The sequence below is a fragment of the Citrobacter sp. JUb117 genome, from assembly GCF_024809055.1.
Lineage (GTDB): Bacteria > Pseudomonadota > Gammaproteobacteria > Enterobacterales > Enterobacteriaceae > Citrobacter > Citrobacter gillenii.
This window is the reverse complement of the sequence record NZ_JANUFB010000009.1, coordinates 1-57,671: the sequence shown is the minus strand read 5'-3', so window position 1 is coordinate 57,671 and position 57,671 is coordinate 1. Positions and strand designations below refer to the sequence as shown.

The 57,671-nt window shown below is 51.7% G+C and carries 48 protein-coding genes and 1 pseudogene (1 of these 49 running past the window's edge); 36 read left to right on the top strand and 13 right to left on the bottom strand.

Annotated elements, in window-relative coordinates; translation table 11 throughout:
* The 5 genes in view from M2374_RS18880 to M2374_RS18860 are tightly spaced (at most 30 nt apart) and all read left to right on the top strand, a layout consistent with a single transcriptional unit that may run on beyond the window.
* On the top strand, positions 1-870 hold the 3' portion of the coding sequence (locus tag M2374_RS18880) for a glycosyltransferase (RefSeq protein ID WP_115257671.1). It extends 120 nt beyond the left edge of the window; 870 of the gene's 990 nt are visible here — the last part of the coding sequence; its start codon lies off the left edge, out of view; the stop codon is at positions 868-870.
* A gap of 14 nt (positions 871-884) precedes the next feature.
* A complete protein-coding gene (locus M2374_RS18875) occupies positions 885-2,096 on the top strand; it encodes a glycosyltransferase family 4 protein (protein ID WP_181688840.1) in 1,212 nt (403 codons plus the stop codon).
* A 1-nt stretch (position 2,097) separates the two neighbouring features.
* Positions 2,098-3,210, top strand: a complete 1,113-nt coding sequence (locus M2374_RS18870; protein WP_146717365.1) for a glycosyltransferase family 4 protein — start codon at positions 2,098-2,100, stop codon at positions 3,208-3,210.
* Positions 3,211-3,212: 2 nt separating this feature from the next.
* Positions 3,213-3,620 carry a hypothetical protein gene (locus M2374_RS18865; protein ID WP_117343210.1) on the top strand — a complete coding sequence of 136 codons (408 nt, stop codon included), beginning with the start codon at positions 3,213-3,215 and terminating at the stop codon, positions 3,618-3,620.
* A 30-nt stretch (positions 3,621-3,650) separates the two neighbouring features.
* Positions 3,651-5,048, top strand: coding sequence for a DUF4832 domain-containing protein (locus M2374_RS18860; protein WP_181688841.1), 1,398 nt, complete (start codon positions 3,651-3,653; stop codon positions 5,046-5,048).
* Positions 5,049-5,094: 46 nt separating this feature from the next.
* Here M2374_RS18860 and galE read toward each other — a convergent pair whose 3' ends face one another.
* The 3 genes from galE to M2374_RS18845 all read right to left on the bottom strand — a co-directional run bounded on the left by galE (position 5,095) and on the right by M2374_RS18845 (position 7,921).
* Positions 5,095-6,111, bottom strand: coding sequence for a UDP-glucose 4-epimerase GalE (galE, locus tag M2374_RS18855; RefSeq protein ID WP_135911552.1), 1,017 nt, complete (start codon positions 6,109-6,111; stop codon positions 5,095-5,097).
* A 68-nt stretch (positions 6,112-6,179) separates the two neighbouring features.
* Positions 6,180-7,118 (bottom strand): hypothetical protein, encoded by a 939-nt coding sequence (locus M2374_RS18850; protein WP_135911553.1) that lies wholly within the window; start codon positions 7,116-7,118, stop codon positions 6,180-6,182.
* A 167-nt stretch (positions 7,119-7,285) separates the two neighbouring features.
* Positions 7,286-7,921 (bottom strand): carbonic anhydrase, encoded by a 636-nt coding sequence (locus tag M2374_RS18845; protein ID WP_146717362.1) that lies wholly within the window; start codon positions 7,919-7,921, stop codon positions 7,286-7,288.
* 272 nt (positions 7,922-8,193) lie between these two features.
* On the opposite strand from M2374_RS18845, the gene M2374_RS18840 reads away from it, so the two are divergent.
* Positions 8,194-8,685: an anti-virulence regulator CigR family protein gene (locus tag M2374_RS18840; protein ID WP_181688842.1), complete on the top strand. Its 492-nt coding sequence runs from the start codon at positions 8,194-8,196 to the stop codon at positions 8,683-8,685.
* A gap of 244 nt (positions 8,686-8,929) precedes the next feature.
* A complete protein-coding gene (locus M2374_RS18835; RefSeq protein ID WP_115257680.1) occupies positions 8,930-10,126 on the top strand; it encodes a tetratricopeptide repeat protein in 1,197 nt (398 codons plus the stop codon).
* An 86-nt stretch (positions 10,127-10,212) separates the two neighbouring features.
* Here the strand turns inward: M2374_RS18835 and M2374_RS18830 are convergent, their stop codons facing one another.
* A complete protein-coding gene (locus M2374_RS18830; protein WP_181688843.1) occupies positions 10,213-11,961 on the bottom strand; it encodes a sigma-54-dependent Fis family transcriptional regulator in 1,749 nt (582 codons plus the stop codon).
* Between the two features lie 381 nt (positions 11,962-12,342).
* On the opposite strand from M2374_RS18830, the gene dpaL reads away from it, so the two are divergent.
* From dpaL to M2374_RS18810, 4 genes are all read left to right on the top strand, one after another.
* Entirely contained in the window at positions 12,343-13,554 is a 1,212-nt protein-coding gene (gene dpaL, locus M2374_RS18825; RefSeq protein ID WP_117343235.1) for a diaminopropionate ammonia-lyase, read from the top strand.
* Positions 13,555-13,588: 34 nt separating this feature from the next.
* Positions 13,589-14,773, top strand: coding sequence for a YgeY family selenium metabolism-linked hydrolase (locus tag M2374_RS18820; protein ID WP_117343219.1), 1,185 nt, complete (start codon positions 13,589-13,591; stop codon positions 14,771-14,773).
* Positions 14,774-14,842: 69 nt separating this feature from the next.
* Complete coding sequence (locus M2374_RS18815) at positions 14,843-16,435, top strand: amidohydrolase family protein (RefSeq protein WP_117343220.1); 1,593 nt, start codon at positions 14,843-14,845, stop codon at positions 16,433-16,435.
* 78 nt (positions 16,436-16,513) lie between these two features.
* Positions 16,514-17,800, top strand: coding sequence for an MFS transporter (locus M2374_RS18810; RefSeq protein WP_146717357.1), 1,287 nt, complete (start codon positions 16,514-16,516; stop codon positions 17,798-17,800).
* A 110-nt stretch (positions 17,801-17,910) separates the two neighbouring features.
* Here M2374_RS18810 and M2374_RS18805 read toward each other — a convergent pair whose 3' ends face one another.
* Entirely contained in the window at positions 17,911-19,050 is a 1,140-nt protein-coding gene (locus M2374_RS18805) for a hypothetical protein (RefSeq protein WP_181688844.1), read from the bottom strand.
* 633 nt (positions 19,051-19,683) lie between these two features.
* Entirely contained in the window at positions 19,684-20,538 is an 855-nt protein-coding gene (locus M2374_RS18800) for a MurR/RpiR family transcriptional regulator (RefSeq protein WP_096756047.1), read from the bottom strand.
* A gap of 292 nt (positions 20,539-20,830) precedes the next feature.
* Between M2374_RS18800 and M2374_RS18795 the strand changes: the two genes are divergently transcribed.
* The 10 genes from M2374_RS18795 (at position 20,831) to iolB (ending at position 34,127) form a co-directional block, all read left to right on the top strand.
* Complete coding sequence (locus M2374_RS18795) at positions 20,831-22,336, top strand: CoA-acylating methylmalonate-semialdehyde dehydrogenase (RefSeq protein WP_115257691.1); 1,506 nt, start codon at positions 20,831-20,833, stop codon at positions 22,334-22,336.
* Positions 22,337-22,347: 11 nt separating this feature from the next.
* Positions 22,348-24,273, top strand: a complete 1,926-nt coding sequence (iolD, locus tag M2374_RS18790; protein ID WP_181688845.1) for a 3D-(3,5/4)-trihydroxycyclohexane-1,2-dione acylhydrolase (decyclizing) — start codon at positions 22,348-22,350, stop codon at positions 24,271-24,273.
* Between the two features lie 340 nt (positions 24,274-24,613).
* Positions 24,614-25,600 (top strand): inositol 2-dehydrogenase, encoded by a 987-nt coding sequence (iolG, locus tag M2374_RS18785; RefSeq protein WP_096756050.1) that lies wholly within the window; start codon positions 24,614-24,616, stop codon positions 25,598-25,600.
* A 39-nt stretch (positions 25,601-25,639) separates the two neighbouring features.
* Positions 25,640-26,569 (top strand): substrate-binding domain-containing protein, encoded by a 930-nt coding sequence (locus M2374_RS18780; protein WP_096756051.1) that lies wholly within the window; start codon positions 25,640-25,642, stop codon positions 26,567-26,569.
* 176 nt (positions 26,570-26,745) lie between these two features.
* A complete protein-coding gene (locus M2374_RS18775; RefSeq protein WP_096756052.1) occupies positions 26,746-28,293 on the top strand; it encodes a sugar ABC transporter ATP-binding protein in 1,548 nt (515 codons plus the stop codon).
* 11 nt (positions 28,294-28,304) lie between these two features.
* Positions 28,305-29,333 (top strand): ABC transporter permease, encoded by a 1,029-nt coding sequence (locus M2374_RS18770; RefSeq protein WP_096756053.1) that lies wholly within the window; start codon positions 28,305-28,307, stop codon positions 29,331-29,333.
* A 10-nt stretch (positions 29,334-29,343) separates the two neighbouring features.
* Positions 29,344-30,477, top strand: a complete 1,134-nt coding sequence (locus tag M2374_RS18765; RefSeq protein ID WP_115257694.1) for a Gfo/Idh/MocA family protein — start codon at positions 29,344-29,346, stop codon at positions 30,475-30,477.
* 12 nt (positions 30,478-30,489) lie between these two features.
* On the top strand, positions 30,490-32,394 hold the full coding sequence (gene iolC / locus M2374_RS18760; RefSeq protein WP_181688846.1) for a 5-dehydro-2-deoxygluconokinase: 1,905 nt from the start codon (positions 30,490-30,492) through the stop codon (positions 32,392-32,394).
* Between the two features lie 14 nt (positions 32,395-32,408).
* Positions 32,409-33,299 carry a myo-inosose-2 dehydratase gene (iolE, locus tag M2374_RS18755; RefSeq protein WP_181617644.1) on the top strand — a complete coding sequence of 297 codons (891 nt, stop codon included), beginning with the start codon at positions 32,409-32,411 and terminating at the stop codon, positions 33,297-33,299.
* A 9-nt stretch (positions 33,300-33,308) separates the two neighbouring features.
* Positions 33,309-34,127: a 5-deoxy-glucuronate isomerase gene (gene iolB, locus M2374_RS18750; protein ID WP_181688847.1), complete on the top strand. Its 819-nt coding sequence runs from the start codon at positions 33,309-33,311 to the stop codon at positions 34,125-34,127.
* Between the two features lie 631 nt (positions 34,128-34,758).
* Here iolB and M2374_RS18745 read toward each other — a convergent pair.
* Positions 34,759-34,977 (bottom strand): hypothetical protein, encoded by a 219-nt coding sequence (locus M2374_RS18745; RefSeq protein ID WP_146717352.1) that lies wholly within the window; start codon positions 34,975-34,977, stop codon positions 34,759-34,761.
* A 300-nt stretch (positions 34,978-35,277) separates the two neighbouring features.
* Entirely contained in the window at positions 35,278-35,976 is a 699-nt protein-coding gene (gene arsH / locus M2374_RS18740; protein ID WP_146717351.1) for an arsenical resistance protein ArsH, read from the bottom strand.
* Between the two features lie 85 nt (positions 35,977-36,061).
* On the opposite strand from arsH, the gene M2374_RS18735 reads away from it, so the two are divergent.
* Genes M2374_RS18735 through arsC form a run of 3 tightly spaced genes read left to right on the top strand, consistent with a single transcriptional unit; the run spans position 36,062 to position 38,154 of the window.
* Positions 36,062-36,382: a metalloregulator ArsR/SmtB family transcription factor gene (locus M2374_RS18735; protein ID WP_032938043.1), complete on the top strand. Its 321-nt coding sequence runs from the start codon at positions 36,062-36,064 to the stop codon at positions 36,380-36,382.
* Positions 36,383-36,426: 44 nt separating this feature from the next.
* Positions 36,427-37,716 (top strand): arsenic transporter, encoded by a 1,290-nt coding sequence (locus tag M2374_RS18730; RefSeq protein ID WP_024274589.1) that lies wholly within the window; start codon positions 36,427-36,429, stop codon positions 37,714-37,716.
* Between the two features lie 12 nt (positions 37,717-37,728).
* Positions 37,729-38,154: a glutaredoxin-dependent arsenate reductase gene (arsC, locus tag M2374_RS18725; RefSeq protein ID WP_024274588.1), complete on the top strand. Its 426-nt coding sequence runs from the start codon at positions 37,729-37,731 to the stop codon at positions 38,152-38,154.
* A gap of 303 nt (positions 38,155-38,457) precedes the next feature.
* Here arsC and M2374_RS18720 read toward each other — a convergent pair whose 3' ends face one another.
* The 3 genes from M2374_RS18720 to M2374_RS18710 all read right to left on the bottom strand — a co-directional run bounded on the left by M2374_RS18720 (position 38,458) and on the right by M2374_RS18710 (position 40,140).
* Positions 38,458-38,862 carry an H-NS family nucleoid-associated regulatory protein gene (locus M2374_RS18720; RefSeq protein ID WP_024274587.1) on the bottom strand — a complete coding sequence of 135 codons (405 nt, stop codon included), beginning with the start codon at positions 38,860-38,862 and terminating at the stop codon, positions 38,458-38,460.
* 563 nt (positions 38,863-39,425) lie between these two features.
* Positions 39,426-39,653 (bottom strand): hypothetical protein, encoded by a 228-nt coding sequence (locus tag M2374_RS18715; RefSeq protein ID WP_016239708.1) that lies wholly within the window; start codon positions 39,651-39,653, stop codon positions 39,426-39,428.
* A 268-nt stretch (positions 39,654-39,921) separates the two neighbouring features.
* A complete protein-coding gene (locus M2374_RS18710; protein WP_012543040.1) occupies positions 39,922-40,140 on the bottom strand; it encodes a cold shock domain-containing protein in 219 nt (72 codons plus the stop codon).
* A gap of 277 nt (positions 40,141-40,417) precedes the next feature.
* On the opposite strand from M2374_RS18710, the pseudogene cspF reads away from it, so the two are divergent.
* From cspF to M2374_RS18695, 3 genes and pseudogenes are all read left to right on the top strand, one after another.
* Positions 40,418-40,630 (top strand): annotated as a pseudogene (gene cspF / locus M2374_RS18705) (cold shock-like protein CspF).
* 75 nt (positions 40,631-40,705) lie between these two features.
* Complete coding sequence (locus tag M2374_RS18700; protein WP_305955329.1) at positions 40,706-40,876, top strand: YnfU family zinc-binding protein; 171 nt, start codon at positions 40,706-40,708, stop codon at positions 40,874-40,876.
* Positions 40,877-41,031: 155 nt separating this feature from the next.
* Complete coding sequence (locus M2374_RS18695; protein WP_146717350.1) at positions 41,032-49,614, top strand: GH36-type glycosyl hydrolase domain-containing protein; 8,583 nt, start codon at positions 41,032-41,034, stop codon at positions 49,612-49,614.
* 19 nt (positions 49,615-49,633) lie between these two features.
* Here M2374_RS18695 and M2374_RS18690 read toward each other — a convergent pair whose 3' ends face one another.
* A complete protein-coding gene (locus M2374_RS18690; RefSeq protein WP_004132711.1) occupies positions 49,634-49,867 on the bottom strand; it encodes a hypothetical protein in 234 nt (77 codons plus the stop codon).
* 93 nt (positions 49,868-49,960) lie between these two features.
* Here M2374_RS18690 and M2374_RS22395 point away from each other — a divergent pair, with 93 nt between their 5' ends.
* The 3 genes from M2374_RS22395 (at position 49,961) to lpxP (ending at position 51,660) form a co-directional block, all read left to right on the top strand.
* On the top strand, positions 49,961-50,197 hold the full coding sequence (locus tag M2374_RS22395) for a YnfU family zinc-binding protein (protein WP_350308983.1): 237 nt from the start codon (positions 49,961-49,963) through the stop codon (positions 50,195-50,197).
* A gap of 79 nt (positions 50,198-50,276) precedes the next feature.
* The gene (locus tag M2374_RS18685; protein WP_016247220.1) at positions 50,277-50,549 is read left to right on the top strand and encodes a hypothetical protein; all 273 of its coding nucleotides are present in this window, start codon (positions 50,277-50,279) and stop codon (positions 50,547-50,549) included.
* 202 nt (positions 50,550-50,751) lie between these two features.
* The gene (gene lpxP, locus M2374_RS18680) at positions 50,752-51,660 is read left to right on the top strand and encodes a kdo(2)-lipid IV(A) palmitoleoyltransferase (protein ID WP_024274585.1); all 909 of its coding nucleotides are present in this window, start codon (positions 50,752-50,754) and stop codon (positions 51,658-51,660) included.
* A gap of 185 nt (positions 51,661-51,845) precedes the next feature.
* Here the strand turns inward: lpxP and M2374_RS18675 are convergent, their stop codons facing one another.
* Entirely contained in the window at positions 51,846-53,084 is a 1,239-nt protein-coding gene (locus M2374_RS18675) for an IS110 family transposase (protein ID WP_012291449.1), read from the bottom strand.
* An 842-nt stretch (positions 53,085-53,926) separates the two neighbouring features.
* Here M2374_RS18675 and M2374_RS18670 point away from each other — a divergent pair.
* The 6 genes from M2374_RS18670 to M2374_RS18645 form a co-directional block, all read left to right on the top strand.
* Complete coding sequence (locus tag M2374_RS18670) at positions 53,927-54,796, top strand: glycosyltransferase (protein ID WP_259155639.1); 870 nt, start codon at positions 53,927-53,929, stop codon at positions 54,794-54,796.
* Between the two features lie 10 nt (positions 54,797-54,806).
* Complete coding sequence (locus tag M2374_RS18665; RefSeq protein ID WP_259155637.1) at positions 54,807-55,046, top strand: hypothetical protein; 240 nt, start codon at positions 54,807-54,809, stop codon at positions 55,044-55,046.
* 39 nt (positions 55,047-55,085) lie between these two features.
* Complete coding sequence (locus M2374_RS18660) at positions 55,086-55,439, top strand: GPW/gp25 family protein (RefSeq protein WP_033816600.1); 354 nt, start codon at positions 55,086-55,088, stop codon at positions 55,437-55,439.
* Positions 55,423-56,343 (top strand): baseplate J/gp47 family protein, encoded by a 921-nt coding sequence (locus M2374_RS18655; protein WP_259155627.1) that lies wholly within the window; start codon positions 55,423-55,425, stop codon positions 56,341-56,343. Before M2374_RS18660 ends, M2374_RS18655 begins: the two co-directional genes overlap by 17 nt.
* Positions 56,333-56,896 (top strand): phage tail protein I, encoded by a 564-nt coding sequence (locus M2374_RS18650; protein ID WP_016150406.1) that lies wholly within the window; start codon positions 56,333-56,335, stop codon positions 56,894-56,896. Before M2374_RS18655 ends, M2374_RS18650 begins: the two co-directional genes overlap by 11 nt.
* The coding region (locus M2374_RS18645; RefSeq protein WP_259155615.1) for a phage tail protein at positions 56,889-57,671 on the top strand (783 nt) is incomplete at its 3' end. The genes M2374_RS18650 and M2374_RS18645, both read left to right, overlap by 8 nt.

Below are 57,671 nucleotides of genomic sequence, written 5' to 3'. Positions count from 1 at the left end.
GCTGATAGCCTGTCGACAGATAGCACCCAGCAACTGGCGGTGAATAAAGGGGTGACGGTGGTGTCATTAACGGAGCCGGGCGATCGCTGCTGCGGTGTCGGACACCAGCTGGGCTACCTCTATAGCGAAGGCGAATATCTGCTGCTGATGGACGGCGATATGGCGCTGGAAGAGGGATTTGTCGATCGGGCCGTCGCCTTTTTACAGGCGCATGAAGAGTATGCCGGCGTGGCGGGAACCGTCGAAATGGATGATGCCGTGAACTATGAGTTCAAATCCCGTAAACAGCGCATTAACCAGATCTATCCCGTGGGCGATTGTGACCATTTAGGCGGCGGCGGGCTGTATCGTCGCGCGGCGATTGAAAAGATTGGCTATCTGACCAACCGGAATTTGCACGCCTATGAAGAGGCCGAACTGGGGCTGCGATTAACCGATGCCGGCTACAAACTGCGTCGTCTGGATATCCCTTATTTTAGCCATACGTCACACACCCTGCCGACCTTCAAGATGCTGAAACATCGGTGGTTGAGCGGCTATTACCAGGCGCCGGGAGAGCTGTTGCGCTGTAGTTTTGGAACACCGTATTTCACCCGCGCCCTCAAGATGGTCAAAAATGAGGCGGTATTTGCGCTGTATCTGTTGATCTTGCTTGCCGCACTGGTCACCGTCAACGGCAGCATTATTACCCTGGTGTTGCTGCCATTACTGGCGTTCACACTGTGGAAAATTGTGCAAAATCGTTCTCTCAGCGATGGGGTTCAAAGCGTCATTAATATGATTGTCCGTTCCGTGGGATTGCTGAAAGGGTGTCTTCATCCTGTGCGCGATCCGCTGACGCCGCCCAACAGTAAAATCATTCAACAATAAAAAGAGCGGGTGTAATGAAAATTTTATTGGTTAACAAGTTTTTCTTTATAAAGGGCGGGGCGGAAACGGTTTATTTTCAGGAACGCGAGATGCTGAAAAAGGCCGGCGTGCAGGTGATTGATTTTTCGATGCAGCATGAGAAAAATTTCCCCTCGGAGTATGCGAATTTTTTTGTCAAAAATGTTGATTACCATACAGACAGTAACCTGTTAGGCGGTATTAAAACGGCGGTTAACTTTATTCATAACGCCGAAGCCTGTCGAAAAATGCAGGTCTTGCTGCAAAAAGAACGCCCGGATATCGTTCACTTTCATAATATCTATCATCAGCTAACGCCAGCGCTAATTAAAGTCGCACGCAATTTTGGCTGTAAAACGGTGCTGACCGCCCATGACTATAAAATTGTCTGTCCTTCATACTCTATGCTACGCGACGGGAAAGTGTGCGATGCCTGTATTACCGGGACCGTCTTCAATGCTTTCAGATACCGCTGTCAGGAAGGGTCTGCCGCCAGGAGTTTACTGCTCTCTTTAGAGGCTACCTGGCAATACATTGCGCAAAATTATCAGGCGCTGGATGTGATCGTGTCCCCCAGCGCATTTTTACGCGGCATTTTGCTACGTGTGCTGCCGCATTCGCGTATCGATGTCATCGTCAATGGCGTAGATGACAGCCGGCCCGTGGAGATGACTGGCGATGAAGGTTATATGCTGTACTTTGGCCGCCTGAGCCGGGAAAAAGGGGTGGCTACGTTACTGGCCGCTCACCAGAAAATGCGTAACCCGGCGCCGCTGAAAATTGTCGGTCATGGCCCGTTACATGACGAGTTGATTGCCCAATATCCGGACGTGGAGTTTTTAGGCTATGTACAACAAGGGGAAGCCCTGGACCAACTGATTAAACATGCCCGGGCGGTGATCCTGCCTTCGGAATGTTATGAAAACTGTTCGATGGCGGTGTTAGAGGCAATGTCATTAGGTAAGCCGGTCATTGGCTCACGTATTGGCGGGATCCCTGAACAAATTCGCGATGGTATTGAAGGGATATTATTTACGCCGGGTAATGCGCAGGCGTTGGCAGAGGCGATGGATACGCTGGTCGAAGACCCGGAGAAAGCACGGGTAATGGGCATCAATGGACGTCAACGGCTGAGTGATAAATATGCGCTCAGTGGTCATATGGAAACGTTGCAGGCACTGTATAAAGAACTGCTGGGCAGGCCATAATATGCGTAAAAAAATAACGGTATTTGGCACGCGCGGTATTCCCGATGTATTGGGTGGGGTGGAAACGCACTGCCAACATCTTTATCCGGAAATTAAACGGCTATGCGATGTTGATATTTGTGTTATCGCCCGCTCGCCGTACGTGAATTACACCCGTTCATCGTATAAGAATGTCGAAACCCATGCACTGTGGGCACCTAAAAAACGCTCGCTGGAAGCGATTGTTCATTCCGTTTTAGCCGCGTTCAGCACCTGTTTTGACCACTCGACTATCGTGCACGTCCACGCGATTGGTCCGGGATTAGTGGTTCCGGTATTGCGGTTACTGGGCAAGAAGGTCGTTTTCACCCATCATGGACCTGACTATGACCGCCAGAAATGGGGGTATGTGGCAAAGAAAATATTATTGCTCGGTGAACGCTGGGCAGTGAGATATGCCAATGAAGTGATTGTAATATCTGAAGTTATTAATCAGCTTATCCAGAATAAGCATCGCCGCTATGATGCGCATTTAATTCACAATGGCGTGAACGCACCGCGAACATTATCAGAACATACCCTTCACCAGACGCTGTCGCGTTATGGTCTCCAGCCGAAAAACTATCTTGTGGTGGTGGGGCGATTCGTGGAAGAAAAAGGCATGCATGATGCCATTTCAGCCTACCAACAAAGTGGTTTGACGATGCCATTAGTGTTAATTGGCGATGCGGATCACCCGACCGAATACAGTATTCGTCTCAAACAGCAGGCCGCTGATACGCCTGGTGTGGTGATGACCGGATTTTTACGCGGCGATGAACTTCAGGCGGTGTTTTCGCAGGCAAAACTGTTTGTCATGCCGTCGTATCATGAGGGGTTGCCGATAGCGCTGCTGGAGGCGATGTCATTTTCTCTGCCTGCGGTGGTGAGCGATATTCCGGCGAATCTGGAGGTCAAGTTACCCGCAGAGGCGTATTTTCAGGTGGGTAATCTGGCGAGTCTGGCCGGGAAAATGGCGAGATGGGCGACAGCAAATAGCGTTGACTATAGTGTATATTTGCAAAACTATAACTGGCATGAAATCGCCAGACAAACAGTCACCGTCTATCACGCTATTGATAAAGATATAGGTTAATTTTGCCCAACTCTCAGAACCGACCGCCCGTCATTGAACGATTTTATGCTCAACTGGATGAGAAGATCTCGCAGGGGTTGACCGCTGAACAAAAAGACGGCGTCGAAAAAGCGGTCCTTGCTATTACCCTGGGATCGAGACACCAGGTTGATATTCGTAGAAGCTTTCCCTTTTTCGGTAGACGTTTTTACCTGGTCTTTTTGTTTGGCAGGGATTTACGTCACTGGCATCGTCGGGAATCGACGCTATCCAATATCCTGATCGCATTGTTACTGCTGTTTGTTGTGTTGTTCGTTACCTGCTGCGTATTGCTGACGCTGTATATGATCAAATCCGCGTTGGGTATTGATGTGTTCCAGAATTTTCATGTGGGTATTTGGGACTGGTGGCTAAGCCTGAAAAACCACTAGCGTTAACCAACGGGTGGAGGCGTTACGGCGATGAAGAGTCAATGGGGTTTGGCGCTATTGAGTGTGTTCTTTCCGCTGACGGCCATGGCTGCATTAACCACCGTCACTCCCAAAGCCGTAACCGGTCCGCTGACCAACCCCGGGATTGGGGTGGCCAGTTTTCATCAGGGTTATGGTGAAACGTTGGGCCTGGCGGATTACCCTAATACCGGGTTTGAATATGAACGCTTCTACTGGCGGGAACTGGAGCCAGTGGAAGGCCAGTACAATTTTGTGCTGGTTGATGATGCCTTCAAATATGCGGCGGCGCATCGGCCCGCGATGAACGTGGGGCTGCGGTTTATGGCCCTTGCGGAGCCTGAAAGCGGCTCGCAGATCCCCGATTGGCTGATTAAAAAAGGGGTGAAAGGAAAATGGACGCCCGATCATAAAACCTTTATCCCGGATCTCGACGATCCCCTGTTTATAGCCTACAGCCAACGTCTGCTGAACGCTTTTGGCAAGCGCTACGATGGTAATCAGAACCTGGCGTTTGTCGATATTGGCATGGTGGGATCGTGGGGAGAATGGCATAACAGCAACTTCCCGAAAGATGTGCTGCAACCCTTGCTGGAACGATATACCACCGAGCAGCTAGATCGCTACGTCGCCATGCACTTTGCTGCATTTCCCGTAACGCCAAAAATTATGTTGATGAGCGGTGGGCAAAGCCTGGCCAATGCGGTGGCACGAGGAGCTGGATGGCGCGCGGACTGCTGGGGCGACCTGCGTGTGTTTTCCAATGACTGGAATCACATGGCAGATGATTACCCGCAACGATTGCTGGCTGCGCAGAAAAGTTATTCCGGGTTAAACGATGCCTGGAAACGATCGCCGGTGAGTCTGGAGATTTGTTCGTATATGCTGGACTGGAAGAATCTTTTTCATTATACGCGCGCAGAGGTGCAGGGGATTTTTGACTGGGCGGTGAAGCATCATGCCAGTACCCTCAACCTGAAATCGCGAACGGTGCCCAGTGAGTATCGGCCGATTGTCGATGATGCACTGGCCAGGCTGGGCTATCGCTTTCGTCTGGCCTCTCTGAGCCATGAGTCAGTATGGGAAAATGGTCGCAGCCTGGCGCTGATCAGTACCTGGTATAATGACGGCGTTGCGCCGATTTACCTTCCTTACACCCTGTCATTTCGTATTATTAATGATGCTAACAATGTTGTTGCTCAGGGGAATTCACCGGAAGACATTCGTCGCTGGCTGCCGGGTCAACATCAGCTGAATTATCAACTCCCTATGCCCGGTGCGTTACCGAGAGGAAAATACGCCATTGAAGTGGCGATCGTGGATAAGTCGGGTGCCGCGAGAATTAACTTTGCCAATGAAGGGAAGCAGAGCAGCGGATGGTATCGTGTGTCGACGATCACGGCGCGTTAGCCATTAGCAACAATGAGCCTGCCCGCAGGCTCATTGTTGATGGGTGTTAAGCGTGATAACCATCAGGATTATTTTTCTGCCAGTTCCAGGTGTCGCGCATCATGTCATCAAGCGTGTAGGTAGCCTGCCAGCCCAGTACTTCGCGCGCCAGCGACGGGTCAGACCAACATTCGGCGATGTCCCCGGGTCTTCGTGCAACAATCTGATAATTAATTTTTCGTTGAGCCGCTTTTTCAAAAGCGGCAATAAGATCCATCACCGAATAGCCGATGCCGGTACCGAGGTTTATCACCTTATAGGCTGGACCTTTATTCTGGCAATCCAAAGCCGCTAAATGGCCGGTTGCCAGATCCATCACGTGAATATAATCACGTACCCCAGTGCCATCCGGGGTTGGGTAGTCATTGCCAAACACCGACACGGTTTCAAGCTTGCCAATCGCGACCTGAGAAATATAGGGAACCAGGTTGTTGGGGATACCATTTGGATCCTCACCAATTCGGCCTGAGGAATGGGCACCGACGGGGTTAAAATAGCGCAGGCAGGTGAGGCGAAACTCAGGGTGTGCGTGGGAAAAATCCGCCAGAATCTGTTCGACCATTAATTTAGAGGTGCCATACGGATTCGTTGTTCCCCCGGTGCGCGATTGTTCGCTGAGCGGCACGCTTTCCGGATCTCCGTAGACCGTTGCGGAAGAGCTGAAGATTAGGCTGTGAACACCCGCAGTCAGCATCTCACTCAGTAAAACCAGCGTTCCGGTGACATTGTTATTATAATACGCGAGGGGTTCTTTTATGGATGCTGAAACTGATTTTAACCCAGCAAAATGAATGACATCACTAATGTCATGGTGTGAAAAAATCGTTTTTAATGCCTCTCTGTCCAGAACGTCGGCAATGTAAATAATCGGTTCTTTTCCGGTGAGTTCTGCGACCCGATGTAATGATGTTTGTGAGGCATTCGTGAGATTATCGATGATCACAACTTCATCACCTCTTTCGAGAAGCGTCAACACGGTATGTGAACCAATATAACCTGCGCCACCTGTGACAAGTATTGCCATACAGCCTCCAGAGGAAATCTTATGAAAAAGATTGTTGACTCACCAAGGCCACGGCTATAAATACAGGGCTATGAGTGGCGTCGGGTAAGAGATAAATTTCTGAATTTCACCATGCACTTATAAGATATTTTTTTGAGTATCGATAAAAAACTAAAGGTGTTTATTTTACTATCGTAGACAAGATAGTTATTCGTGAAGTTTAAGGTATGTACACCGTCGCTTTGGTTGATGGCGGCATTGACCTGTGCAATAAGCTTTTCATCAAAAGAAAATGCGTTTAGCGTGACTAATGCTTTGATGTAAATTGATTTTCCATAGGTTTCAGGCGTGCATTCCTGAGTGAGAAAGTACAGTGTATTGCCGATGTTATGGGGCGCCCCGGCGCCTCGCTGATGCAGGTTGCTCAACTGCAAAGTGGGCGTGATTTTCTGCCACGGACCGCTCACGCTCTCGGCAGTATGGATCATCAGCTCATTATTCATTGTCGTCGATAACAGATAACAGGCACCGTGTAGTGAGAAAAATACGTTATCGGTTAATGCTTCGTCCGAGATTAAAACGTTTATCGCCTTCCAGCGTTGCGGGAAATCTACGCACTGAAATAAAATAACCTCTTTTCTTTCTGAAGACTCAGGGATCATAAAGAGCTGGCCATTGTTCTCAAATACAAAAGGAAAGGATAAATGGCATTTTAGATAATCGAAACCGTCGAGCTTCACATCATCGAGTTCCGCTAAGTCGGCATCGAGTATACGGCAGCGTAGGATCCCCTTCGAATTACGGAAGCGTAAAGCCTCATAAAAAATATAAACTTTATTATCTCTTTCAATGATGAAAGGATCGGCCTGAAAGGTGTGTTTCTTTTTAAGTTGCTGCGCAGGGGTACGCTTCAGTATATCCAACGTGTTAGTAGGAAAGGTATGCGAACCATTATCCTTGATAATCATGATGTCCCACGACTCATGATAAAAAAGCATATTTATTATTTTTTTATATTTGGCCTGCATTCGCACGAGTTCCTTTTGTCGCTTCAATTCACCGGGTGCCATACAGCAATATTAACGGTTAGTTTAAAAGCTAGTCGCAAGCGCGTTTTTTGTCCACTTACGGAACGAGTGGCGGGGGGAAGGGGCGGCGTGACGTTGCCAGAGCATCCTTGCTCCAGATAAAGATTTTACTCGAAATGCACCTGCGGATTGTCTGCCAGTGAAACGTACGTTTTGCTGTTTTTATCCAGCGTACGGATCTCACCGCTTTCAATGTCGTACACCCAGCCGTGCAGACGCAGCGCATTATTACGCAGTCCGACAGCGACAGACGGATGCGTTTTAATATTATTCAGTTGAGCGATAACGTTCTCTTCCACCATGGCATTCACTTTGTCGATAGCGTTATCCCAGGTTTTCTTCTCGACTACCGCTTTCGCCGCATCGGCGTAGTGCAACCAGTGGGCGACCGCAGGCATCGGATCCAGACTCTGGCTTTCAGCAATCGCTTTCATCGCACCACAGTTGGAGTGCCCACAAATAACGATATCCGTCACGCCTAACGCCAAGACCGCGTATTCGATGGTGGCAGATACACCGCCCGGTTCCGGGCCAAAAGAAGGGACGATATTGCCCGCGTTGCGGATAACGAAAAGCTGTCCTGGCTCCTGCTGCGTAACCAGTTCTGGCACCAGACGACTGTCTGAGCAGGAGATGAAAAGTGCTTTAGGATTCTGGCTGGAGGCCAGGCTGCGAAAGAGTTCCTTACGTTGAGGGAAAATCTCTTTTTGGAAGTTGAGGAAGCCCTCAATGATATGTTGCATAGCAGTGTCTCTTTTCTCTGTTTAAGCAGGTTATGATGAAGATCACACTTTCCAGTTTAACACTCGCGCAGAGAAGAGGAAGTATTTATAGCCGGTCAGGGCATATCTATGCCTGATGAACCGGTAACAGCCTTACTCTTACTCGATCAGGCGGCACTGTTCTAACTCAAGACAGGGACCGCTTTTTTTGCACATAAATCGGAACTATAGAGATGGCTAGCATTTACGAAGTATCGTACCTTTTAAAGGTACCTCCATATTAAGGAATCATCATGTCCAGGTTTCGTACTTTAGCAACCGCTTTGGTCGCGGTTGCTGCGATGACGATGTGCACCATGCCTGCATTCGCTAACCCGGGTAACGGAAACGGGAACGGTAACAGCGGTAATCATGGTAACAAGGGTAATAGCGGTAATAGTCAGAAAGGTAATTCAGGTTCAAAAAACAATCAGCAATCTGAACAACGTAAAAATTATGGCAAGCCGGATCATGTTGATAGCGATATTAGCTTTAATGTGGCAAGACAGTATGCGGTCAGATACGGTTTGACCGGGTATCAATCGCTTCCTCCTGGCATCGCCAAAAACCTGGCGCGTGGCAAGCCGCTGCCTCCGGGTATTGCGAAGAAGAACGTTCCGGCCTCGATGCTCAATCAATTGCCCTATTACCCCGGCTACGAATGGCAGGTGGTGGGCGACAATCTGGTGCTGATTGCGCTGAGCACCGCGATTGTGACCTCGGTGATTAACGGGGTGTTTGACTAATTGTAGATGCGGTGTGAACGCAAAAAGCCACGATAAGTCGTGGCTTTTTTATTATCTTTGACCCGTCCTGATTTCCTTCGTGGATAAGTGAGTGAGAATCAACTTAATTTAAGGGGGTTATTTCTCATCCTTATGCAGTATATAGTTAATAATTCTGATGTAGATCGCAATGCCAGCCAAATACGTTGGATTGTTGAAGCGTCTTCTCCATCATGTGTATTTTTCTTAACAAGGATTCTGTTTTATGAACATTCGGCCTCTCCTCGCCTTCACTTTCATTGGCTTATTATGGGGCGCGGGAATATCGCAAGGATATGCAAAAGAGTGGAACAAAGAGCCGATGGCTGTTTTACAGCAAGGGGCCGAGGCGGGGGATGTAAAGGCGCAGTACTACCTTGGAACCCTGTATTGCGAAGGAAAAGGTGTTGCGCGTGATGATACGAAGGCCGTTGAGTGGTTGACCCGCGCGGCTGAGCAGGGAAATCCCGACGCACGTTACGTCCTCGCCTTAGTCTATTTTGATGGTGAAGGAGCACGGTGGAATGACGGCAAGGTGATTGAGTGGTTTAACCATCAAGCCGAACAGGGTAATCAGCAAGCGATCAACTGGCTCACCCTCGCTGCCGAGCGCGGAAACTATCTGGCGATAGAGTGGTTACACCAGGCGGTTGATAAGGGGAATCCCGAAGCACAGCGTGCTCTCAACAGTAAAAAGTCGCTGTCCGAGGGTTACAACACAGTTAAAGCATTGAGTAAAGCCGCTGAACAGGGAGATGCAAAAGCGCAGGGGCTGCTGGGTCGGCGCTACTTTGAAGGGCATGGCGTCGGTATGGATCGCAACAAAGCCTTTGCGCTGTTAAGTAAGGGCGTCAGCCAGGGTGATGCGCTGTCTCAGGGCGTGCTGGGCGTGATGTATTACCTGGGAGAAAGCGTCGGCGTCACGCAGGATCACAAGAAAGCATTTGAGTTATTTCAGCAGGCGGCAGCCCAGGGGGATGTGCTGGCACAAGGGATGCTCGGCATGATGTACTCAAAAGGTGAGGGAACCGCGCAGAACGATAAAAAGGCCTTCGAATGGTATCAGAAGGCTGCCGCACAAGGCGATGCGGGATCTCACACGGACCTGGGATTGATGTACCTCGAGGGCAAAGGGGTCGCTCAGGATGACAAGAAAGCCGTCGAACATATTGAGCGCGCAGCCAAAATGGGTAGTCCGGAAGCCCAGAGATTGTTGGGCAGGATGTACCTGGAAGGGAAAGGAGTAGATAAGGACTATGCGCAAGCCTATATCTGGAATGCCGTGGCCGTTGCTAACGGAAACTTTGATGCTCAGGCCGGGCTAGATGCTTCGCGGGAAAACCTCTCTCCTGCCGCTTTAGAAGAAGCCGATGGCAGGGCGCGGAAATACTTTGAACAGTATCGATATAAACCGCAAATCTGATGCACAATGTAGCCCGCGTTATGCGTTATGCGTTATGCGTTATGCGTTATGCGGGCTTCTTCTTTTTTAGAGCATGGACAGATGGCTTACATTCCGTACAGCTTAATTTTTCGGTAGAGCGTGGCGATGCCGATCCCTAGCTCTGCTGCCGCCTGTTTCTTGCCCTCTACACTTGAGCCAAAACGCTGTAAAACACGCTCAATGGCTTCTCTTTCGGCTTGTTTTCCCTGACTGGCAAGCTGACGTGGTTGTGCCGATATAGCGGGTTTTCTGCTGTCCGCCGCGGTGAGCAGGTATGGAGGCAGGTGGCTGGCGTTGATCCCGGTCGCTTCCCCACGCATGACAAAAATATATTCGATGACGTTACGCAGTTCGCGGACGTTTCCGGGCCAGTGCCAGGTATACAGGCGGTTGATCACATCATCGGGCAGTTTTTGTGGTGGCCGTTGGTAGCTTGCTGAGAACTCATCGGCAAAATACTGGGCGAGGACGGCGATATCCGCACGTCGTTCCCGCAGGGAAGGGAGTACCAGCGGAACCACGTTCAGACGATAAAAAAGATCTTCGCGAAACTGATGATTCTCAACCATCGTGTGAATATTTTTGTTGGTCGCTGCGATAATGCGGACATCAATTTCGATGGTGTTATTCGAGCCTACCCGGGTAATCGCTTTTTCCTGCAGTACCCTGAGCAACTTAGCCTGCAGGTGCAGCGGCATATCGCCTATTTCATCCAGGAACAAGCTGCCGCCGTTGGCCAGTTCAAATTTGCCCATTCGTCCTTTGGGGTCCGCACCGCTGAACGCCCCACGGACGTAGCCGAACAGTTCACTTTCCAGTAACTGCTCGGGGATGGCTGCGCAGTTGATCGTCACAAAAGGCGCGGTTTTACGCGGACTGCTCTGGTGAATCGCAAATGCCACCACTTCTTTCCCCGATCCGCTCTCCCCGGTAATCAGCACGCTGGCGTAGCTGTTAGCGATTTTCCCTACGGTACTTCTAAGCTGCTCCATTGACGGGGAATGGCCAATTAACCGCACCTGAGTATCGGACTCATAAGGCGGCATCGTCATGCTGCTCAGGTAGTCATGAGCATCGCGAAAAATAACCATGGTTAAACGATCGTTATCTTGTGACGAGAGTGAAATCTGTTTGCACAATACATGATGTTTCTGACCTTCGAGCGTCAGCCACGCTTCTTCATCGCCATACAAACTGTCACCGGTTGTTTCAATGGTGAGGGGGAGTCCCTGAACCTCCCGGTTGAGAATACGATCGGCGGAGTGGTTGGCATGCCAGATACGGCCATGACCATCGATCGCCACGACGCCGCGATCCATCGCATCGATCAGGCGACGGAATGCGCCCAGCGTCTCCTGGGCGCGTAAGCGTTCCAGGCACTCAAAGACCTTGCTTGAGATCATGACGGCGATTTGTTCAATGAAGGTAACGAATTTATCAATCTGACTGAGCAGCGTTTCTCGCTGTGCCTGGGTTGAACAAATAATCCCGATCACCCCAATGACGCGATTATTAAGAAAGATGGGCGCGTTCAAATCCAGCATTTCTGAACAATAGCGATGTTTTTCACACATCTGGCACAGCGGATGTTCACCGGGATTTTTGATCAGCACCGTTTCGCGCACCTGCAGAACATGGCGATAGATATAGCCATTTTTTGCCACATTCTCATTGAGCATGTGCCGGTATTTTCCGGTGCCCGCAATGCGCATTAAAGATTCATCAATGATTTCAACATCGGTCCCGGTAATACCGGAAATGGCGTCAGCATAATTGCAGATATCATCCTGAATATTACTGAGTACTGAAATCATGATCCCTCTCCGGTTGGGCAGCGAATTTATCAAGGAGAATGATAAATATGCGAAATATGACCAGCTCGGCTTGCGCATAATCAATCTATTACGTTGTTTTTAGATATATTTTTTGTTTTATCTTCCGCGATCACACTATTTATCATTGGTGATAATTTATCAAAATAACGCGATAAACTCAGCACGCTGTTTTTACGACATTAATCCGTTCGCTATTTTTTAATTCATTGAAGTTAAAGCGATTGTTAATTTTCTCCTCATGATTTTGTCGTTTTATAAAAAACTGGTAAGCATTTTGCTTTTAGGGAATACCGCTCGCTTAACGCTCTCTGTATGGCACCGATTACAGGGAATGAAATATCAGGACAATGAGGTTCTATGATGCAGGAAAACTTATCGTTTTTTATCAACCAGACGCCGTTTACTGAACACCCCAATGCGCCGCTGGCGCCGTTTAGTCGCCAGGAATTGGTAAAAGCGCTGAATTTTCATCGCTCTATTCCGGGTTATGCGCCGACGCCGCTGTATTCGTTACCGGTTCTTTCGCAAAAACTGGGCGTTAAAAATATTTATCTGAAGGATGAGTCTCAGCGTTTTGGTCTCAAAGCCTTTAAAGCGCTGGGAGGTGCCTATGCGATGGCATGCCACATCGCGGAATTAGTGGGTAAGGATATCAGCGAATTACCTTTTGATGTGATGACCAGCGACGAAGTGCGCCGCGACCTGAAGACCGTGACGTTTGCTACCACGACCGACGGCAACCACGGACGCGGAGTGGCATGGATGGCGCGGCAGCTCAAGCAGAATGCGGTGGTTTACATGCCGAAAGGCTCATCTGAGCAGCGTCTGACCGCAATTCGCAATGAAGGCGCGACGGCGGAGATTGTCGATATGAACTACGACGATGCCGTGCGTATGACCGCCGAACAAGCTGAAGAACATGGCTGGATCGTGGTGCAGGATACGGCCTGGGAAGGCTATGAAAAGATCCCGCTGTGGATTATGCAAGGCTACGGCACGCTGATGCTGGAAGCGATAGATCAGCTTCACCAGGTTGCGCCAACACACGTATTCGTTCAGGCGGGCGTGGGCTCTTTTGCCGGGATGGTGCAGGGAATGGTGACGGCGGCCTGGGGGGAAAACCGTCCGAAAGTGATTGTCGCTGAGGCGTTAATTGCCGACTGCCTCTACCGTTCTGCTCTGGCTAAAGAGGGCGAGGCGGTGGCCGTTGGGGGAGATTTGCAGACCGTTATGGCAGGACTTGCCTGCGGCGAAGCCAACAGCATCGGCTGGAAACTGTTGCGTGATTATGCCGACGCATTTGCCTCCTGCCCTGATGAAGTGGCCGCGCTGGGGATGCGCATGCTGGGTAACCCATTAACGGGCGATCCCCAAATTACGTCCGGTGAATCCGGTGCTGTGACCACCGGTCTGCTGGCATTGCTAATGACCTCGCCAGCACTGGCACAGACGCGTGAACAACTGGGGCTGGATGCGCATTCTCGCGTGCTGTTGATAAGCACAGAAGGTGATACCGACCCCCAACAATATCTGGATATTGTCTGGGGCGGTCAGTACCCCGGCATTAATTAATCCATTCCTGATTGAAGTTATAACGGAGAAAACCATGTTATCTGCAAACCGTATTGAAGAAGTGATTAAGAATTGCCAGGCGCTGATCCAGCAGAAAAGTTATTCCGGTCAGGAAGGGGAAGTGGTAAATGCAATAAAAACAATGATGGAGCATTACCAGTTCGATGATATTCACGTCGATAAATACGGAAATATTGTTGGCGGTATTGTCGGCAATAAACCAGGAAAAACGCTGGTGCTGGATGGACACATTGATACTGTGCCCGTGAATCCGGAAAAGTGGACCCACAATCCGTACGGTGGCGACATTGAGGACGGTAAAATTTATGGCCGTGGCACGACGGACATGAAAGGCGCTGTGGCGGCGATGATCTCTGCCGTCGGATTTTTCGGCCAGGATAATCAGCGTGAGTTTGCCGGTAAAATCTACGTGGCTTGCATCGTACATGAAGAGTGCTTCGAAGGGATCGCCGCCCGTCTGGTCAGCGAGCGCTATAAACCTGACTATGTGATTATCGGCGAAGCATCCGAATTAAACCTGAAAATTGGTCAGCGTGGCCGCGCTGAAATTGTGGTTGAAACGTTTGGCAAACCGGCGCACTCCGCTAATCCGCAGGCAGGTATTAACGCGGTGTACAAAATGGCGCAGCTGATCGACAAAATTCGCACCATTACCCCGCCAACGCATCCGGTGTTAGGGCCTGGCATTCTCGAACTGACGGATATTAAATCGTCGCCGTATCCGGGGGCATCTGTGGTGCCAGATTACTGCCGTGCGACCTACGATCGCCGCCTGCTGGTGGGCGAAACCAAAGAAAGCGTCATTGCGCCACTGGAAAGCGCATTGGCCGAGCTGGTCGCTCAGGATCCACAATTTAAGGCCAGCGTTTCCTACGCTGTAGGCCAGGAGTCCTGCTACACCGGCGCCACCATTGAGGGTGAGCGTTTCTTCCCTGGGTGGGTTTACGAAGAGTCTGACGAGTTTGTGCAGGCCGCGCTGGCCGGCGTGCGTGCGGCAGGGTTTGAACCGACCATCACCCAGTATTCCTTTTGCACGAACGGTAGCCACTATGCGGGCGAAGCGGGCATCAAAACCATCGGTTTTGGCCCATCGCGTGAAAACCTGGCGCACACCATCGATGAGTTTATTGAAATCGATCAGCTAACCGGTTCGGCCAGCGGGTATTACAGCATTATCCAGACATTGTATCGCTATTAAAAAAATAAAGATAAAACCCTCTTACCCTACAGGCGGTGCAGTTTATCTGTACCGCAATGGAGAATTACGATGAAAACCATTTTCAAAAACGGAAATGTGATCGATGGGACGGGCAGCGAAGGCAGGATTGCCGATGTGATGGTTGATGACGGTCGTATTGTGGCGATCGGCCAAATTGATGCTGGCGTAAATGAACAGGTTATTGATGCAACAGGAAAAGTAATTTGTCCTGGCTTTATTGATACCCACACACATTCTGATTTGTCGGCAATTATTAATCCCGCGCTGTCGGCAAAAATTCGTCAGGGTATTACCACGGAATTACTCGGACAGGATGGCGTGGCACTTGCGCCGTTGCCTGAGGAATATATTCCGGCCTGGCGTAAAAATATTGCCGGACTGGATGGCGATACCGACAAAATTGACTGGAAATACAAGAATACGGACGGTTATCTCAATTTATTGGCCTCTCGTCACCCGGCCACTAACCTTGCGTATCTGGTCCCGCATGGCAATGTGCGTATGGAAGCGATGGGGCTGGATGGGCGACCTTCCACCCGTGAAGACGTGGCCAAGATGTGCGAGGTCCTCGAGCGGGAGTTAAAGGCTGGAGCATTTGGCCTGTCCACCGGGCTTATCTATATGCCGTGCGCTTTTGGCGATACCGCTGAGATGATTGCGCTGTGCAAGGTCACGGCGAAATACAACGGGATCTTCGTGGTGCATCAGCGCAGTGAAGCCGACGACATCATCAACTCCACCCAGGAACTGATCGATATCGCTAAAGCAACCGGCGTCTGGCTGCACATTTCGCATATGAAAGTTTGCGGCAAGAAAAACTGGACGCTGATTGATCGGATGCTGGGCATGCTGGAGCAGGCGCAGGAAGAGGGGATCCGCATCTCTTTCGATCAGTATCCTTACGTTGCGGGCAGCACCATGCTTGGTGTGATCCTGCCACCGTGGGTCCATTCGGGTGGAACCGACAAGCTGCTTGAACGTCTGGCCTCGCCTGAACTGCGGGAGAAGATGATCGCTGATATTCAACAGGGCATTCCGGGCTGGGATAACTTTATTGATTTCGCCGGTCTGGATCAGATTTTTGTTACCAGCGTGAAGACAGAAAAAAATCAGGATGCCGTTGGCCTGAACCTCGTCGAGTTGGGTGAACTGCGTGGTAAAGATCCGTACAACGCCACCTTTGATCTGCTGTTTGAAGAAGAAAATGCCGTTGGGATGGTCGATTTCTACGGCACGGAAGAACACGTAATTAAGTTCCTCTGCCGCCCGGAACAGAACGTCTGTACCGATGGCCTGATGGGCGCAGGTAAGCCGCATCCGCGCGTGTTCGGTGCTTTCCCTCGTGTACTGGGTAAATATGTGCGGGAAGAAGGCTGTCTGACCTGGGAATCGGCAATCCGTAAAATGACCGGAAAACCTGCCGAGGTGTTGGGCTTGCAGGATCGAGGGCTGATTAAGGTCGGTTATGCTGCGGATATTGTGATGTTCGATCCCTACACCATTACCGATAAAGGCACATTTGTTGAACCTAATCAGTATCCTGAAGGGATCGAACTGGTGATGGTCAATGGACGTATTGCTTTAATTAATGGCATAGAGAGCTATGCCTGTAGCGGTACTGTTATTAGAAAACAATACTAATAAATAACGCGCAACACGCGTTGATCTCTCGCGACCATTTATAGCCGCGAGAGATCACTACACCCCAAGGACATCACAATGAACCAACAAGCATCTTTACCTTCAGGTAAACCAAAGACCTGGAAAGCAAGATATACCGTCCTGTCATTAATCTGGCTGGCATGGCTGCTTTCTTTTCTCGACCGTATGGTGATGAGCGTTTCATTACCGTATATCGGTAAAGATTTAAATCTTGATACCACGCAACAAGGTTTAATTATTAGCGCCTTCTTTATTGGTTACGCGGCATTTCAAATTCCCGGCGGTTTATTGGCGGATAAATTTGGCTCGCGTAAAATTATGGCCATTGGCATTGCCTGGTGGTCAATTTTCACCAGCTTAACCGGTGCGGTACTGACGCTTCCTCTGATGCTGGCCGTCCGCTTCTTATTTGGCATCGGTGAAGGGTGCTTCCCGTCTGCGTCCTGGAAGATGATCTCGACCTACTTCCCGTCAAAAGAGCGTGGTCGTGCAACGGCGATTCAGTCGACGGTGAATACCTTAGGCCCGGCGCTGGCGGTGGTGGTTGCGGCGAGCATCATCGGGGCATTTGGCTGGCACATGGTCTTTATCGTGCTCGGTATTCCCGGTCTGTTTATTGCGGCGGGTATCTATTTCTTTACCCGGGACAACCCGAAAGATCACCCGGCTATTACGCAGCAGGATCTGGCGGAACTGGCGGCTGACGATCAAGGTAGCCAGCAAAGTACCCGTGCCGTTGCGTTCAAAGACGTGCTCAGAATGCCCGTGCTATGGCAGATGGCGGCTATCTGGTTCTTGTTTGATATCACCTTCTGGGGCTTCTCTACCTGGCTGCCAAGCTATTTGATCACCGTCCGTGAGTTCTCACTGGCGAAGACCGGTGTGATGGCGGCGATTCCATTCCTGTTTGGCGCATGTGGCACATTGATCGGTGGATATTGCTCCGACAAATACAAGTCGTTGCGTAAGATGTTCTACGTTGTGACATCCGTTATTGCCGCAGGTTTCCTGTATTTGACCTTTAGCGTAAGCAGCGCGGATATGGCGGTGGTTTACCAGTGTATTTCAGCACTGTTTATGTTCTTCGCCATGGCGACATTCTGGGGGATTTTGATGGACACTATTCCCAGCAACATCATGGGTCGCGCATCCGGCATCGTTAACTTTGGTGGACAAATGGCAGGGGTGGTTTCCGCACCGGTCATTGGTTGGTTAATCCAAAGCAGCGGCGGCAGCTACAACAGCGCATTTATCTTTATGATTGCGGCATTGATTTGTTCGGCAGTGGTGACGCTGACCGTGAAAAACTCCCACGCTATTGGTGCATTACCCAGTCAAGCCTGATTAATGTTTGTCTCCTGTGGCTCTGGTGTGCCAGAGTCACAGGGGGGCCGGCCGCGTTCCCTACTGATGTGTTTTGTTGTTTACGCATGACGTTCACGTGCACTGGTGCACTACATCAATCTCTTAATTGAATTCTCTAATGAAAATAACACTGGGTGTTTTAAACCACAAAAATAAGACGTAGCGTTGTTTATTTTCTCCAGGTTGGGATAGGTCATGCCGTTTCTATTTTTAGAGAAACATGCAGTATAGACATCCATATGGTTTAACACTTCAGTATTTAATGGTCTGGCCTTTGTGTATATCTCCGTGGCGAAAGCACTGCACTGACTACAGTTGCAATGACATGTGGCGTAATCAGTAGAGATGATACAATCATCATTGTCTAGGTTAAATCCTAATTTCCTTCGTCGAGTATAGGCATCCATTATTCCTCTGGCTTCATGTTTCAACAACATGTTTGCCCATTCACATCTTTTTAAATAGGGTGATAATATATAGCTCAGTAACAAGATAGTTCTTTCATTTACCGTAGGGTAGACGTTTACGGTGTTCATTTGTTTAGTTTTGATGATGAAATAGGAAGCTATTATAAAACCAAGACAGCGGGCGGTACCGATTTCCAGATCTCTATTTCGTTTGTGCGTAGTGTCATTACCGCTTAAGGGCATAAGTGAGTTTTCGAAAGCTAAAAAATCAGCAATAAACGCCATAGTTCTGATGTAGGACGGTTGATGTCCATTGTGCTGAAAAAACGCATGATGACTGCATATTAGATGAACCATTTCATGAAAAAAAACAAAGTTCATAAAAGATTTTGCTGTGTTCAGTGCGACGTCTACTGATTGAGTATCAACTCTATTGGCAATCATACATAGAGCCGTATCTGCTAATGCCGTGTGCTTAAAGATCGTGGATAAATCGAGGCTGATATTTAAGTTGTAGGTTCCTGCAACAATAATTACCCAAGAGTAGAATCTCCGGTTAATTGCAATAAATGCAGTATCATCTTTGATATTTATCTGGACTAATGGTTCATTCTCATAAACAAACCCCCAAACAGATGTTCGCACAGGGATTAAGGCGTTTTGTCCTAGCCAGGCGTTGAGTGTTAAATCAAGCTCAGTAAAAGAATACCAGGTAATATCGGTGTCAATATCTGCCGGGGAACACCAGGATTGATAAGGCCAGGAGTCAGGCATGTTATCCGGGAATATAACATTGTTTAATGATTCTCGTATTTGATTCATTTTACTCTACACCATCAATCAATTGCTTCGTTTACTACCAGCAAGGCAACATGCGTTGCAATTCTGGTATCCTGTTTCTCTCCTTAAATGATGAAAAAATGCCTGATCGAAATTGTTATCACCCGAAAGTATGAAAAAGCATATTGCTGATCTGTTTTCTGCACAACGAACGATGGTGTCCAGGCGGTTCGTTCATGGGATATTCCTGCTATATATATGCGTAAAAACAAGTGTAGGATAGTTTGTCATGGAAATAAAATTCATAAAAAATCAAACATTGGCAACATATTGAAAAATAATATTTGTTTGCATTATAAATCTTATAATATATAGGAATATGTCGTTTTCTCGTGCGGATAAGGCGCTTAACGGCTCTGGTTACCCAGCGGCGCGGTCTCGCATTCTGCGGCCCTGTGAGAGAACCGCAGTCTGACTCGGATCATGTTGAACGATGAAAGAGATAAGGCACAGGCCTATTACGCTATGCCGAACGCTCTTTGCAAGCATTGCAAGGATTAGATCAGCGCGTAAGATGATTGCGCTCGCGGCGTGCCAGATACCTGTTTATTGGACAACATGCTATCCGGCATTCGTCGCGATGGGTTCGTCCTTTCAATGGCCTGGTTGCCATACTTACCCAGCAGAACGGCTTTTTTCGTTGCTGCCATCACCTAATTTGTACGCCAGCGCTACCACTAACGATTGCACCAGACACAGCGTGGCAGACTGCGATCGAAAGGCGTCGACCTGCGCCTCTTTCACCACAAAGCAGAGATCGCTGAACGTTGCCAGCGGGCTGATCTGGCTGTCAGTAATCACAATCTGGCGAGCACCGGCATTCGCTGCCGTTTCACTGACCATGACGGTCTCTTCTGCGTAAGGCGAGAAGCTAATCGACACTACGATATCGTTCGCTTTAATGCGGTTTATCTGTTCGCGCAGCATTCCCCCCATCCCGTCGAGCAGAATAGGGCGGCACTCAAGATGGCTCAGGGCATAAGTAAGATAGGCGGCTACGCTAAATGAGCGGCGCAAACCGGCGATGTAAATCGTGTCGGCATCTGCCAACAGTTGTACTGCACGTACCAGCATTTCGGGTTCAGCGCGGGCCGCCAGCTGCTGTAAGGCCTGCGCATTCGAACGGGCAAATTCCTGCAGGATGTCCAGCGGGGTTTCCGGCACCGCTTCACTTTCCATTTCACGAAACAGTCGTGCGCGGTCGCTGTAGCTGGCGGTCTCTTCCACCAGGTTCATACGAAACAGCTGTTTCATTTCGTTGAAACCGGAGAAGTCAAAGGCATTAGCAAAGCGGATCAGCGTCGATGGTGGTACTCCGGCACGCTCGGCAATGACGGCAACCGTATCGAAGGCCACGCTATTGGTATTATCCAGCACATAGCGGGACACCTGCTGCAGCCTCTTGCTCAGGCTATCGTAGCGATCGCGGATTTGCTGCTGCAGCTCGTTCAGGCTGGTTGCTGTCGTCATTTTACCTCCTGTTACATCGTTTTATGATTCTAAACGCAAAGCCGCGTCTTTTAAATGTTGATGATTCAATTGCTGTTAAAAATGAAACAAAAGCTTCAATCCTCTCTTCGCGTGAAATACACGGATAGCCAGATTATTCTGGCAATGCTGCTTGTTAACATAAAAATCCATCCTTGATCACATTAATCAATATTTGTTTTATTTCAACTTAAAATGGAATATTTGTTTCATATATAGTACACAGAGAACAGTGTTCAGGTAACAGCCACGTATCAACAGCGAGAGGTTAAGGATGGAGACGGTAGCGAATTTTATTCACGGCGAATGTGTCACCGGTTCAGGCCAGCGTGTGCAGGCAATCTTCAACCCAGCCACCGGCGAACAAATCCGCCAGGTGGTGATGAGTACGGTACAGGAAACCGAGCAGGCCGTTGCGGCGGCGCATGAAGCCTTTCCTGCATGGGCGCGCTATTCTCCGCTAAAGCGTGCGCGAGTGATGTTCCGCTTTAAGGCTTTGCTGGAAGAGAACATGACGCGACTTGCCCGCTTAATCAGCGAAGAGCATGGCAAAGTGTTCTCTGATGCCGTCGGCGAAATCACCCGAGGTCTGGAAGTGGTGGAGTTTGCCTGTGGCATTCCTCACCTGCAAAAAGGTGAGCACTCAGCCAACGTGGGAACGGGCGTCGATAGCCACTCGCTGATGCAACCGCTCGGTGTGTGCGTAGGGATCACGCCGTTTAACTTCCCGGCGATGGTGCCGATGTGGATGTTCCCCATCGCGCTGGCGACCGGCAACACCTTTGTGCTGAAGCCGTCGGAAAAAGATCCTTCTCTGGTGCTCGAACTGGCAAAACTGCTGCAACAGGCGGGGCTGCCGGACGGTGTGTTCAACGTGGTTCAGGGCGATAAAGCGTCGGTAGACGTGCTGCTGACCGACCCGCGGGTTCAGGCCGTGAGCTTTGTCGGTTCAACCCCCATAGCCGAATACATTTATCAAACTGCATCGGCTCACGGTAAACGCTGTCAGGCGCTCGGTGGGGCAAAAAACCACTGTATTTTAATGCCGGATGCCGACATGGAGATGGCCACCAGCGCCATTATGGGCGCAGCTTATGGCGCGGCAGGGGAACGCTGCATGGCGCTTTCCGTCGTCCTGGCCGTCGGCGATAAAACGGCAGATGAACTCTGTGCCCGACTGGAACAACAGATTGCGGCGCTGCGCGTCGGGCCGGGCCTTGACCAGACGCCGGAAAATGAAATGGGACCGCTGATCTCCTCGGTGCACCGCAGTAAAGTACTCGGCTATATTGATAGCGGTGAATCTCAGGGTGCCCGTTTGCGCGTTGACGGTCGTGGCTTTAGCGTCAAAGGTCATGAGCAGGGCTACTTTGTCGGGCCGACGTTGTTCGACAAGGTCACGCCAGAGATGACCATCTATAAAGAAGAGATTTTTGGACCGGTACTTTCTGTGGTGCGGGTAGCAGATTACGCCAGTGCGGTGGAACTGATTAACCGTCATGAATATGGTAATGGCACGGCTATCTTCACCCGTGACGGCGGCTGCGCGCGTCGTTTCTGCGAAGAGGTTCAGGCCGGGATGGTTGGGGTAAACGTCCCGATCCCGGTGCCGATGGCGTTCCACAGCTTTGGCGGCTGGAAACGCTCTATCTTTGGTGCGCTTAACGTTCATGGCAACGACGGCGTGCGTTTCTACACCCGAATGAAAACCGTCACCGCACGCTGGCCGGAAATGCAGCAGGACACGGGCGCGGCGTTCTCCATGCCGACGCTGGGCTGACAGGAGGAGCTATGCAAACCGAACGTATGACCATGGCCCAGGCGCTGGTCAAATTCCTCAATCAACAATATGTCTGCGTTGATGGACATGAAACGCCCTTCGTGGAGGGCGTGGCGACCATCTTTGGTCACGGTAATGTGCTCGGAATCGGCCAGGCGCTGGAGCAGGATGCCGGGCATCTGAAGGTGATGCAGGGATGTAATGAGCAGGGAATTGCGCATATGGCGACAGGGTTCGCCAAACAGCATCGCCGACAGCGTATTTGGGCCGTGACATCGTCGGTAGGTCCCGGAGCGGCCAATATGGTGACGGCGGCGGCGACCGCCACGGCGAACCGCATTCCGCTGCTGCTGTTGCCGGGGGATGTTTACGCCAGCCGCCAGCCGGACCCGGTATTACAGCAGATTGAGCAGTATCATGATCTTAGCATCAGCACCAACGACTGCTTCCGTCCGGTCTCTCGTTACTGGGATCGTATTAACCGTCCAGAGCAGTTAATGAGCGCAATGTTAAGTGCGATGCGAACACTTACTGACCCCGCAGATACTGGCGCAGTGACGATTTGCCTGCCGCAGGATGTGCAGGGTGAGGTCTGGGAGTATCCGCTTAGCTTCTTCGCGCGCCGTGTTCACTACATTGAACGCCGACCGCCTGACCCTCAGCGTCTGGAGAGGGCCCGGGCGCTGATTGCGCGTAAACAGCGCCCGCTGGTGGTGTGCGGTGGTGGCGTGCGTTACGCCGGCGCACATGAGGCGTTTCGTACGTTTGTCGAGACGCTGCATCTGCCGTTTGCTGAAACCCAGGCCGGAAAGGGCGCGCTGGTAAGTGACCACCCACTTAACCTGGGCGGTATCGGCGTGACGGGAGGTATGGCGGCGAATCAACTGGCAACCCAGGCAGATCTGGTTATTGGCATTGGCACCCGTCTCACCGACTTTACCACCGGTTCGAAAGCCTTGTTTTCGCACCCGGACGTGGAATTTCTGCTGCTGAACGTGGCGGAATTTGACGCTTTAAAGCTGGATGCTACCGCGCTGATTGCCGATGCCCAAACCGGGTTGACCGCGTTAACGCAGGCCATGACGGCGTATCGTAGCCGTTGGGGAGATGAGATTGCTGTCGCGCAATCGGCCTGGCGCGAAGAGTGCCAGCGTTTATGGACGCGCGACTGGCGTCCTGATGATGTGCCCGAAGTGGCAGGGCATCTTGATGCGCAACTGGCGGAATATGGCGACACGCTCAACACCCGCCTGACCCAGACGCGGGTACTGGGGCTTATCAACCAGCATATTGAAGATAACGCCATTGTGGTGGGCGCGGCCGGTTCGTTACCGGGGGATTTACAGCGACTCTGGCAAGTTAAAACGCCGGACAGCTATCACCTGGAATACGGCTATTCCTGTATGGGGTACGAGATTGCCGCCGCCGTCGGGGCCAGGCTGGCAAAACCACAGCAGCCGGTGTACGCCATGGTGGGCGATGGTTCGTACATGATGCTGCACTCTGAGCTGCAAACTGCCGTGCAGGAGGGCATAAAAGTCACCATTCTGCTGTTTGATAATGCCAGCTTTGGCTGCATTAACAATCTGCAGATGGGCCATGGGATGGGCAGTTTTGCTACCGAAAATCGCCATCGCAACCCGAAAACCGGGCGGCTGGACGGGCCGCTGGTGAAGGTCGATTTTGCCCAAAATGCCGAAAGCTACGGCTGTCGTGCGTGGAAGATTCATGATGAGCAAAGCCTGCTGGCGGCACTGGCGGCATCACGTGCGCATCCCGGCCCGACGCTGCTGGACATCAAAGTACTGCCGAAAACTATGACCCATGATTACGCCTCATGGTGGCGAACCGGCGATGCGCAGATGGCTGAATCACCTGCGGTACGCCAGGCCGCAGAACAGACGCTAACGCAGCTGAAAAACGCCCGTCAGTACTGAGGTAGAGTCATGCCGGATGGCGCTGAGCTTACCCGGCCTACGGACTATGGTTAACGGCCGGATAAGGCATTAGCACCGCCATCCGGCAATCCTCCATAACGAAATTTTCATTTCATTTCTCCTGGTTTTTCACACGTTGCCCTCTTCCCGACCGGAAGAGGGCGAATTTCCCTATCTGGCACCCGTCGATGTTGTGATATTGATAACAGATTTTGTCTCACTTATCTCAAAAGTGTTAACCCGCACCCAAAAACATAATTTTCACTATTTATAAAAATGAAATAAATGTTTTATTTATGGTGTCGTTAGTTCATCGCATTCACCAACACCGGGAGCCGTTATGTTTAACATTGCTTTACTGGGCGCTGGCCGAATTGGCCAGGTACATGCAGCTAACATTGCCAGTCACAGTGCCACCACACTCTGGTCCGTTGTCGACCCGAATCAGGAATTTGCCACCCGTCTTGCCTCGCAATATCAGGCCCGTCTGCAGAGCCTGGATGAGGCGATGACTGATCCGAATGTTCATGCCGTGCTGATCGCCTCCGCCACGGATACCCACGCGGATCTGATTGAACTGGCTGCCCGTCACGGCAAGGCCATCTTCTGCGAGAAACCGGTACATCTGGACCTGGCCCGCGTTCGCGATTGCCTGAAAGTGGTCAAAGAGTACGACGTACCGCTGTTTATCGGTTTTAACCGCCGCTTCGATCCGCAGTTTCGCCGCGTGAAAACGGATGTGCTGGCCGGGCGTATCGGTAAGCCGGAATCCCTGCTGATCATTTCCCGCGACCCGTCACCGCCGCCGGCTGAATATGTCCGTGTGTCCGGCGGGATGTTCCGCGATATGACGATCCATGATTTTGATATGGCGCGTTTTATCATGGGAGAAGAGCCGGTCTCGGTATACGCCCAGGGCAGCAACCTGGTCGACCCGGCGATTGGTGAAGCCGGGGACATCGATACCGCGTTTATCGTCCTGAAATATGCCTCTGGCGCGATGGCGACCATCGTCAACAGCCGCCGCTCTGCTTACGGTTATGACCAGCGCCTGGAGCTGCACGGCTCTGAAGGGCTGCTGTGTGCGGGCAACATTCTGGAAAATCAGGTGCAGCACTATGGCAAGACCGGCTGCACCAGTGCCCTGCCGGAACATTTCTTCCTGCAACGCTACAAATCAGCTTATGCCGCGGAATGGGAACATTTTGTGGCCGTGCTGCGTGGCGAAGCGGTCCCGGATTGCAGTGGTGATGACGGTGAGCGTGCGCTGTACCTCGCGGATAAAGCGCTGGAATCCCTGCACAGCCAGCGTGAAGTTCTCCTCTGATTGTTATACCCAACCCCCCCTACACAGAGAGACATAATAATGAAAAAACTGATCTTAGCTGTCCTCATCGCCATGACCTCCGGGACAGCAATGGCTGAAAACGAACAGATCGTGTTCAGTACGCCAAACCTGGCGATGCCGTTTGAAGTCCACATGCAGCGTACGGCGGTGAAAGCCGCAAAAGAGATGGGCGTAAATCTACAGGTTCTTGACGGGCAGGGTAGCTCGCCGAAGCAGGTCGCTGACCTGGAAAACGCCATCACCCGTGGGGCGCAGGGATTTATCGTCTCCCCCAATGATGTTAACGCCGTCTCCAGCGCGGTAGATGAAATCCAGGATGCAAAACTGCCGGTTGTCACGCTTGATCGCTCCGTTGACAGCCAGAAGAAAGTGCCGCACTTCGGTGCCAACAACTACAAAGGTGGCCAGGTGATTGGCGACTTTGTGAAAACCAAATTCCCTGAAGGGGCGGACATTATTCTGCTCACCGGCCAGCCGGGATCGTCTTCCAACATTGAACGGACCAAGGGTATTCGCGACAGCCTGAAAGCGGGTGGCGAAAAGTACAAGATCGTCGCCGATCAGACGGGTAACTGGATGCGTTCTGAAGGGATGCGCATTGTTGAGAGCGTACTGCCTTCGTTGCCGAAACGTCCGCAGGTGATCCTCTCCGCTAACGACGACATGGCGCTGGGGGCCATTGAAGCGCTGCAAGCCCAGGGGATGAAACCCGGTGAAGTGCTGGTAACGGGCTTCGATGCGGTGCCGGAAGCGCTGGCGCGTGTGCGTGATGGCTGGATGGCGGTGACGGCGGATCAGCGTCCTGGCTTTGCGGTCACCACGGCGATGAGCCAGCTGGTCGCCAACGTGCGTGAGAAGAAGCCGATCACCGGCGCGGACTATCCGCCAACGCTTATCACCAAAGAGACCCTGCAGCAGGCTGAGCGTATTAACGAGGCCGGTAACTAATTTATACACGTCATCCTTCAAGCTGCCTCTGTGTTGGCTGCATCTGCTCACCCCAGTCACTTACTTGAGTAAGCTCCTGGGGATTCTCAGACTTGCCGCCTTGATGCAGCTTGAATGATTTTGTGTATATCTGGAGCCGCCGTTACGGGGGCTCACTCTAAAGGAGGAGCAGGCTGATGTCGCAACCCTTACTGAATGTGACCGACCTGGCAAAAAGTTTTTCCGGTGTCTGGGCGCTGAGCAGCGCGCAATTGACCGTTGGGGCAGGTGAGATTCACGCGCTGCTGGGTGAAAACGGCGCAGGAAAATCGACCTTGCTGAAGGCGCTGGCGGGCGCGCAGCCGCAAACTCGCGGTGATATCTGGTTCAACGGTGAAACGTTGCCGGTGGATGATTCCCCCGTTGAGCGGCAGAACAAGGGCATTATCACTATCTATCAGGAATTTAACCTGCTGCCGAATATGACCGTCGCCGAGAATATGTTCCTCGGACGTGAACCGCGCAAACGCAATCTGATTGTTGATGAAAAGGCGGTGAATCAGGAAGCGCAGGTGATTCTGGATTATCTGCAGTTGAACGTGGCGCCAACCACCGCAGTGGCCCGCCTGAGCGTGGCACAACAACAAATGGTGGAAATTGCCCGTGCGCTGACCCTCAATGCGAAGCTGATCATCATGGATGAGCCTTCTGCCGCACTGAGCGACAGCGAAGTGGAAAGCCTGCATCGGGTGGTGCGGGAGCTTAAAAGCCGCGGCGTGAGCATTATTTATGTCACCCACCGTCTACACGAAGTGTTCCAACTCTGCGATCGGTTCACCGTTTTCCAGGATGGCCGCTTTACCGGCAGCGGCGAGGTTGCCCAGACCACGGTAGAACAGCTGATCCGCCTGATGGTTGGGCGTGACGTGGCGTTTAACCGTCGCCCGCCGAGTGAAACCCATCATCAGGACAAACCTGTCCGTCTGGCGATCAAGGGACTAAGCCGCGTAAAACCGCCGCTGGATCCGCACGGCATTGCGCTGCATGACATCAGCTTTCACGTCCATGCCGGAGAAGTGTTAGGCATTGCCGGTCTGGTGGGCGCCGGGCGTACTGAAGTCGCGCGCTGTCTGTTTGGTGCCGACGCCTTTACCTCTGGCACCTTTGAACTGGATGGTGTGCCGTACCTGCCGCGCGATCCGCTGTATGCCCTGGATCAGGGCGTGGCGATGGTCCCTGAAGATCGCAAAAAAGAGGGCGCGGTGCTGGGGTTGTCGATTCGCGACAACCTGTCGCTCTCCAGCCTCTCTTCTCTGTTGCATTGGCGCTGGTTCGTCAACACCCGCAAAGAGGATGCGCTGATTGAGGCTTATCGCCAGGCGCTGCAGATCAAAATGGTCAACAGCGCCCAGGAAGTGCGCAAGCTCTCCGGTGGCAACCAGCAAAAAGTGATTCTGGCGCGCTGCATGGCGCTCAATCCCCGCGTACTGATCGTTGATGAGCCGACTCGTGGCATTGATGTCGGCACTAAATCAGAGGTGCATCAGGTGCTGTTTGAAATGGCGAAAAAGGGCGTGGCGGTGATAGTGATCTCCTCCGATCTGCCTGAAGTAATGGCGGTTTCCGACCGGATAATCACCCTGAGTGAAGGCCGGGTGACCGGCGAGATCCACGGCGATGACGCCAACGACGAGCGGCTGATGACGATGATGGCCATCAACCACAACGCCCTGAACGCGGCATAACGGAGTTTTTCATGACGCAGATGATTTCTAAAACGCAGGTTCCGGGTAAACGTGCCGGACGCCTCGATCCCATCGCCTTTTTTGAGCGCTTCGGCGTGCTGATTTTTATGATCCTGCTGCTGATTTTCTTCCAGTTGCAGAACAGCAATTTTCTCTCTGAACGTAATATTTTCAACATTCTGACCGAAGTGTCGATCTACGGGATCATGGCCGTGGGGATGACCTTTGTCATTCTGACCGCCGGGATCGACCTGTCGGTGGGGTCCATTCTCGCGGTCTGCGCCATGACCGCCGCGTATGTGATTAAAGGCGACAACTTTACCACCGTTGACCCGAACGCCTGGGGCGGCCTGAGCTGGCTGGTTGGGCTGGGGATTTGCCTTGCGATGGGGACCGCGATTGGTTTTCTGCACGGACTCGGCGTGACTCGCCTGCGCCTGCCGCCGTTTATCGTCACCCTCGGTGGGATGACCATCTGGCGCGGCCTGACGCTGGTGGTAAACGACGGAGCGCCGATCGCCGGTTTCGATGCGGGCTACCGCTGGTGGGGACGTGGCGAACTGCTCGGCATTTCCATTCCTATCTGGATCTTCGCACTGGTGGCTATCGGCGGCTATCTGGCGCTGCATAAAACCCGCTGGGGTCGCTTTGTGTACGCCATTGGCGGCAACCCGGAAGCGGCGCGTCTGGCGGGGGTCAACGTCAAACGGGTACTGGTGAGTGTGTATGTGCTGATTGGCTGTCTGGCCGGGCTGGCGGGCTTCATTCTTAGCGCGAGGTTGGGCAGCGCGGAGGCGGTGGCCGGGATCTCGTTTGAGCTGCGCGTTATCGCCTCGGTGGTGATCGGCGGAACGTCGTTAATGGGCGGATACGGGCGGATCGGCGGCACCATTATCGGCTCAATCATCATGGGTATTCTGATTAACGGCCTGGTCCTAATGAACGTCTCGGCTTACTACCAGCAAATTATTACCGGGTTAATTATCGTTCTGGCGGTGGCGTTCGACACCTATGCCAAGAGCCGTCGCGGCGCATTGTGAGGGATAAATAATGAAAGAGGTACGCATTGGATTGATTGGCACCGGGTATATCGGCAGGGCGCACGCCATTGCCTATGCCCAGGCGCCGACGGTGTTCAACCTGCGCGGCAAGCTGGTGCGCGAAATGGTCGCCGAAGTCACGCCGGAGCTGGCGGCGCAGCGGGCGCAGGCGTTTGGCTTTAACCGTTCAACCGGGGACTGGCGCGCGCTGGTGGCAGACCCTGCCATCGATGTGGTGGATATTTGTTCGCCCAATCATTTGCACAAAGAGATGGCGCTGGAGGCGATTCGCCACGGCAAGCACGTCTACTCGGAAAAGCCGCTGGCGCTCAATGCGCGTGACGCTCACGAGATGGTTGAAGCGGCGAAGCGGGCCGGGGTGAAAACGCTGGTGGGGTTTAATTACATGAAAAACCCGACGGCGAAGCTGGCGAAAGAGATCGTCGAGCGCGGTGAGATTGGTGAGGTGATCCACTTCTACGGCACCCACAACGAAGACTATATGGCAGACCCACTTTCGCCCATTCACTGGCACTGTTTTAAAGAGACCGCAGGGCTGGGAGCGCTCGGCGATCTGGCTGCGCATATCGTCAACATGGCCCAGTATCTGGTCGGTGATATTCAGCAGGTCTGCGGTGATTTGAAAATTGTGGTGCCGGAACGCCCGGCGCAGGCCGGTTCATCGCAAAAGGTGGCGGTAGAAAACGAAGATCAGGCGCACGCGATGGTGCGTTTTGCGGGCGGTGCACAGGGCGTGATTGAAACTTCTCGCGTCGCCTGCGGGCGCAAAATGGGGCTTTCGTATGTGATAACCGGGACCAAAGGGACCATCAGTTTTACCCAAGAGCGTATGGCGGAACTGAAGCTCTATCTGCATGACGATCCGGTGAATCGCCAGGGATTTCGTACGCTGCTGGTGGGGCCTGCGCATCCGGACTATGCCGCATTTTGCCTGGGGGCGGGGCACGGTATCGGCTTTAACGACCAGAAAACGGTGGAAGTGCGTGATCTGGTCGACGGCATCGCCGCCGATGTGCCGATGTGGCCGGACTTCGAAGAGGGCTGGAAGGTGTCGCGCGTGCTGGACGCCATTGCGCTCTCACACCGGGAAGGCCGCTGGCTGAACGTGAACGATATTGTCTGAAGAGGTATCAACGTGGAAAAGCAGTTTGATGTGATATGCATGGGCCGCGTGGCGGTTGACCTCTACAGCCAGCAGATTGGTGCGCGTCTGGAGGATGTTTCCAGTTTTGCTAAATACCTTGGCGGCTCGTCAGGTAATGTGGCTTACGGCACGGCGCGCCAGGGGCTGCGCTCGTCAATGCTGGCGCGCGTAGGTGACGAGCATATGGGCCGTTTTCTGCGCGAAGAATTACACCAGGTAGGATGCGATACCAGCCACCTGATAACGGATAAAGAACGCCTGACGGCGCTGGTGCTACTCGGCATTAAAGACCGGGACACCTTTCCTCTCATTTTTTACCGTGACAACTGCGCGGATATGGCGATTGTCGCCAGCGATGTGGATGAACAGTACATCGCGTCTGCCCGCTGTCTGGCCATCACCGGGACCCATCTTTCGCACCCGCAAACCCGCGACGCGGTGCTGACCGCGCTCGAATATGCCCGCCGTCACGGTGTGCGTACGGCACTGGATATCGACTATCGCCCGGTGCTATGGGGGCTGACCTCATTAGGCGACGGCGAAACCCGCTTTATTGCCGCCGAGCAGGTAACGCGACAGTTGCAGGACGTACTGCATCTTTTTGATGTGATTGTCGGTACCGAGGAGGAGTTTCATATTGCCGGTGGCAGCACCGATACGCTGCAGGCGCTGGCACAGGTGCGGGCAGTGAGTAAGGCGACGCTGGTCTGCAAACGTGGGGCGCTCGGCTGTTCGGTATACACCGACGCCATTCCACCGCGACTGGATGACGGTCTGACGGTGACCGGCGTGCGCGTGGAGGTGCTCAATGTGCTGGGCGCGGGCGATGCGTTTATGTCCGGCCTGCTGCGTGGCTACCTTAACGATGAAGGCTGGGAGCAGGCCTGTCGCTATGCTAACGCCTGCGGCGCACTGGTGGTATCGCGCCACGGTTGCGCCCCGGCCATGCCGAGCAAACTGGAGCTGGATGATTATTTATCTCGGGCTGACACGGTGCCACGCCCGGATATCGACCCGCGTCTTAACCATCTGCACCGCGTCACCACGCGTCGTCGGGAATGGCCGGAACTGTGCGTGATGGCCTTCGATCACCGCAGCCAGCTTGAAGAGATGGCCTTGCAGTGTGGCGCTTCGCTAAAACGCATCCCGGCACTAAAACAGCTGATCTTACAGGCCAGCCGGGAAGCGGCGAGTTGTGCCGGGCTGGATGGCAAAGCCGGGCTGTTGTGTGACGGCACGTTTGGTCAGGATGCGCTGAATGCCATCACCGGTGAAGGGTGGTGGATAGGCCGCCCCATCGAACTGCCGGGCTCGCGTCCGCTGGAGATGGAGCACGGCAATATCGGCACGCAGCTGATCAGCTGGCCGCAGGAACACGTGGTGAAATGCCTGGTCTTTTTCCATCCGGAAGATGCTCACGTCTTGCGTCTGGAGCAGGAGCAAAAAGTCGCGGAGGTGTACCACGCTTGCTGCCAGTCCGGGCATGAACTGCTGCTGGAAGTGATCCTGCCCGCCAGCATGCCACGCAGCGATGAGCTCTATCTGCGCGCCATTTCCCGCTTTTATAACCTGGGGATTTACCCCGACTGGTGGAAGCTACCGCCGCTCTCTTCTGCGGGCTGGACGGCGCTGAGCGAGATCATTGCACGTCGCGATCCGCACTGCCGTGGGGTAGTCATTTTAGGGCTTGATGCGCCGGCCGATCAGCTCCGTGCTGATTTCAAAGCCGCTGCGGGTCAGGCGCTGGTGAAAGGGTTTGCCGTGGGACGGACATTATTTGGCGATGCCTCCCGCGCCTGGCTGAAACACGATATCGACGATGCGCAGCTAGTGGCGCGTATTCGGGACAACTACCTGCAGCTTATCGCCTGGTGGCGCGAGCGCGGACACGCATAATTCAGGAGAAGAGAATGACGGTACAATTAGGCATTAATCCACTGACATGGACCAACGACGATCTTCCTTCACTTGGCGCTGAGACTTCGCTTGATACCTGTCTGAGCGAAGGCAAAGAGGCCGGGTTTGCCGGGTTCGAGCTGGGTAATAAATTCCCGCGTGAAGCGCGCTTGCTGGGGCCGATCCTACAACGCCACGACCTGCAGCTGGTTTCCGGCTGGTATTCCGGTCGTCTGTTGGAGCGCAGCGTGGAGGAGGAAATTGCCGCCGTGCAGTCACACCTGACGCTGCTACGTGAGCTGGGTGCGAAGGTGCTGGTGTTCGCTGAAGTGAGCGGCTGCATTCATGGCGAGCAGCAGACGCCGGTTCATCTGCGTCCGCGATTCCCGCAGGAGCGCTGGCAGGAATACGGCGAGAAGCTGAGCGAGTTTGCCCGCTATACCCAGCAGCAGGGCGTACAGATTGCCTATCATCACCATATGGGGACAGTGATTGAGTCCGCTGAGGATGTGGATAATCTGATGACGCATACTGGCAATGAGGTGGGATTGCTGCTGGATACCGGCCATCTGACATTTGCCGGTGCAGACCCGTTGGCGGTGGCGCAGCGCTGGGCATCGCGTATTAATCATGTTCACTGTAAAGATGTGCGGGCCGACGTGCTGGCCGACGTGAAAAACCGTAAAACCAGCTTCCTCGACGCGGTACTGAGCGGCGTCTTCACCGTACCAGGCGACGGTTGCGTGGACTACCCGCCGATAATGGCGCTGCTAAAGGCAAATCAGTATCAGGGTTGGCTGGTGGTGGAGGCAGAGCAGGATCCGGCTATTGCGCATCCGCTGACCTATGCACGTCTGGGCTATAACAATCTTAGCCGTCTGGCGCGGGATGCCGGGCTTATCTGAGGAGGCGACATGTCACGTTTATTATCACCCTGGCAGCCGCCGAACGCGCAAGGGCGTACCCAGTCGGTGACGCCGGAAGGGGCGGGCTGGGGATATGTGGGCTTTGAGGCGTATGAACTGGCGGAGGGGCAGCAGTTGACGCTGCCCGCCGTCAGCGAAGAACGTTGTCTGGTGCTGGTGGCCGGACGCGCGACCATCAGCACGCCGGGGGCAACGTTTACCGACATCGGCGAGCGTATGAGTCCCTTTGAGCGCATCAAGCCGTGGGCGGTTTACGTGACCTCTCAGGAGGCTGTGCAGGTCACCGCGCTGACGACGCTTGAGCTGGCGGTGTGCGCTGCGCCGGGGAAGGGCACGTACCCGACACGACTGATCGCCCCGCAGGATATCGACGGTGAAGCGCGCGGCAAGGGAAATAACCAGCGCTATGTGCATAACATTCTGCCGCAAGACAAACCTGCCGACAGCCTGCTGGTGGTCGAGGTCTGGACCAATGAGGGATGCACCAGTTCGTACCCGAGCCATAAGCACGATACTGACAATCCCCCACAGGAAACCTATCTTGAGGAGACGTACTACCATCGCCTCAACCCGGAGCAGGGGTTCTGCATGCAGCGGGTGTATACCGACGACCGGACGCTCGATGAGTGTATGGCAGTCTACAACCGCGATGTGGTGATGGTGCCGAAGGGCTATCATCCGGTGGCCACCCTGGCAGGCTATGACAGTTACTACCTGAACGTGATGGCCGGTCCGGTGCGTCAATGGATGTTCACCTGGGAAGATGACCACGCATGGATTAACCGCGATTATCCCGCGGATAAATAGGGGAATGAGTTTGATGATTATGGTTATCAGCGAACGTTAGTTGCTTTTATTCTCTGGAAAATCTGTTTATTGGGTCATTGCCCTGGATCCCAGGGTAATGACATGATCGGTGCAAAAAGCTGCCATTGCCGGGTTTCCATAGTTTTAGGCACCTCAAAAACAATAAAGCTCTATGAGGTGCCTAAAAGGTTCCGATTTAATGAGTTGGCTTCAGAGTTCCCAAGACAAATTACAGACACAAAAAAGCCCGCAGGGCTTGCACCGTGCGGGCTCTTAGGACTTCATCGGATGAGGCTGGCGGAGTCTGAATTGGTTGTGTAATTCATTGAATTAATTTGAATAACTTTTAGTTCAACTTTTCTTAGGTGCCTATTTGGGTGCCTAAAAGTTTTTTCTCCCTTTGATGAGAAAGAAGACGAGATAGGGACTGTGCGTGGTGATATCTAGTTGAGTCGTCACACTGAAAAACAGATTTGACCTGGTAACCATTTCTTGCGCAGCAAACGCGCCGCGCATATACGGTTTGGGCTTACCTTTTATCAAACGCTTAGACTACTATTCGCCTGCGAAATTTTTTGGATAAAAGCCATCATCACCAATGCAGCATCGAAAAATGCTTAATTAAAAATGCTCACGCCTGCATCCCCTTACCCCGTGCCAGGTTAATTCTTTCAACGCATTCCTTAAACGCTTTAAGTTGCTCCGTAGAGAGTTCAGATTCATCAATTTTGACCAGAAGAGCGTTGAGAGAGCATTCAATATCATTTTTAATTAACCGTAAGCAGATAACCTTAACCCAACGTGGAGAGAGCTTACTGAGGCCAATTGCTCTTGTGATTTGTAATTTCATGCGATGCCTCTCAACCGCCAGTGTGCCGGTTTTCAACCTCGGTTATAACACGCAATGGACAGGACTTCTGTTATTCCTTCGCCTAAAATTTAGCATGAAGCGCTTAGCTTGGGTGCAACCAGGATTTCATTAAACATCAAAATTAGTTTTGCATCATGACGCGCAAGCGCCACGTCATAACCAGAGTTACTAGTTCACCTCAAGGTAGTTTTTCATATTCTGACACAGGATGGGATATCTCCTTTGTGCCATAGTGGATGTTATTAATCTCATGCAGTATGGATTCACGAAAAATATACGTTAAATTTTGTCCTGATTGACACGGGATGAAAGCTCCTGATAGCTCTCTTTTCTCTCGCTGTAACGATCTGCAAGATAACCAGTTTGTCCCTTAAGCAGCACCGTGATTTTAAACAGCTCCTCGGCTACATCGACGATACGGTCATACCATGACGAAGGTTTCATTCGGCCGTTTTCGTCGAACTCTTGCCATGCCTTAGCAATGGAGGACTGGTTGGGGATAGTGAACATCCGCATCCATCGGCCCAGAATGCGCATTTGGTTCACCGCATTAAAGGACTGCGAACCACCGCAGACCTGCATCACTGCAAGTGTCTTGCCCTGCGAAGGACGAACCGCGCCTTCACTTAAGGGTATCCAGTCTATTTGCGCCTTCATCACCGCGCTCATCGTCCCATGCCGCTCAGGGGAACTCCACACCATCCCGTCACACCATCTGACCAGGCCGCGTAGTTCGGTGACCTTAGGGTGCGTGTCTGGCGCATCATCAGGCAGGGGTAAACCAGAGGGGTTAAAGAATTCCACCTCCGCGCCCATTGCAGTCAGAAGACGACCGGCTTCCTCCGCGGCAAAGCGGCTGTAGGAGCGCTCTCTTACTGAGCCATACAGGATAAGAATCCGTGGTGGCGCTTGCTGGTTCATGCGTTCAGCGATGTGTTGATCAAAGAATTCAATATTAAGGGCAGGAAATTGTTCCATTTTTCTCCTCCGGAGAGAGTAGATGATTTCAAATTTAACACATATGATTTATCATATATATATTCTAAAGGGAACGGAGTGAAAAATGCTACAACCTGTTCAGCTTTTCAAAATCCTGTCGGATGAAACTCGGCTCGCCATCGTCATGATTCTCCGGGAGTCAGGAGAACTGTGCGTTTGTGATATCTGCGCAGCCATTTCCGAATCACAGCCCAAAGTCTCGCGACATATGGCTATCCTTCGTGAGGCCGGGCTGGTTCTGGACCGTCGTGAAGGCAAATGGATCCACTATCGTCTGTCACCCCACATACCGGCATGGGCAGCTGAGACAATCACGACGTCCTGGCAGTGTATGCGGGAGGATTTGTGTAAATGGCTGGATAAATCAGCCTGCACCTCCTGCTGAGAAAAGAAATCAAATTCACATAATCATATATAACGGAGTCTGAGATGCTTTTGGCGGGGAGTATATTTTTACTGACGTTGATACTGGTGATCTGGCAACCCGGAGGCCTGAGTATTGGCTGGAGTGCGAGTATCGGGGCTGTGCTGGCGCTGGTAACTGGAGTCATCCATATCGCTGATATTCCCGTTGTCTGGAATATCGTCTGGAACGCGACAGCGGCATTTATTGCGGTCATCATCATCAGCCTGCTGCTCGATGAGTCCGGCTTCTTTGAATGGGCCGCACTGCACGTCTCCCGCTGGGGTAACGGACGTGGCCGCCTTTTGTTTAGCTGGATAGTCTTGCTTGGGGCTGCTGTTGCTACACTGTTTGCCAATGACGGAGCCGCACTGATCCTGACGCCGATCGTAATTGCGATGCTGCTCGCACTGGGATTCAGTCAGGGCACGACACTGGCCTTTGTCATGGCCGCAGGATTTATTGCAGATACGGCCAGCCTGCCGCTCATTGTTTCTAACCTGGTGAATATCGTCTCGGCGGACTTTTTCGGTCTGGGCTTTACGCAGTATGCCTCCGTGATGATCCCCGTAGATGTGGCCGCGATTACGGCCACGCTGGTCATGCTGCATCTCTTCTTCCGCAGGGATATTCCGGTGACGTATGACGTTTCGCTGCTGAAGACGCCTGCCAGTGTGATAAAGGATCCGGCAACGTTCAGGGCGGGCTGGATTGTCCTGTTTTTGCTGCTTGTCGGTTTCTTTGTTCTGGAACCTCTTGGGATCCCGATAAGTGCGATAGCCGCTACTGGCGCAGCAGTACTGTTCATAGTGGCGAAAAGAGGTCACGCCATCAACACAGGAAAAGTCCTGCGCGATGCACCATGGCAGATAGTTATTTTTTCACTGGGCATGTACCTGGTGGTCTATGGCCTGCGCAATGCAGGGCTCACGGAGTCTCTGTCTGACGTGCTAAACCTGCTGGCAGAAAAGGGGTTATGGGCAGCAACGTTCGGCACCGGCTTCCTGACCGCGTTCCTGTCGTCGGTAATGAATAACATGCCGACGGTGCTGATTGGTGCGCTGTCGATTGACGGAAGTACGGCGACAGGCGTCGTCAAAGAGGCAATGATTTATGCCAACGTGATTGGCTGCGATTTAGGCCCGAAAATCACTCCGATTGGCAGTCTGGCAACCCTGCTGTGGCTACATGTGCTGGCACAGAAAAACATGACCATCACCTGGGGATATTACTTCCGCACCGGCATAATCATGACCCTGCCCGTGCTTTTCGTCACTCTGGCCGTGCTGGCGTGGCGGCTCTCTGTCACCTTGTAGCGAGATATTGATATGAGCAATATTACCATCTATCACAACCCGGCCTGTGGCACCTCACGTAACACGCTGGAGATGATCCGCAACAGCGGCAACGAACCGACAATAATTTATTATCTCGATACTCCCCCGACCCGTGATGAGCTTATTAAACTTATTTCAGATATGGGGATTACAGTGCGCGCCTTGCTGCGTAAAAACGCTGAACCTTATGAACGCCTGGGTCTTGATGAAGAGAAATTTAGTGATGAGCAGTTGATTGATTTCATGCTTCAAGATCCAATCCTGATTAATCGGCCGGTAGTCGTTACGCCGCTCGGTACTCGTCTTTGCCGCCCTTCGGAAATAGTGCTGGATATTCTTCCGGAAGGTCAGAAAGGAGCGTTTACCAAAGAGGATGGCGAGAAGGTCATTGACGAAACGGGAAAGCGGGTTAGGTAATCTGTCCACTTCAAGATATCGGACGCCTGTTTAATCTACGATGGCGTCCGCTTGCCGTTCACTAAAGACCTCCAGCCTACTAACCCCGTCCGCATTATGCTATGAGAGGAAATACTGTGGTGTTGGCTGCATTACAACTGCGTAATGTCACCATTAATACCTTCTTTACCCAGTTTATAGCGCAACATAATCTCTTCATGAAACACCTTGTTGAAGCCGGTTACGAACCAGATGCTTCTCGACGATCCTCTAAGGATGGTTGTGGGCTATCCGTAAAAAGAGCCGGGTATGCCCGGCTCTTTTTTAGCTGATTTCGAAATCTTTTAATTCCCCACCTTCAGCAATCAGATTTGAGATCCGCTTCGGCATTCGCCCCTGACCTGACCATGTTTTTGACTCTCCAGTTTCGTCAGTATATCGATACTTCGCGGGGCGGGGGGAGCGCGTCCTTTTAGCCTTACCCGGAGAGCCAATAGCAGCTAAAAGTTCGGAGGGGTCGATACCCTCATCAAGCATCATCTGACGAAGTGTTTCCAGTTTATCGCGGCGCTGACTTTCATTTGCAAGACGTAATGTCTCTTCTTCTCGTCGTTCTATAAGAATAATTTTAAACTTTTCCAGAACATCTTCCAGTACATCTAATGACATTTCACGAGTCTGAGAACGTAAGGTACGGATATTGTTTAACTGTGTAAGAGCATCTGACATAAAGAGACCTTTTAAAGTTTTTTCGTTGTTCAGCAAATACCAATGTCGACGGTTGCTCATCAACCCGATTTTTCTTACTGAGCATTTTAATCCGATTGGTACATATTGTTATTAACGAGGTTTAGACTACTTATATAAATCTCTTATCGCAAGACAAAATTAAGAAGAATGTGCAAGAACTAAATTACAACTCCTACGAAATGTCCATGCATTTTTGAAGGTACTTAAAACTATGATGCCAGGAGTCATCCGGAGAGCCTTTTTATACCCTCATAACTTATTGCTTCAGTCACACCTGATGAGATTTAAAATGAGGAGAGGCAGCGCCGCCACTTAGCAAGGTTTTTCACAAATGGCAAGATGGCACGCAGGGGGGAGACACCTGCATTTTGTCAGAGGGTAGCGAATTACTCTCTCTTTATAGAGGCGTTTCTAAAAAAGTGTAATGTAAAAAAAAGCCTGCTGTTAGCAGGCCATAAATGCTTTTAACTCATTTTTTGTTCGATTCTGATAAATAGGGTAAGCATGCAATTAAACGTGAATCAGAGAGCATAACAAAAATGCTATAAATATTTCCTGGCCGCATCAAATATCTCCTGTGACGTTAACTCCCTGTCAGTAGCCACGTAAACAATGCCATGATCGCCAGTTAAGGAAGGAAAACCTGCAGACATAATCCGAAGATGTGTTTCTTCACCGTTTGGATATTCCTGCCTGATAGAGGATATACCTTCCAGAACGGTCATGACTTTACAGGATTCAGCATTAAAGAAAACAAGGACTTTAATCATATTCTATTACCCTGTTCTCTCGTGGATATTAACTGGCAGATGCCATTAAGGTCAAAGCCATTACGCACTTCTTATTTAACATGTGGTTAGCTTGTGCTTTTAGACTTTTTATGCAGTAGTACTGCACTTCATCACATCGCTTAGCATACTCATAATTTTGAAAAATATGCTGATCAGATATTAAAAATAAACGACTTTCATCTGATTTAAGTTATGGATCTGTCTACTCAGGAATAATCCTTCATCGTTATTGCAGACCCATAATGATTTATTTATCGCAAAGTGTTACGTTTGCAGCAGCAGGACCCTTGTCTCCGCGGTGAATGGCGAATTCAACTTTCTGACCTTCAAATAAAGTTTTAAAGTTGTCGCCATTAAGTGCAGACAAATGGACAAAGATATCTTTGCTGCCATCAAGAGGAGAGATGAAGCCAAAACCTTTGTCTTCGTTAAACCATTTAACCAGGCCCATAATTCTCGAGGTCATACTGACTCCGTTATACATGATTGTATTGATAGTAAACGTATAAGATTAAACGTATGGACTCAAAAGAGGGGATATCAACGATAGCGCCTGGTAATGAGAACTGCCCGGAAAATTTCTAACTTTCATTAGTACATCGAACTGATGGGATTCATTAAGTCACAGGGAATCGATATAAGCAAATTATCTTTTAGCCGTCCAGAGGTCCTGTAGGGAAAATAAAAGTGGCTGAATGCCATTTTCAATGTATAGTCTTTACGTGTTTTAATAAGGAATTGACTTGTCCCATAAAATGACAGGAATTGTCAAAAGCTTTGATATTCTTAGTGGTAAAGGCCTCATCATCCCATCTGATGGACGAAAAGACGTTCTGCTTCACATTTCAGCCGTTAACTCTCGCTAATCAGAATTACGCATCCCTGGAAGCCGCATAGAGTTTTGCCGGATAAACGGTCTCAGGGGGCCTGTGGCTGCGAGCATTTATCTTTCCTGATTTTCAGTATGTCAAAATAGATAGATTAAAACTTAACCACATGTGGTACGGTGAAGCTCATTCATTGAAAGGTTAATGGTTATGTCTGTTATCAATTACGCAATGAAATTCTTCAGCAGTGCGTCTACTGCCACTGCTGCCTGTCCTGTTTGTGGCTTAAAATCAGTACAACCGTTGTCAAAAATCCGGCTCAACCAGACCATGCTTTGCCCCGGATGTAAGGCTCTGTTTATCTCCCGACGCTAGCTCGACCAAAATCGCAGAACAGAGCTCATGTCCTATACTTATGTTAGATTCCGGCAGCTGTTAAATCCCTGATGCCTGACGCCCATCCTGAGAGAACGTTTCTGAACTGATTTCGCAACTGCTCCTGCGCGCTAACGTCGCATCAGAGCAATGCTATGAAAATGATCCCCAGAGCGTGGTTTAACCGCTCCCGTATTCTGATTAATGCTGCCGAAAACATAACGTTTTCGGCGAACGATCCTGCCGGTGAAAGCTCGCCGCGGTCAGAACTCTTTTCGACCGTCCAGATGGAACGCTACGGCCAGAAGCTGGCGCGGACTCATAAAGTATCACCGGATAAGCATCCTTATTATCTTCTGAAACGGCTTGGCGACAATGAGGCCGTCATTACCCAAAACTGCTATGAGCTTAACGCGGGTAAAAAGACCAGTATCATGCCCGCCGGTGAATGGCTGCTGGACAATTATTATCTGATTGAAGAACAAATCCGCACTGTCCGCCAGCATCTGCCGAAAAGCTTTGGCAAAGGTCTTCCGTCGCTGGTATCGCCGTTGAATTGCCCACGAATTTATCATGTTGCATCAGAGGCCATTGCTCACGGCGATGGCCGCTGGGATGCCGCCAGCCTGACCAGCTATCTCACTGCCTATCAACAAGTGACGCCGCTGACGCTGGGTGAAGTCTGGGCGTTACCGGGAATGCTGCGCCTTGCGCTGATTGAAAATCTTCGTCGTATCAGTATGGAAGTGATAAAAGCGCAGCAGGACAGAAACCTTGCTGATACGTGGATAACAAGGATTGTCGAATGTGCAGAGAGTGCGCCTGGTGATTTAATCATGGTGGTTGCCGATATGGCGCGCTCCCGACCTCCGTTAACCAGTGCGTTTGTCGCAGAGCTGGTGCGGCGCCTGCAGGGGCATGGCAACGCGCTGTCGTTACCTCTGACCTGGGTTGATCAGTGCCTTCGGGAACAGGGGATCACCACTGATGTTCTCATACATAGTTTCAATCAGCAGCTTGCCGCCAGCCAGCTGTCCGTCAGTAACAGCATCGCGGGCCTGCGTTTATTGAGTGAAACGGACTGGGCTGATTTCGCCGAAACGATAAGCGTTGTCGAACAGGCATTACGCAATGATCCTGCCGGCATCTATCCCCGGATGCATTTCAATACCCGGGATCATTACCGGCACGTAGTTGAGGTTCTGGCCAGAGACAGCGGTCTCAGCGAGCCTGAGGTTGCTGAGAAGGCGCTGGCGTTTTCAGAGGAAAAAGCGCCTGATACACCGGAACATCATGTTGGTTATTATCTTGCGGGCGAAGGTCGACAGGCGCTGGATATTCATCTCCTGGCAGACGCCTCAAGGCTCATACGCTTGCGGCACAGTTTCAACAGAATAACCCTGCTGTCATGGCTTGGAAGCCTGGCGTTGCTGACAACCGCAGCGACCGCAGCAATATTGCACGAAACCGCCATGCAGGGCGCAGACTGGCTATTGATCGCGGTGATATTACCTCTGATTATCGCATTAACTCAGTTAATGAGCGATTTGCTCAGTGATGCAACCACCCGTTTTCGCGTTCCTCGACCCTTGCCGGGGATGGATTTTTCAGCCGGTATTCCCGCTGACAGTGCCACCATGTTAGTCATTCCCTGCATGTTGACCAGCCACGAAAGTTTCAGCCAGCTCCTCACCAGTCTTGAAGTCTGCTGGTTGGGGAATGAAAACGAAAATCTCAGGTTCGCGCTGCTCACTGATTTTGCTGATTCTGAAAATGAACCCTCGCCGGAAAGTCACGCGCTGCTCAGACAGGCTATCGCCGATACGCAGGCGCTTAATCGCCGCTACCCCTCCGGCCGACCACGTTTTTATCTGTTACATCGCCAGCCTGAATGGAACCCCTCGGAAGGCGCGTGGATGGGCTATGAACGCAAGCGGGGAAAACTGGCGTTACTGAACAGCTGGTTGCGCCATCCCGGAACGCAATTCGTCAGCGTTGCAGAGATGCCTGCCCACCTTTTACCGGGTCACATAAAATACGTCATTACCCTGGACAGCGATACGGTGCTCCCGCGCGATACGGCACACAAACTCGTCGCGACGATGGCGCATCCGCTGAATACGCCTGAGTATGATCCGGTACGCCAGAGGGTTGTCAAAGGATTCGGTATTTTACAGCCCGGTCTTGCGGAGGAGATACCACGCAACGGTCAGGGGCGTTACGCAGCCCTGCGCAGCAGCGTACCGGGCAATAACCCTTATTCGATGATGTCTTCGGATATTTATCAGGATCTCTTTGGGGAAGGCTCGTTTGTGGGCAAAGGGATTTACGATGTTGATATTTTTATGCAGGCCACTACGAACATCTGCCCGGAAAATCTGGTACTCAGCCACGATCTGCTTGAAGGATGCTATGCACGTTCGGGTCTGCTGAGCGAGGTGTTACTGTACGAACAGTACCCTAATAATTATCTGTCGGATGTTGCACGACGTTCACGCTGGATCCGGGGTGACTGGCAACTGCTTAACTGGCTAAAACCACGCGTCAGAAAAGCCGATGGAACCCGGGTCAGGAATCCGCTGACCGCGCTTTCTTACTGGAAATTACTCGATAATCTACGTCGCAGTCTGGTCGCCCCCTCCTTACTGATATTGCTGTTCTTCACTCTGCTTTGGGTACCCAATCCGGTTTACTGGCTGGGCATACTGTTGCTGATATGGTTGTTGCCAGCCATCCTCTGCATTAGCCACGACCTTCTGCATAAACCTCTGCGTCGCCGCGTGAAGCCGCATCTGTTACTGGTGGGGGCGGGCGTGCTAAAGCGTCTGTCAGGTATCAGCCTTAATTTTGCGATACTGCCGCACGAAGCCGGATATTCGCTGAAAGCGATCGCCGTGACGCTATGGCGACTGGGGATAAGCAGGCGTCACCTCAGCCAGTGGGTCAGCCACAGCCAGGACAGCAGTCAGGCCAGACCCACTGTTGCACGTTTTTATCAGGCGATGTGGCTGAACGCTGCCGGTGGCGTGGCGCTGACAATACTGACCGGACAATTTGCCCCACAGCTGCTGGGGATTGCGTTACCGATCGGTTTGGTATGGTGTGTGGCACCGCTGCTGATGAGCTGGCTGAGTCGCCAGCCCGTGCGAAAGGTTTTTTCGCCTAATCAGGAACAAAAACAGCTGTTACGCCAGACAAGCCGTGAAATCTGGGCTTTTTTTGAAACATTTGCCACAGCAAAAGAGAACTGGCTTCCGCCTGATAATTATCAGGAAATACCACAACCGACGGTGGCACACCGAACTTCTCCTACCAATATTGGTCTTTCACTTATGGCTAACCTGACGGCATGGGACTTTGGCTACCTGCCTGGCGGAGAGGTGCTCCGGCGCGTGTCGCTCACGCTCGACACGATGGATAAAATGGAGCACTACCGGGGCCATCTCTACAACTGGTATGACACCCGTACGCTGGTCCCCCTCAGTCCACGCTATATCTCCAGCGTCGACAGCGGCAATATGGCCGGGCATTTATTGACCCTGCGTGCAGGCCTGTCCGCCATGCGTCATCAGCCTGTTTTAAGCAACCAACAGATACTGGCAGGACTGAACGATACGCTGGATATTCTGGAAAAACAGTGGGGTAAGAACCCACCTGACAGCCTGAGACTGCTGCGCAAGCATTGCCTGAACGCGGTGTCGCTCTCTCCGCAGGCGCTTTTCAGCGAACTGAAAAGCATGCGCACCCAGTGCAACCATCTGACCAGCGCATGTCATCAGGGATCTCCTCTTCAGATGCGCTGGGCTGGACATCTGGAGCATCAACTGGTTCAGCTTTGCCATGAGTGGTCTCTGTTGCTTGGCTGGTTGCCTGCATCCTGGAATGAACAGATGCTGCCGACGCTGAGCGAGCTTGCCCGTCCGACATTAACCGGTACAGGAACGCCTCCGGCGTCAGTGGCGGAGCAGGCCCGAATGCGACTCAATATTATCACCGAGCTGGAACAGCGGCTGGATGAGCATGCCCGGATGGATTTCGCCTTTCTGTACAGTGAAGCAACCAGTCTGCTCAGCGTCGGTTATAACTGTGACACCAATATGCCTGACAAGAGCCACTACGATCTCCTGCCGTCTGAAATCCGCCTGACCAGTTTTCTTGCCATTGCGACTAATCAGCTGCCTCTTAAAAGCTGGTACGCGCTGGGTCGATTGTTTACCACGATTGATAATGAAACTGCCCTGATGTCATGGAGCGGATCCATGTTTGAATATCTGATGCCGAATCTGGTGATGCCCACCTGGCCCGGCAGCCTGCTCGATGAAATGAGTCAGTCGGCGGTTATGCGCCAGATTCACTGGGGGAAAGAACGCGGGGTACCATGGGGTGTTTCAGAGTCTGGCTATCATGCTTTTGATGTTCAGCATAATTATCAGTATCAGGCATTTGGCGTACCGGGGCTCGGTCTACGCAGGGGACTTGCCGATGACATGGTTGTCGCTCCTTACGCCACGCTGCTGGCGCTGATGGTTTCCCCGCAGAAAGCCTGTGAGAACCTGTTCAGGCTGCAAAAAAATGGTGCATGCGGAGAATACGGTTTTTATGAAGCGCTGGACTATACCCCCTCACGTCTTGCAACCGGTCAGCTCTATGCGGTGGTACAGTCCTGGATGGCGCATCACCAGGGTATGGCATTTCAGGCGCTGGCTCATGTGCTGCTTGATGCCCCCATGACTGAACGCTTTATGTCCAGTACGGTATTCCGGTCAGCGAGTCTGCTGTTACAGGAGCGCGTGCCGGATGCGGTCGATCTGTACAGTCCGCGCCGTCATTTTGAATCTCATGAGGGCATGGTCAAACCCGTTCGCTATGAACCCCGTATTTTCTATAGCGTGGATACCCCCGCCCCGGATATTCAACTCCTGTCCAACGGCCATTATCATCTGATGTTGACCGCGGGCGGCGGCGGTTACAGTCGCTGGAATGATATTGCACTAACGCGCTGGCGCAGTGATACCACCCGTGATAACTGGGGAGCATTCTGCTACATCCGCGATATCCAGACGGGAGATGTGTGGAGCAATACCTGGCAACCAACAGGCTACACCAGCGGACAAGACGAGGAAGTGTTGTTCACCGATGCGGGGGCAGAATTCAGACGCAGCTTAGGGGGACTCAGCGTCAAAACTCAGGTGGTGATCTCTCCGGAGGATGATGTTGAATTGCGACGGCTCACACTGATTCATCGTGGTCGCAAGCCTCGCTCTCTGGAGCTGACAACCTATGCTGAAGTGGTACTGGCACCTGATGCCAGCGATCTGGCACACCCGGCATTCAGCAATTTGTTTATTCAGACTGAGCTGGCTCCTGAGCGTGACGCTATTCTTTGCCACCGGCGCCCGCGCTCACCGGATGAACCGGGCCCTTGCCTGTTTCACATGATGGTGGTGCACGGCGATAACCGACATAACGTGTCGTTTGAAACGGACAGGGCAAGGTTTATTGGACGTGGCAGAAACCCTGCGAATGCACAGGCAATAGAGACGGGAGGGATGCTAGGCAACACGTCGGGCTCGGTGCTGGATCCGATACTGGCAATTCGCAACGCCATTATTCTGCAGCCGGGGCAGCCGGTTACGATTGATATCATTTATGGCATCAGCGAGACCCGTCAGCAGAGCCTGGCGTTGCTGGAGAAATATCGCGATTACCCTATCGCCGATCGCGTCTTTGAACTGGCCTGGTCTCACAGTCTGGTGGTATTGCGCCAGATGAACGCCAGTGAAGATGATGCCACGTTGTTCAATAGTCTCGCCAGCGCTGTGCTTTACCCTGTCCAGGAGCTGCGCGCCGAAGGCCAGGCGATCGGCCGCAACCGGCGTGGCCAGTCCGGACTGTGGGGCTGGGCAATTTCAGGGGATCTGCCGATAGTGCTGCTGACTATAACCAGCGAGGAAAGTATCACCTCAGTGACCACACTGATTCAGGCACACCGTTACTGGAGACAGAAAGGGCTGGATGTTGATTTAGTTATCCTGAATAACAGCCCCGGCGGCTACCAGCAGGGATTACAAAATCAGATTATGGAGTTAATTTATGCCGGGTCTGAAGCCAGTCTGCTGGATAAAAAGGGCGGGCTTTTTGTCCGCAACGGTGAGCATCTCTCCGCTGAGGATAAGTTGCTTTTGATGAGCGTGGCCTGTCTTTATCTTGATGACCGCGCAGGGGGTATTAATGAGCAGCTTAACCAGCGTATTCATACCCTGAAATCGCCGGCAAGGGCATTCATTCCGCGTGCTGTGCGCGAGCGTAATCAACATACGGACTGGAGCCCTGATACCAGTCAGTTATGCCATTTCAATGGGTACGGTGGATTTTCTCAGGATGGGCGGGAGTATCAGATCGTCCTTCGGGAAAATGCGCTTACACCGGCTCCCTGGTCGAACATACTGGCAAATTCTCGTTTTGGCAGTGTGATCTCAGAGGCAGGGCAGGCCTATACCTGGTATGAGAATGCCCATGAATACCGGTTGACGCCGTGGGAGAACGATCCGGTGAGCGATCGCAGCGGCGAGGCATTTTACCTGCGCGATGAAGAGAGCGGGGAGTGCTGGTCGCCGACGGCTTTACCTGTTCGCGGACACGGTGATTACCTGACCCGCCATGGTTTTGGCTACAGCGTTTTTGCCCATCGTGAGAGTGGTATAGACAGCGAGTTGACGGTCCTGGTTGCTGAAGAAGATCCGGTTAAACTGGTGCTCCTGACGCTCAGTAACTCTTCGGGACGGACACGTCAACTTTCCGTCACAGGCTATGTAGAGTGGACGCTCGGAGAAACACGAACGCGCTCAGCCCCTCACATTGTGACACATGTGGCCAGAACGCCCGGCGGCTGCGGGATACTTGCGAATAACTTTTATGGTGATAATGGTGGCGGCCGAACTACATTTTTTGCCGTCAGCGGTAATGACTGTTCTCTGACAGGGGACCGCCGGGAGTTTATTGGCCGTAATGGTTCCCTTCACGCCCCTTCGGCTATGAAACTGCAAAAGCTTTCTGGTAAGACGGGGGCCGGTCTGGATCCCTGCGGAGCGGTGCAATCGGCGGTTACATTAATTGACGGGGACCAGAGGACGTTTATTTTTATCCTCGGCGCAGAGGAGAATGATGTCTGTGCTCAGGAGACGCTGGCCCGCTACATGAACGAGGATACGGTCCGCCAGGAGCTGAACCGGATTCATAATCACTGGCACAATGTTCTCGATAAAATCGTAGTTAACACCCCCGACACGTCCGTAAATTTACTGGTTAATGGCTGGCTGTTGTATCAGACGGTCGCCTGCCGTCTTATGGCCCGGAGTGGCTACTATCAGTCTGGCGGTGCATTTGGTTTTCGCGATCAGCTGCAGGATACGCTGGCTCTGAGCCACGCTGCTCCGGACCGGATGCGTGAACAGATAATACTCTGTGCATCACGGCAGTTTATCGAGGGGGATGTGCAGCACTGGTGGCACCCGCCACACGGCAACGGTGTGCGTACCCGCTGTTCCGATGACTATCTTTGGCTGCCGCTTGCTGTTTGCCACTATGTTGAAACGACGGGGGATATGGATGCACTGGAAATACGCATTCCTTATCTGGAGGGACGCTCGCTTCAGCCTGGTGAAGAGTCTGTCTATGACACGCCGGTCATCAGCGGCACCGAAGAGACACTCTGGTTACACTGCGTCAAAGCTATTCACTATGGACTTCGCTTCGGGGAGCATGGCCTGCCGCTGATGGGGGCTGGTGACTGGAATGACGGGATGAACCGGGTGGGTATCGAAGGCAAAGGTGAAAGCGTCTGGCTGGGCTTCTTCCTGTACGACATTTTGCAGCGGTTTGCAGCGCTGGCGGAGCGCAGGCTGGATGAAAGCGTCGCCGCGATGTGCCGTTCACAGGCTCTGCGCCTGCAAAGTAATCTCGAAGCCCACGCCTGGGATGGGGAATGGTACCGGCGCGGGTATTTTGACGATGGTACTCCCCTGGGATCGAAAACCTCACAGGACTGCCGGATTGATGCGATTGCGCAGAGCTGGTCTGTATTGTCCGGCGCCGCGAGCCCGGGACGGTGCGCAAAGGCCATGCAGGCGCTGGATAAGCACCTTGTGGATAACGAAGGAGGGCTGATCAAACTGTTAACGCCTCCTTTCGACGGACACGGTCCAAATCCGGGCTACATACAGGGGTACCTGCCCGGCGTGCGGGAAAACGGAGGGCAGTATACGCATGGCGCCATCTGGGCAGTGATGGCCTTTGCCCGAATGGGGAATGCCGGACGAGCCTGGCAACTCTGGTCAATGCTCAACCCTATAAATCATACCCTGAATGCGGACTCTGTCGGGATTTATAAAGCTGAGCCTTATGTCATGAGTGCTGATGTCTACAGCGTCGCTCCCCATACCGGACGTGCAGGGTGGAGCTGGTATACCGGTTCCGCAGGCTGGGCCTGGCGTTTACTTACCGAGGAATTACTGGGGATAAAACGTTCCGGCACTGACTTTAGTGTTCATGCCAGGTTACCGGATGAGTGGTCGTCTTTTTCTATGGCATATCAATATGGTGAAAGCCATTATCAGATTAGTGTTTCACGCGGCGATGCAGAATATTGCGTGACGCTGGATGGTGTTCTCCTCCCTGATGACAGAATACCGCTGAAGGATGATGGACAAAACCATACGGTTGAGATCATTCAGAACTGACACTGATCCCGGAGGTGCATTAACGTCTGCCGTTAATGCGCTGATTATCCCTGAGAACATCAATCGCAGTCTGCATGGCGATTTTGTCATCCCGCCTTTTTTGTTTGTCCTGCATGACCTGAAGGTATTCCAGCAAGGTGCGGGTATTAATCGGTCGGCCCTGTTTACCCACAGCCAGCACGGCTTCGCCAAGAATAATTTTCACAGGCGGTAGTTGTGCCGGATACCAGTCAAGGGTGTCTTCTGATTTCATCTTAAATTTCTCACGGAAGGGTAGTGTATCATAAATAAGACGTTCAATTTTCAATATCTGATATCCTGATTCAGACACAACTTAACATAACTTATGCCAGTTATTTTTATATTAAAGCGTATAATAATTACTGTATTCCTCAGAGAATTATTTATGTCTTATACAAATGGGCTCAGGTATTTTAAAGAAAGACCGGTTCATGTTGCCTGCCCGGTATGTGCACACAGAGCCGATCAGAAAGCAGGTAAACTAAGAAAAGATGCGGTTCTTGAGTGCCCTGCCTGCGGACTGTTGTTCAGACCTTCAGAATGCTGGTGTATCGGCGGCTGATCAGCTTCTGCCACTTAACGTCAGTGATGTCGGAAAATGACAACATTCCTCCTGTACTGCTGTTGTCGAGGGTATGATAATGAAATCTAAAAAATCTGTTTTTATTGAAGGGCATATCATGTCGAACAGCTGTCACGGACAGCCTGGCCAACCTTTCTGTATTCACCGGGTCAGGTTTAGTAATGGTAAATATGCGATTATTCGGGTGGCATCCGGGATATGTTTCAAACCAGGCGAAATTATTCAACGAAACGATTGTGAGTGGTTTTATAAACTTACCAAAATTCGGCTTCTTTCTTTTGAGTACCTTGATGATGATGAATCAAGAAGACAATTCCTTGAGTATCAATGATAAAACCATGGATTTATAACAGAATAAATTTTCTGGCTTACAATTCACCCCTGGCTCTTTAAATTATTCTCCAGTCATTGGAAAATATTTTTTCCTGAATTTAGATGAATTTAAATTATCTAAAACAAAATGTATCGCTAAAGACGAATTGCCTCATTGTTTTCCTTTTGCGTTATAACCTTCATTAGCATTAAGGAAATTTATGGCACAGACTTTTACTCATAATTTACTTCATCCTCGCCACTGGCTTACCTGGTCTGGTTTGGGTCTGCTGTGGCTTCTCGTTCAACTTCCTTACCCGATTTTACATATTCTGGGCTCTGGCCTTGGAAAAATTTCCAGACCCTTTCTGAAACGCCGGGAACGGATTGCGATTAGAAATATCGAACTGTGCTTTCCCGAGATGACACCGTTTGCCCGGAGCCAGATGGTCAATAAAAACTTTGTTTCTCTCGGGCTGGGACTGATGGAAACAGGAATGGCCTGGTTCTGGAGCGATGCGAGAGTCAAAAAATGGTTTGATGTCGAAGGGCTTGAAAACCTGACCGGTGCGACAAGAGGAGTAATGGTCGTCGGGATTCATTTTATGTCCCTTGAGTTGTGTGGAAGAGTAATGGGGTTATGCCATCCTATGATGGCAACGTATCGCCCACACAATGATCCATTAATGGAATGGGTACAGACAAAAGGGCGTATGCGTTCAAATAAGGCTATGATTAATCGACGTAATTTATCAGGTTTTGTTCATGCGCTAAAAGCAGGTGAAGCCGTTTGGTTTGCACCAGACCAGGATTATGGGTCTAAAGGAAGCGTTTTTGCACCTTTTTTCTCGGTAAAAAAAGCAGCCACGACGAACGGAACGTATGCTCTGTCAAAACTCGCTGGTGCACACTTGATCACACTTAGCATGATTCGACGTAGCGATAAAAAAGGTTATCACATGTATATCAGCAATCCGTTGTCAGGCTATCCAGGGGAAGACAAGATCGCCGCAGCGGCTTATATGAACAAGATCATCGAGCGTGAAATTCTCCGTGCTCCTGAGCAATACCTGTGGATGCATCGCAGGTTCAAAACGCGTCCTGAAGGCGAAGTCTCTTTATACAAATGAACAACTCTTCTTGTCATGAGCCAGAATCTATCTTTCTTGCCACTGCGTATTTGTAAAAAATGGGACAGGGGATTATTCGATCGGCTTCATGTTAACGATGGCGTAACTGACAACCAAGGTTAATCAATTGAACCTGCTCGGATTTGAAGGTCCGCTTCACGCCCTGAGACATTCGACAAGCTTTTTTATGGCTTCAGTAAGGGCGACTTTCGCGCTTCCAGTGCCAGCAAATACTTCGCTTCATCGTACTGGGTCTTGGTCTTCCAGCAGCGGTAAATGATCCTTATCCATTTGAAGGCCAGAGCCCGGATTGCAGACTGGTGAGATTTTCCTTTTTCTCGCAGTCCCCGATAATAAAGTCTGGCCCAGTATGATGAGTTAACCGTCTTGGCAGCCCATTCAACAAAGGTTTGCCGGACGAACTTGGCACACTGCCATCGCCAGTGAACCCAGGATTTCTGGCCACTTCGTTCTGTCACCGGTGCAATACCTGCGTAGTTTTGAATTTCTTCAGCGCTGTTAAACCGGTCACGGTTATCACCAAGTGCAGCAAGCATTCGTGGTCCCAAACACGGCCCCATGCCCGGAAGTGATTTGAACAGCCCCGAATCTGGCAATGTGTCAAACAGCGTTTCGATTCGTTCGTCATAGGTTTTGATGATTTCACTCACGACTTTAATTTGTGTCGCCAGTGCTGTTGCCATCAAAGCATTAGCCTCTATAACACTCGGGTCTGTCGTCAACGGAATGGCGTTATCAATACTCACAACACGCTGCTCGGTAAGGGCCATTGCGCGGCCACCTTTGGCATTGAGAAAGTTGCGGATCGTGTCTCGCCTGGCTCGTTTTAGTTGTTGCAGACTGGGCCATCGCATAATCAGTTCACACAATAGCAAGCTACCCCGATGTGAGAACCACTCCAGGGGCTGAGGATAATACTGTTTGAGTGTGTTGATTAGCCGGTTCACAAAACGGCGCTTATCTTCAACCAACTGACGACGCTGCTCAACCAGTTGCTGGAGTAACCGGATATCGGCATTGTCGGGTTCAATGGCTTTTATCTTTTGGGGATAACGCAGCATTAACTCTAATGCCAGCTCGGCATCCTGCGGGTCATCTTTAGCACCGCTGGGCGAGAAGGCTTGCCGGTAACGAGCCAGAGACAAAGCGTGGACGGGGAAAACGGTGATAAATGGATATTTCTGAAGAGCATACACCACGGGACCTTTCTTCAGCTCAACGGCGATAGCGATCCTGCCTTTTACCTTCTGGTGTAACTCGGTAAGCCAGACATCAAGCGCTTCCGGCGTATGTTCAATCACATGGAATGTGCGTTCACCGTTTTTAAACTGAACACAGACATCGTGCTTTTTATCTGCCCAGTCCAGACCAACGTGCGCAGCAAATTGATTAGTCTCAGTCATCACCAACTCCTTTTTATCGGGGATTGGTATGCATTCCACGCTCTTCGAAAGAAATATAGCCAGCAGTTATCTGCATGCCCTGAGTATTCGTTAGCGAACGTGGAGCACCTACTGGCTCGAAAGAAAAGCGGCGATCATCGCATGATTCTCGCTCAATATTCGTAACCAGTAAGCGCATACCCTGAATCACTTCAAAGTGTAATTCTCAGGGTGCGAATGACTATATCTCGCTTATAGCTGCCATTCAAAGCGATAATAATTTTTGTATATTTTCTCTTCCACATGATGTCAGTTATCGGGAATGGTTTGACTATCCAGCAGGCATAGCATCCTTTACAGCTCGACAAACCGAACGCTCCGATAGGGTATGCAGGCACACGGATGGCGTGTAAAGCAGAGTGAAAAAGATGATCGATTAAACCGATCGATTTTATAAAATTGATCTGCAAAATGAATTATCCGGCACGCTAGTGCCTGTGCTAAATTCCCAACAATTCATTTAACGTATTGTTTATTAATTTATTTCCTGTCTTCTGGTGGGCGCCCTTCTTTTGTCCTGCGGGCACGGCATGGGAATGCGACAGCAGGTGATGGAATGAAAAGATGTGCCAGATGTAACAAGAAAAGAAGCATTCTGGACCGGATATTCGGGCTTGATAAAGAATTTTGCGATGGCTGTCTGATGGTGGTTAACCAGCAAATCAGAGAAAAACGAGTGGTATCCACACCTGTACAAAAATCACCTGAACGCTCTTCCTGATAATGTTTCTTACCCGGCAGGTTATTGCCCCTGATGGGGTGACAACTCTGAACCTTCCCTCTGTTTACATTCCCTTAGTGCAATGAAAATCAACATCGATATCAGCGTCATCATTCCTGCCTTCAATGCGGCTGACAGCATCGGGGTTCTGGTCCATACACTGCTTTGCGAAACAACGCTCAGTACTGAAATCATTGTTGTGGATGATGGCTCAACCGACGAAACATGGACGGTACTCAGCGCCATTACAGATGAACGACTTATTCTCATTCGTCAGGAAAATCAGGGGGTGTATGCTGCCCGTAATGCAGCACTGGCGATTCACCGTGGCGAATGGGTGGTGTTCCTGGATGCGGATGACCGGGTTGCGGCAGATTTTCTGCAGGAGCGGCTGCGCACAGCCCGCGAAGCACTGGCCGATGTCGTCCTTTTCAATGCCCGGCATACAGACAGCGGCGGACATCTGCGGCATACCGTTCACCGCAGACAGTCTTATGGTCAGACGCTGACGGGTCAGCAGTGGATACGCCATTGCGTCAGGCAGAGGGAATGGCCGCATTATCTGTGGCTGCAGATAATCCGTTCATCGTACATTCGCGAGCATGACCTGAGATTCCAGGAAGGGAAAAGCCACAAGGACATTCTCTGGACGATACAGCTTGCCGCCGCAGATGGCCGGTTTTATTTCTCTGACAGACAGGATTACCTGTGGGCGAATAACCCGGCGTCAATTACCCACCGCCCGGATTATTACGATATCCGCGCGTTCAGCTATAGCGACGTGATTGCAGATATTCTGACACTCAGTACACAGACGCAGTACCGGTCTGTCAGACGAGCGCTGGTCAGGCATGCACTGGTGGAAAGCCGCCATTTTCTGGGCCTGTACCCAGTCGGAGAGAAACACCGCCGAGCAACAGGCAAATTCCAGGAAAACACAGGCGAAGCGTAACGAGCAGAAAATGACGCTCACGGGGCCATGTCGCCCGAAACATGTTCCGCTGACAGCAGAAGCAAGTGTGTCGACTTCCGGTTTTGGCTCCCGTGAGGATCGGGCCTGGGTGGTTGAGTCTCTGGTCTTTTCTCTGACGTCAGCAGGATTCAGCTACACCTACAACCTTGTCGTGGATATTCGTAAACCCGCAGCGGCTTCGAAAAAATCAGAAAAGCAGGACAAAACAGGCCCGTCCTACTTCGGTTAACCCTCCCGCCATCCGGCGACTCAGCAACGGAATTTAATCATGAACGGTGTAAACAACCGGACAGGAAAACGCCTGTCCGGCGTCGCCCATTTGCGCCAGTCGGTCAGCGACATACTGACCACGCCCATCGGGAGCCGGGTTCTTGTCCGGGACTATGGCAGTGATCTGTTTTCGCTGGTGGATAACCCCCGGGATGATTTGACCCGGCTACAAATAATTGCTGCGTCTGCGACCGCACTGGCCCGGTGGGAGACGCGGCTGAAGGTAACACGTGTGCTTGTTTCCTTTCCTGAAGAGGAGTCCGGCTGTGTGCTGGATATTGAGGGGATCAACAAGGAAACCAATTTACCTGTCAGAACGGGAGACATAACGATTTATGGCAAGCGGCTATGACGTGATCAACCTGTCCGAACTGGACGTACCGGATGCCATTGTGGTGCCGGATGCGAATGAAATATTCACCCGGTGGCTGGCGCGCCTGCGGGAACTTGATAAGCAGTTTGATGCGCTGGTGGAATCCGATCCAACGTTTAAACAGGGGGAGGTGAATGCCTACCAGCTGACGCTGGCGTTCCAGCGGGTTAATGATGCCGTGCGGGCGGTATTTCTCGCGAGTGCAAAAGAGGCTGACCTTGACCAGATAGGCGCCGCATTCAACGTTAAACGGCAGGTGATTAAGCCCGGCGATCCGCTTGCCATTCCGCCAGTGGAGCCTGAACTGGAAGACGATGCGGCATTTCGTGAACGTATCCAGCTTTCATGGGCGCAGCTGAATACAGCAGGCGCGCGTAATTCATACCGCTTTCATGCGAAGTCTGCCGATACGGATGTGCTGGATGCCGATGCCTATGGGCCGGAAACCCATAACCGGCCCGGCTACGTTGATGTCTATGTCCTGTCACGTACCGGGGATGGGGCGGCGGGGCAGCCCCTGCTTGATAAGGTTAACAGCACACTGAATGCGGATGAAATCCGCCCGTTAACGGACTACGTGACGGTTAAAAGTGCCACGATAGAAAACTATGCCGTTACGGCAGAGCTGGAGATCCCGGAAGGACCGGACGCCAGTACGGTGCTGAATAATGCCATCGATGTATTACGGTCATACACCACGCTTTCCCATCGGATTAAAACCGTCGTCCCGCTGTCCGCCATTTATGCTGCGCTGCAGCAATCCGGTGTGGTCCGGGTAAGGCTGATTTCTCCGGTGGCAGATCTGGAAGCGGAACCGGGTAAAGCGCCCTGGTGTACCGCCATTAATGTCACCCGCACGGAGGTAAGCAGCAATGACGGCTAAGTTTCGATCTCTGCTACCTCCTGGCGCATTTCATGAAGAGCGGGCGCAGGAGCAGGCCAGCGCTGAGCAGATCGCCACCCTCGATACCAATATGGTGCGCAAGTCCAAAAATCCTGACACCTGTCCGGCGCATCTTCTCCCCTGGCTGGCCTGGGAGCATGCCGTTGATTTCTGGGATGACGGCTGGACAGAGGCGCAGAAGCGACAGGTGATAAAAGATGCCGCTTATGTGCATCAGCACAGGGGAACGGCCGGGGCGGTACGTCGTTCCCTCGGCTCCGTAAACCTGCCCACGACCGTGGTTGAGTGGTGGGAAGACACGCCGCGCGCTGAACCTTACACCTTCCGGATCGAAGTACAGAGCAGTGAGGGGGTCAGCGACGCTCTCTATCATCAGATCCGCCAGCTTACCGAGCGGGCCAAGAACCTGCGCAGCTATCTGAGCAAAATCGATGTGATGGCGAATGTGGGTATGGACGGGGCTTTTTATATTTCGGGTGCGACAACAGCGCATATCGATGTGGACATTTTTGCCGGGGAATCTCATGGCTGATTACTACTCAATTATCACTAACCGGGGTAAAGAACTGGAGGCGGAGGCGCTGGCCAGTGGTCGCCTGATTGTACTGACTCACTTTGTGGTGGGTGACAGTAATGGCAAGCAGGTCAAACCCGATCCGGCACAAATCCGGTTGATCAATGAAACGTACCGGGGAGATATCGCTGAGCTGGTGGTGTCCCCGGAACAGTCCACGCAGTTAATGGCAAAAATCGTTCTGCCGACCGGGGTTGGTGGATTCACCGTTCGCGAAGTCGGTTTAATGACTGACACCGGAGAGCTTTACGCGGTGGCAAACTGCCCATCGATCGATAAGCCGGTTGGTGGTGTCAGCGTTAATATGCAGTTTCGCCTGGCGGTATCAGATACCTCAAATATCACGCTGAATGTTGCAACCGGCGACGGGTTATTTCTGCGCATTGACCAGAACCTGAAAGAGATAAAAACGCGGGGCGCGGAAGCACAAAAAACGTCGCGTGAATCCATTGGTGTCCTCGATGGCACGACACAACGAAAGGGGCTTGTACAACTTAATAGTACGGTGAACAGCACCAGTGAAACGCAGGCCGCCACCCCTGCGGCAGTTAAGATCGTAATGGATAATGCGAATGCGCGACTGGCTAAAGACCGGAACGGCGCGGATATACCGAATGTCGCATTATTTCTACAAAACCTTGGTTTAGTAGAAACAATAAAACTGGCTGCCGGAGCGCTGCCAGTAGCAGGAGGTAATTTACTTGGGCAGATTTACTTTTCATTATCACAACCT

Coding starts and splice junctions, on each gene's coding strand:
- M2374_RS18820 (WP_117343219.1), top strand. CDS start 13,589: ATGTTATCTGCAAACCGTATTGAAGAAGTGATTAAGAATTGCCAGGCG.
- iolE (WP_181617644.1), top strand. CDS start 32,409: ATGACGGTACAATTAGGCATTAATCCACTGACATGGACCAACGACGAT.
- M2374_RS18805 (WP_181688844.1), bottom strand. CDS start 19,050: ATGAATCAAATACGAGAATCATTAAACAATGTTATATTCCCGGATAAC.
- M2374_RS18815 (WP_117343220.1), top strand. CDS start 14,843: ATGAAAACCATTTTCAAAAACGGAAATGTGATCGATGGGACGGGCAGC.
- M2374_RS18700 (WP_305955329.1), top strand. CDS start 40,706: ATGGTTATGTCTGTTATCAATTACGCAATGAAATTCTTCAGCAGTGCG.
- M2374_RS18660 (WP_033816600.1), top strand. CDS start 55,086: ATGAACGGTGTAAACAACCGGACAGGAAAACGCCTGTCCGGCGTCGCC.
- arsC (WP_024274588.1), top strand. CDS start 37,729: ATGAGCAATATTACCATCTATCACAACCCGGCCTGTGGCACCTCACGT.
- M2374_RS18850 (WP_135911553.1), bottom strand. CDS start 7,118: ATGCAGGCCAAATATAAAAAAATAATAAATATGCTTTTTTATCATGAG.
- M2374_RS18730 (WP_024274589.1), top strand. CDS start 36,427: ATGCTTTTGGCGGGGAGTATATTTTTACTGACGTTGATACTGGTGATC.
- M2374_RS18835 (WP_115257680.1), top strand. CDS start 8,930: ATGAACATTCGGCCTCTCCTCGCCTTCACTTTCATTGGCTTATTATGG.
- M2374_RS18670 (WP_259155639.1), top strand. CDS start 53,927: ATGAAAATCAACATCGATATCAGCGTCATCATTCCTGCCTTCAATGCG.
- M2374_RS18735 (WP_032938043.1), top strand. CDS start 36,062: ATGCTACAACCTGTTCAGCTTTTCAAAATCCTGTCGGATGAAACTCGG.
- M2374_RS18870 (WP_146717365.1), top strand. CDS start 2,098: ATGCGTAAAAAAATAACGGTATTTGGCACGCGCGGTATTCCCGATGTA.
- lpxP (WP_024274585.1), top strand. CDS start 50,752: ATGGCACAGACTTTTACTCATAATTTACTTCATCCTCGCCACTGGCTT.
- iolG (WP_096756050.1), top strand. CDS start 24,614: ATGTTTAACATTGCTTTACTGGGCGCTGGCCGAATTGGCCAGGTACAT.
- M2374_RS18715 (WP_016239708.1), bottom strand. CDS start 39,653: ATGATTAAAGTCCTTGTTTTCTTTAATGCTGAATCCTGTAAAGTCATG.
- M2374_RS18720 (WP_024274587.1), bottom strand. CDS start 38,862: ATGTCAGATGCTCTTACACAGTTAAACAATATCCGTACCTTACGTTCT.
- M2374_RS18765 (WP_115257694.1), top strand. CDS start 29,344: ATGAAAGAGGTACGCATTGGATTGATTGGCACCGGGTATATCGGCAGG.
- M2374_RS18810 (WP_146717357.1), top strand. CDS start 16,514: ATGAACCAACAAGCATCTTTACCTTCAGGTAAACCAAAGACCTGGAAA.
- M2374_RS18775 (WP_096756052.1), top strand. CDS start 26,746: ATGTCGCAACCCTTACTGAATGTGACCGACCTGGCAAAAAGTTTTTCC.
- M2374_RS18830 (WP_181688843.1), bottom strand. CDS start 11,961: ATGATTTCAGTACTCAGTAATATTCAGGATGATATCTGCAATTATGCT.
- M2374_RS18690 (WP_004132711.1), bottom strand. CDS start 49,867: ATGAAATCAGAAGACACCCTTGACTGGTATCCGGCACAACTACCGCCT.
- arsH (WP_146717351.1), bottom strand. CDS start 35,976: ATGGAACAATTTCCTGCCCTTAATATTGAATTCTTTGATCAACACATC.
- M2374_RS18710 (WP_012543040.1), bottom strand. CDS start 40,140: ATGACCTCGAGAATTATGGGCCTGGTTAAATGGTTTAACGAAGACAAA.
- dpaL (WP_117343235.1), top strand. CDS start 12,343: ATGCAGGAAAACTTATCGTTTTTTATCAACCAGACGCCGTTTACTGAA.
- M2374_RS18770 (WP_096756053.1), top strand. CDS start 28,305: ATGACGCAGATGATTTCTAAAACGCAGGTTCCGGGTAAACGTGCCGGA.
- M2374_RS18860 (WP_181688841.1), top strand. CDS start 3,651: ATGAAGAGTCAATGGGGTTTGGCGCTATTGAGTGTGTTCTTTCCGCTG.
- M2374_RS18795 (WP_115257691.1), top strand. CDS start 20,831: ATGGAGACGGTAGCGAATTTTATTCACGGCGAATGTGTCACCGGTTCA.
- M2374_RS22395 (WP_350308983.1), top strand. CDS start 49,961: ATGCCAGTTATTTTTATATTAAAGCGTATAATAATTACTGTATTCCTC.
- iolD (WP_181688845.1), top strand. CDS start 22,348: ATGCAAACCGAACGTATGACCATGGCCCAGGCGCTGGTCAAATTCCTC.
- M2374_RS18800 (WP_096756047.1), bottom strand. CDS start 20,538: ATGACGACAGCAACCAGCCTGAACGAGCTGCAGCAGCAAATCCGCGAT.
- M2374_RS18655 (WP_259155627.1), top strand. CDS start 55,423: ATGGCAAGCGGCTATGACGTGATCAACCTGTCCGAACTGGACGTACCG.
- galE (WP_135911552.1), bottom strand. CDS start 6,111: ATGGCAATACTTGTCACAGGTGGCGCAGGTTATATTGGTTCACATACC.
- M2374_RS18875 (WP_181688840.1), top strand. CDS start 885: ATGAAAATTTTATTGGTTAACAAGTTTTTCTTTATAAAGGGCGGGGCG.
- iolB (WP_181688847.1), top strand. CDS start 33,309: ATGTCACGTTTATTATCACCCTGGCAGCCGCCGAACGCGCAAGGGCGT.
- M2374_RS18675 (WP_012291449.1), bottom strand. CDS start 53,084: ATGACTGAGACTAATCAATTTGCTGCGCACGTTGGTCTGGACTGGGCA.
- M2374_RS18840 (WP_181688842.1), top strand. CDS start 8,194: ATGTCCAGGTTTCGTACTTTAGCAACCGCTTTGGTCGCGGTTGCTGCG.
- M2374_RS18685 (WP_016247220.1), top strand. CDS start 50,277: ATGAAATCTAAAAAATCTGTTTTTATTGAAGGGCATATCATGTCGAAC.
- M2374_RS18695 (WP_146717350.1), top strand. CDS start 41,032: ATGAAAATGATCCCCAGAGCGTGGTTTAACCGCTCCCGTATTCTGATT.
- M2374_RS18845 (WP_146717362.1), bottom strand. CDS start 7,921: ATGCAACATATCATTGAGGGCTTCCTCAACTTCCAAAAAGAGATTTTC.
- M2374_RS18745 (WP_146717352.1), bottom strand. CDS start 34,977: ATGAAATTACAAATCACAAGAGCAATTGGCCTCAGTAAGCTCTCTCCA.
- M2374_RS18650 (WP_016150406.1), top strand. CDS start 56,333: ATGACGGCTAAGTTTCGATCTCTGCTACCTCCTGGCGCATTTCATGAA.
- M2374_RS18665 (WP_259155637.1), top strand. CDS start 54,807: ATGACGCTCACGGGGCCATGTCGCCCGAAACATGTTCCGCTGACAGCA.
- M2374_RS18780 (WP_096756051.1), top strand. CDS start 25,640: ATGAAAAAACTGATCTTAGCTGTCCTCATCGCCATGACCTCCGGGACA.